The 57,318-nt window shown below is 56.3% G+C and carries 51 protein-coding genes and 2 tRNA genes (1 of these 53 only partly in view); 40 read left to right on the top strand and 13 right to left on the bottom strand.

What is annotated here, in order from left to right:
- The first annotated feature begins 1 nt into the window (after position 1).
- Positions 2-77 (top strand) — tRNA-Gly (locus EGK14_RS17035).
- A gap of 233 nt (positions 78-310) precedes the next feature.
- Here EGK14_RS17035 and EGK14_RS17040 read toward each other — a convergent pair.
- Together EGK14_RS17040 and EGK14_RS17045 are read right to left on the bottom strand one after the other, a co-directional pair.
- The gene (locus EGK14_RS17040) at positions 311-775 is read right to left on the bottom strand and encodes a winged helix-turn-helix domain-containing protein (RefSeq protein WP_125290296.1); all 465 of its coding nucleotides are present in this window, start codon (positions 773-775) and stop codon (positions 311-313) included.
- A 379-nt stretch (positions 776-1,154) separates the two neighbouring features.
- Positions 1,155-1,334 carry a hypothetical protein gene (locus EGK14_RS17045; protein ID WP_125290297.1) on the bottom strand — a complete coding sequence of 60 codons (180 nt, stop codon included), beginning with the start codon at positions 1,332-1,334 and terminating at the stop codon, positions 1,155-1,157.
- 728 nt (positions 1,335-2,062) lie between these two features.
- Here EGK14_RS17045 and EGK14_RS17050 point away from each other — a divergent pair.
- Positions 2,063-2,332: a hypothetical protein gene (locus tag EGK14_RS17050; protein WP_125290298.1), complete on the top strand. Its 270-nt coding sequence runs from the start codon at positions 2,063-2,065 to the stop codon at positions 2,330-2,332.
- 244 nt (positions 2,333-2,576) lie between these two features.
- A tRNA-Gly gene (locus EGK14_RS17055) sits at positions 2,577-2,652 on the top strand.
- Positions 2,653-2,965: 313 nt separating this feature from the next.
- On the opposite strand, the gene queG is transcribed toward EGK14_RS17055, so the two are convergent.
- Positions 2,966-4,105 (bottom strand): tRNA epoxyqueuosine(34) reductase QueG, encoded by a 1,140-nt coding sequence (gene queG, locus EGK14_RS17060; RefSeq protein WP_125290299.1) that lies wholly within the window; start codon positions 4,103-4,105, stop codon positions 2,966-2,968.
- Here queG and nnr point away from each other — a divergent pair.
- The 21 genes from nnr (at position 4,104) to EGK14_RS17165 (ending at position 31,326) form a co-directional block, all read left to right on the top strand.
- Positions 4,104-5,627, top strand: coding sequence for a bifunctional ADP-dependent NAD(P)H-hydrate dehydratase/NAD(P)H-hydrate epimerase (nnr, locus tag EGK14_RS17065; RefSeq protein WP_125290300.1), 1,524 nt, complete (start codon positions 4,104-4,106; stop codon positions 5,625-5,627). The two genes, queG and nnr, sit on opposite strands and share 2 nt — an antisense overlap.
- The gene (gene tsaE, locus EGK14_RS17070; protein ID WP_125290301.1) at positions 5,624-6,091 is read left to right on the top strand and encodes a tRNA (adenosine(37)-N6)-threonylcarbamoyltransferase complex ATPase subunit type 1 TsaE; all 468 of its coding nucleotides are present in this window, start codon (positions 5,624-5,626) and stop codon (positions 6,089-6,091) included. The genes nnr and tsaE overlap by 4 nt, the downstream gene beginning before the upstream one ends.
- The gene (gene amiB, locus EGK14_RS17075; protein WP_125290302.1) at positions 6,088-7,716 is read left to right on the top strand and encodes an N-acetylmuramoyl-L-alanine amidase AmiB; all 1,629 of its coding nucleotides are present in this window, start codon (positions 6,088-6,090) and stop codon (positions 7,714-7,716) included. Before tsaE ends, amiB begins: the two co-directional genes overlap by 4 nt.
- Positions 7,717-7,729: 13 nt before the next feature.
- Positions 7,730-9,631: a DNA mismatch repair endonuclease MutL gene (gene mutL / locus EGK14_RS17080; protein WP_125290303.1), complete on the top strand. Its 1,902-nt coding sequence runs from the start codon at positions 7,730-7,732 to the stop codon at positions 9,629-9,631.
- Positions 9,624-10,574, top strand: coding sequence for a tRNA (adenosine(37)-N6)-dimethylallyltransferase MiaA (miaA, locus tag EGK14_RS17085; RefSeq protein WP_125290304.1), 951 nt, complete (start codon positions 9,624-9,626; stop codon positions 10,572-10,574). The genes mutL and miaA overlap by 8 nt, the downstream gene beginning before the upstream one ends.
- Before the next feature lie 100 nt (positions 10,575-10,674).
- Entirely contained in the window at positions 10,675-10,986 is a 312-nt protein-coding gene (hfq, locus tag EGK14_RS17090; protein WP_125290305.1) for an RNA chaperone Hfq, read from the top strand.
- Between the two features lie 178 nt (positions 10,987-11,164).
- Entirely contained in the window at positions 11,165-12,445 is a 1,281-nt protein-coding gene (hflX, locus tag EGK14_RS17095) for a ribosome rescue GTPase HflX (RefSeq protein ID WP_125290306.1), read from the top strand.
- Between the two features lie 62 nt (positions 12,446-12,507).
- Positions 12,508-13,740, top strand: a complete 1,233-nt coding sequence (hflK, locus tag EGK14_RS17100) for an FtsH protease activity modulator HflK (protein ID WP_125290307.1) — start codon at positions 12,508-12,510, stop codon at positions 13,738-13,740.
- A 2-nt stretch (positions 13,741-13,742) separates the two neighbouring features.
- Positions 13,743-14,747, top strand: a complete 1,005-nt coding sequence (hflC, locus tag EGK14_RS17105; protein ID WP_125290308.1) for a protease modulator HflC — start codon at positions 13,743-13,745, stop codon at positions 14,745-14,747.
- A 469-nt stretch (positions 14,748-15,216) separates the two neighbouring features.
- Positions 15,217-16,239, top strand: coding sequence for a glycosyltransferase family protein (locus EGK14_RS17110; RefSeq protein ID WP_233598526.1), 1,023 nt, complete (start codon positions 15,217-15,219; stop codon positions 16,237-16,239).
- Positions 16,239-17,444 carry a glycosyltransferase family 4 protein gene (locus EGK14_RS17115; RefSeq protein WP_125290309.1) on the top strand — a complete coding sequence of 402 codons (1,206 nt, stop codon included), beginning with the start codon at positions 16,239-16,241 and terminating at the stop codon, positions 17,442-17,444. Before EGK14_RS17110 ends, EGK14_RS17115 begins: the two co-directional genes overlap by 1 nt.
- A 30-nt stretch (positions 17,445-17,474) precedes the next feature.
- Complete coding sequence (locus EGK14_RS17120; protein ID WP_125290310.1) at positions 17,475-18,650, top strand: glycosyltransferase family 4 protein; 1,176 nt, start codon at positions 17,475-17,477, stop codon at positions 18,648-18,650.
- Complete coding sequence (locus EGK14_RS17125; protein ID WP_125290311.1) at positions 18,650-20,467, top strand: ABC transporter ATP-binding protein; 1,818 nt, start codon at positions 18,650-18,652, stop codon at positions 20,465-20,467. The genes EGK14_RS17120 and EGK14_RS17125 overlap by 1 nt, the downstream gene beginning before the upstream one ends.
- Positions 20,454-22,733 carry a phosphotransferase family protein gene (locus EGK14_RS17130; protein WP_125290312.1) on the top strand — a complete coding sequence of 760 codons (2,280 nt, stop codon included), beginning with the start codon at positions 20,454-20,456 and terminating at the stop codon, positions 22,731-22,733. The genes EGK14_RS17125 and EGK14_RS17130 overlap by 14 nt, the downstream gene beginning before the upstream one ends.
- Entirely contained in the window at positions 22,733-23,995 is a 1,263-nt protein-coding gene (locus tag EGK14_RS17135) for an alginate export family protein (RefSeq protein ID WP_125290313.1), read from the top strand. Before EGK14_RS17130 ends, EGK14_RS17135 begins: the two co-directional genes overlap by 1 nt.
- Positions 23,996-24,081: 86 nt before the next feature.
- A complete protein-coding gene (locus EGK14_RS17140) occupies positions 24,082-24,282 on the top strand; it encodes a DUF2065 domain-containing protein (RefSeq protein ID WP_125290314.1) in 201 nt (66 codons plus the stop codon).
- A 131-nt stretch (positions 24,283-24,413) separates the two neighbouring features.
- Complete coding sequence (locus EGK14_RS17145) at positions 24,414-25,712, top strand: adenylosuccinate synthase (RefSeq protein WP_125290315.1); 1,299 nt, start codon at positions 24,414-24,416, stop codon at positions 25,710-25,712.
- Between the two features lie 186 nt (positions 25,713-25,898).
- Positions 25,899-26,342, top strand: coding sequence for a nitric oxide-sensing transcriptional repressor NsrR (gene nsrR, locus EGK14_RS17150; RefSeq protein WP_125290316.1), 444 nt, complete (start codon positions 25,899-25,901; stop codon positions 26,340-26,342).
- Between the two features lie 19 nt (positions 26,343-26,361).
- Positions 26,362-28,815, top strand: coding sequence for a ribonuclease R (rnr, locus tag EGK14_RS17155; protein WP_125290317.1), 2,454 nt, complete (start codon positions 26,362-26,364; stop codon positions 28,813-28,815).
- A 68-nt stretch (positions 28,816-28,883) separates the two neighbouring features.
- Positions 28,884-29,618 carry a 23S rRNA (guanosine(2251)-2'-O)-methyltransferase RlmB gene (rlmB, locus tag EGK14_RS17160; protein WP_125290318.1) on the top strand — a complete coding sequence of 245 codons (735 nt, stop codon included), beginning with the start codon at positions 28,884-28,886 and terminating at the stop codon, positions 29,616-29,618.
- A 100-nt stretch (positions 29,619-29,718) separates the two neighbouring features.
- Complete coding sequence (locus EGK14_RS17165) at positions 29,719-31,326, top strand: isovaleryl-CoA dehydrogenase (protein ID WP_125290319.1); 1,608 nt, start codon at positions 29,719-29,721, stop codon at positions 31,324-31,326.
- Here EGK14_RS17165 and bsmA read toward each other — a convergent pair.
- Both bsmA and EGK14_RS17175 read right to left on the bottom strand, forming a co-directional pair.
- A complete protein-coding gene (bsmA, locus tag EGK14_RS17170; RefSeq protein WP_125290320.1) occupies positions 31,300-31,623 on the bottom strand; it encodes a biofilm peroxide resistance protein BsmA in 324 nt (107 codons plus the stop codon). The two genes, EGK14_RS17165 and bsmA, sit on opposite strands and share 27 nt — an antisense overlap.
- A 48-nt stretch (positions 31,624-31,671) precedes the next feature.
- Complete coding sequence (locus EGK14_RS17175; protein ID WP_125290321.1) at positions 31,672-33,606, bottom strand: methyl-accepting chemotaxis protein; 1,935 nt, start codon at positions 33,604-33,606, stop codon at positions 31,672-31,674.
- 174 nt (positions 33,607-33,780) lie between these two features.
- On the opposite strand from EGK14_RS17175, the gene yjfP reads away from it, so the two are divergent.
- Positions 33,781-34,530, top strand: coding sequence for an esterase (gene yjfP / locus EGK14_RS17180; RefSeq protein ID WP_125290322.1), 750 nt, complete (start codon positions 33,781-33,783; stop codon positions 34,528-34,530).
- A gap of 5 nt (positions 34,531-34,535) precedes the next feature.
- Here the strand turns inward: yjfP and EGK14_RS17185 are convergent, their stop codons facing one another.
- The gene (locus EGK14_RS17185) at positions 34,536-34,739 is read right to left on the bottom strand and encodes a hypothetical protein (protein ID WP_125290323.1); all 204 of its coding nucleotides are present in this window, start codon (positions 34,737-34,739) and stop codon (positions 34,536-34,538) included.
- Between the two features lie 350 nt (positions 34,740-35,089).
- Here EGK14_RS17185 and rpsF point away from each other — a divergent pair, with 350 nt between their 5' ends.
- The 4 genes from rpsF to rplI are packed head-to-tail and all read left to right on the top strand — an operon-like array spanning position 35,090 to position 36,532.
- The gene (gene rpsF, locus EGK14_RS17190; protein ID WP_125290324.1) at positions 35,090-35,485 is read left to right on the top strand and encodes a 30S ribosomal protein S6; all 396 of its coding nucleotides are present in this window, start codon (positions 35,090-35,092) and stop codon (positions 35,483-35,485) included.
- Positions 35,486-35,491: 6 nt separating this feature from the next.
- Positions 35,492-35,809, top strand: a complete 318-nt coding sequence (priB, locus tag EGK14_RS17195) for a primosomal replication protein N (RefSeq protein WP_125290423.1) — start codon at positions 35,492-35,494, stop codon at positions 35,807-35,809.
- Positions 35,810-35,813: 4 nt separating this feature from the next.
- Positions 35,814-36,041 (top strand): 30S ribosomal protein S18, encoded by a 228-nt coding sequence (gene rpsR, locus EGK14_RS17200; protein ID WP_000135199.1) that lies wholly within the window; start codon positions 35,814-35,816, stop codon positions 36,039-36,041.
- Between the two features lie 38 nt (positions 36,042-36,079).
- Positions 36,080-36,532, top strand: coding sequence for a 50S ribosomal protein L9 (gene rplI / locus EGK14_RS17205; protein WP_125290325.1), 453 nt, complete (start codon positions 36,080-36,082; stop codon positions 36,530-36,532).
- A gap of 106 nt (positions 36,533-36,638) precedes the next feature.
- Here rplI and EGK14_RS17210 read toward each other — a convergent pair whose 3' ends face one another.
- Positions 36,639-37,178 carry an OapA family protein gene (locus EGK14_RS17210; RefSeq protein WP_125290326.1) on the bottom strand — a complete coding sequence of 180 codons (540 nt, stop codon included), beginning with the start codon at positions 37,176-37,178 and terminating at the stop codon, positions 36,639-36,641.
- Positions 37,179-37,455: 277 nt separating this feature from the next.
- On the opposite strand from EGK14_RS17210, the gene fklB reads away from it, so the two are divergent.
- Positions 37,456-38,076, top strand: coding sequence for an FKBP-type peptidyl-prolyl cis-trans isomerase (fklB, locus tag EGK14_RS17215; protein WP_125290327.1), 621 nt, complete (start codon positions 37,456-37,458; stop codon positions 38,074-38,076).
- Between the two features lie 291 nt (positions 38,077-38,367).
- Positions 38,368-38,658, top strand: a complete 291-nt coding sequence (locus EGK14_RS17220; protein WP_125290328.1) for a hypothetical protein — start codon at positions 38,368-38,370, stop codon at positions 38,656-38,658.
- 73 nt (positions 38,659-38,731) lie between these two features.
- Here the strand turns inward: EGK14_RS17220 and EGK14_RS17225 are convergent, their stop codons facing one another.
- Entirely contained in the window at positions 38,732-40,669 is a 1,938-nt protein-coding gene (locus EGK14_RS17225; RefSeq protein WP_125290329.1) for a bifunctional 2',3'-cyclic-nucleotide 2'-phosphodiesterase/3'-nucleotidase, read from the bottom strand.
- Between the two features lie 318 nt (positions 40,670-40,987).
- On the opposite strand from EGK14_RS17225, the gene cysQ reads away from it, so the two are divergent.
- A complete protein-coding gene (gene cysQ / locus EGK14_RS17230; protein ID WP_125290330.1) occupies positions 40,988-41,728 on the top strand; it encodes a 3'(2'),5'-bisphosphate nucleotidase CysQ in 741 nt (246 codons plus the stop codon).
- A gap of 39 nt (positions 41,729-41,767) precedes the next feature.
- Here cysQ and EGK14_RS17235 read toward each other — a convergent pair whose 3' ends face one another.
- Entirely contained in the window at positions 41,768-42,331 is a 564-nt protein-coding gene (locus EGK14_RS17235) for a YtfJ family protein (protein ID WP_370256484.1), read from the bottom strand.
- A gap of 281 nt (positions 42,332-42,612) precedes the next feature.
- Between EGK14_RS17235 and EGK14_RS17240 the strand changes: the two genes are divergently transcribed.
- On the top strand, positions 42,613-42,819 hold the full coding sequence (locus EGK14_RS17240; protein WP_013200508.1) for a DUF1107 domain-containing protein: 207 nt from the start codon (positions 42,613-42,615) through the stop codon (positions 42,817-42,819).
- A gap of 56 nt (positions 42,820-42,875) precedes the next feature.
- Here EGK14_RS17240 and EGK14_RS17245 read toward each other — a convergent pair whose 3' ends face one another.
- A complete protein-coding gene (locus EGK14_RS17245; protein WP_125290331.1) occupies positions 42,876-44,201 on the bottom strand; it encodes a hemolysin family protein in 1,326 nt (441 codons plus the stop codon).
- Between the two features lie 518 nt (positions 44,202-44,719).
- Between EGK14_RS17245 and EGK14_RS17250 the strand changes: the two genes are divergently transcribed.
- Genes EGK14_RS17250 through EGK14_RS17260 form a run of 3 tightly spaced genes read left to right on the top strand, consistent with a single transcriptional unit; the run spans position 44,720 to position 50,561 of the window.
- Positions 44,720-46,435: an autotransporter assembly complex family protein gene (locus EGK14_RS17250; protein ID WP_199746467.1), complete on the top strand. Its 1,716-nt coding sequence runs from the start codon at positions 44,720-44,722 to the stop codon at positions 46,433-46,435.
- The gene (locus EGK14_RS17255) at positions 46,432-50,205 is read left to right on the top strand and encodes a translocation/assembly module TamB domain-containing protein (protein WP_125290333.1); all 3,774 of its coding nucleotides are present in this window, start codon (positions 46,432-46,434) and stop codon (positions 50,203-50,205) included. The genes EGK14_RS17250 and EGK14_RS17255 overlap by 4 nt, the downstream gene beginning before the upstream one ends.
- Positions 50,206-50,207: 2 nt before the next feature.
- Entirely contained in the window at positions 50,208-50,561 is a 354-nt protein-coding gene (locus EGK14_RS17260; protein ID WP_125290334.1) for a gamma-glutamylcyclotransferase, read from the top strand.
- A 68-nt stretch (positions 50,562-50,629) separates the two neighbouring features.
- Here EGK14_RS17260 and ppa read toward each other — a convergent pair whose 3' ends face one another.
- Together ppa and fbp are read right to left on the bottom strand one after the other, a co-directional pair.
- Positions 50,630-51,157 (bottom strand): inorganic diphosphatase, encoded by a 528-nt coding sequence (ppa, locus tag EGK14_RS17265; RefSeq protein ID WP_125290335.1) that lies wholly within the window; start codon positions 51,155-51,157, stop codon positions 50,630-50,632.
- Positions 51,158-51,342: 185 nt separating this feature from the next.
- Complete coding sequence (gene fbp, locus EGK14_RS17270) at positions 51,343-52,341, bottom strand: class 1 fructose-bisphosphatase (protein ID WP_125290336.1); 999 nt, start codon at positions 52,339-52,341, stop codon at positions 51,343-51,345.
- A 169-nt stretch (positions 52,342-52,510) separates the two neighbouring features.
- Between fbp and mpl the strand changes: the two genes are divergently transcribed.
- Entirely contained in the window at positions 52,511-53,863 is a 1,353-nt protein-coding gene (gene mpl, locus EGK14_RS17275; RefSeq protein ID WP_125290337.1) for a UDP-N-acetylmuramate:L-alanyl-gamma-D-glutamyl-meso-diaminopimelate ligase, read from the top strand.
- 45 nt (positions 53,864-53,908) lie between these two features.
- Here the strand turns inward: mpl and yjgA are convergent, their stop codons facing one another.
- Positions 53,909-54,451 carry a ribosome biogenesis factor YjgA gene (gene yjgA, locus EGK14_RS17280; RefSeq protein WP_125290338.1) on the bottom strand — a complete coding sequence of 181 codons (543 nt, stop codon included), beginning with the start codon at positions 54,449-54,451 and terminating at the stop codon, positions 53,909-53,911.
- Between the two features lie 162 nt (positions 54,452-54,613).
- Here yjgA and pmbA point away from each other — a divergent pair, with 162 nt between their 5' ends.
- The 3 genes from pmbA to EGK14_RS17295 all read left to right on the top strand — a co-directional run.
- Complete coding sequence (pmbA, locus tag EGK14_RS17285) at positions 54,614-55,954, top strand: metalloprotease PmbA (protein WP_125290339.1); 1,341 nt, start codon at positions 54,614-54,616, stop codon at positions 55,952-55,954.
- A gap of 573 nt (positions 55,955-56,527) precedes the next feature.
- On the top strand, positions 56,528-56,896 hold the full coding sequence (locus EGK14_RS17290) for a tlde1 domain-containing protein (RefSeq protein ID WP_125290340.1): 369 nt from the start codon (positions 56,528-56,530) through the stop codon (positions 56,894-56,896).
- Positions 56,893-57,318: the 5' portion of a hypothetical protein gene (locus EGK14_RS17295; protein ID WP_125290341.1), read on the top strand. 6 nt of this gene lie beyond the right edge of the window; 426 of the gene's 432 nt are visible here — the first part of the coding sequence; its start codon is at positions 56,893-56,895; its stop codon lies beyond the right edge, outside the window. The genes EGK14_RS17290 and EGK14_RS17295 overlap by 4 nt, the downstream gene beginning before the upstream one ends.

Consider the following 57,318-nt stretch of genomic DNA (forward strand, 5'->3'; position numbering starts at 1 on the left):
AGCGGGAATAGCTCAGTTGGTAGAGCACGACCTTGCCAAGGTCGGGGTCGCGAGTTCGAGTCTCGTTTCCCGCTCCAGTATTATCCTCTCCTGCATTTTTATAATTCCCCCTTATGCTACTTGTTACCGCGATTGACCCGATCCTGCACGTAATTATTTTTTCATCCAACCTGTCTCCGTTGATACCCGTCCGGCTCGTAGCTGTGCAACAGTAAATGGCATGACGCTGATACCCTTACGGTGGATGGACTGCGCAAACCGGCACTGGCTACATGAGCCCTTCTTCGTTTACGGCGTTGCGCCATGCGGATTAGCGGAAACGAGCAATGGAAGTCAGCATTTTTTTTGGATAAACGCTAAAAATTTTTCTACAAAATCCTTTAAGACCCTGCTGCGGGAGCAGCGTATCCGCTATTGCCCCGATCGCTTTTTCCTCAATGGAAACCTTGCCGCTGATACTCCATCCCCGACGCGGGTGAGTCTGAATAATATTTTCCGTCAGTCCGGCATCCTGTAGCTGCTTTCTTAATTTTGAAATAGTCTGATAAAGCGTATTAGGGGTGACAATTTTTCCGTGATTTTCCCAGCCCGCCGCATACAGGGAATGGTGAGAAACCATTTCCCCGCTTTGGCAAATCAACAAATGTAAACAGCGCGAAGCGGTAATGTAAGTGACGTGTTCTTTTCCCGTTTTGCACGAGATAAGCTTATTCTGCTGAGGAACAAAATGGATCTGATTGTTAATGCAATAAACAATAGCGTCTTTATTATCCATGGTGCTTATCGTCCTTAATAAGTGGCATATTCTGAAGGTGTTTTGATGTGTCTTTAATAAACAGTCACAGGCGCATGGCTGAGCCTGAAAACTCCTTGCCTCGTCAGGATCGCATGTCAGTTTTTTACTGTTAATTATTGTGATTTTTTAAAATAAAGTCGACGAGGCAGGGATGCTTTAACATCTTTAAATTATCAAATTTTACCGTAAACGCCGGAAAGCGTATCTTTGTCAGTGCGTTTATCCTTTGCAATAACAAAAAATGTCATAAGTAAGTGTGCGAGCAATTTTCTCTGTATTCAATCTTTTTTTTACTGGTCGGATGAATGACTTTTAACCGTAAATTAAAGGGTTCGATAAATTATATATGATGAAGATATCAATAACTTTTAACATAGCCTGGTGTCAGGCCGGGAAAAGGAAGAGCCAGCGTATCTGCCTGTGTGGACAGATAAAAAATGCAGGCAGGGCCACAAATGCAGGCAAGGCAGGTAACAGGCGGATAGCCATTAATTAAGTCAGGAAAAAATAAAGGGCTAAATGAAAAATAAAAAGTCATGTATAATTTTCTGATATATAATGATTTTTAAAGCATGGTTGGATGGTTGTTGAGGTAATTGATTGTTTTTATGGAAGGTTAAGCCTGCTCAAAAGACGATGATTTACTTTATTCAGGTGATAACGTTATGTTCGGGCGAACATTAGTTATGTGTGTTTAACTACAAAGCAGTATTTCCCCTGATTGTTTAACTATAAAGCAATATTCTGACAGGCTTTGTGGTTAATGGATCATAACGGCTTTGCTGGTGCTGAGAGCGTTGACATTACTTTTGGCAGGCGGCTTACTTTCGTTCAGGACAGGCCTGTTGCCGTTAAAATGGAAAAGAGAAACATCAGCCAGCCTTGCGCCTGGTATTGCGAATGGGCAGCCTGTGGTTCCTATACGAAGCGCGGTGCGTAAACCTGGCAGTAATAACAATGGTGCACAGACGGGTATTAAAAGTACTCAATGTATCGGTGGCCATCTCAGCCTCACCGTCGCGCATGTTTTGTCTGAAACCCGGACAAATGCGGCTGCAAGATTAATGAGGTAAGCATCCTGGCCCCGCAGACGGGACGAAGGAGAAATCGCTGACCTGGGCCATGAAGGCATTTCAGCCGATAACAATCATCAAACCACTCCCGATAATATTTTTTATAAAGAGTTTTAACGTCATAAAATTAACGGTGGCGCAGAGCTGAAAATACGGATAAGAATAGTTTATCGAGTCTTATCCGAAAGGATAAATGAAGGACAACGCTATTACGCCCCCTTCGGGTAGCCTGCCGCTAAAAAGAAAGATGCCGGCAGATTTTGATAACGACCGGAAAAAACCTTTATTGGCCCGGGGCGAAAAAATCAGCCAGCAGCGGGGCGGCCCGGCTCAGCTATTCAAAGAGCAAACGACAGCCAGCCGCCAAAGCTGTCTGTGCCAATATTTATCAATAGCATCGGTTCTGCGCCTGGCAACAAGTGACCGCCAGGGTACAGGAGGGAGAGGCCTTCCTGAGGGATAAACGCGCAGCCTGAGGGTTTACTCTGCGTGTGAGGAGCGTTTATCACCCTGTCTGTCAGCCTATGCAAGAGGCGTAGCAAGGCGACGATCGCCAGTAACAATTAGCCGCAGACAGCAGAAAAAAGCTTGTTTTTGCTTAATGATACGTTCATAATCGCACCCGTTCGACCTTAAGAGAATAACAATTCTTTTAAAATCAACAAGTTAACAATTTTAACACGGTTAACGCTTAGTATTATCTCTTTGCGGGAATAGCTCAGTTGGTAGAGCACGACCTTGCCAAGGTCGGGGTCGCGAGTTCGAGTCTCGTTTCCCGCTCCAGAACATTCATCATTATCATTTCTGATCGAGTTATCCACAGCCCTTTAGCGGCTGGGTTTCGCTTTTTTCAGCCTGTCCAGAATAACCTTCAACAGAGTTATCCACAGGTTGCGATCTGCCCGTGCCCGCTGTTCAGGAATAAAAGACGTTACGTTATTTTTTTATCTAATTGATTTGTAAAGAAAAACTAATATTTCAAAATGTTATAGAGATCGCTTGCGCTTTCTGTGGCAGTTGAATGACAACGGCTTTTTATTTTTATGCACAGCGTGTGGAAAACTGGCTTAACGGCGCAGGCAGCCTACATGGTTATTTATGCGTCGCGCGGTAATCCTTTTTCTATGACGCGCACCAGCCGCTTTTGCTGACCGCTTTGCACCTCAATCGCATTTTCCGCTCGCCTTGCCAGCTGACGGGCCAGCGCCCACGTAATATGCTCGTCCAGCAGCGAATTTTCTCCCTGACGATTTTGTAATGCCGCCACGTTCTCCGCTGACCAGGGCGCATTGCCCAGCGCTACCGCAACGTTGCGTAACCAGCGAAGATGGCCAATACGTCTGATCGCCGATCCTTCCGTTACGCGCAGGAATTTTGCCTCGTCCCAGGCAAACAGCTCGCTTAAGGGCGGCGCGTGAAGCACGGCGCGCGGGCTGAAATCATCCTCATCCGTTAGCTGACCGTAGCGATTCCAGGGGCAGATCAGCTGACAGTCGTCACAGCCGTAAATGCGATTGCCGATAAGCGGTCGGAACTCTTCCGGAATGGCGCCTTCCAGTTCGATGGTCAGATAGGAGATACAGCGCCTGGCGTCCACGACGTAAGGCTCGACTATCGCGCCGGTCGGGCAGGTGGTCAGGCAGGCGACGCAGCGGCCGCACTGCTCCTGCTGCGGTGAATCGACCGGTAAAGGCAGATTGATCAGCAGTTCGCCAAGAAAAAACCACGAGCCGGCTTCCCGGTTCAGGATCAGAGAATGTTTGCCCGTCCAGCCCAGCCCCGCTTTGGCCGCCAGCGGTCTTTCCAGCACCGGGGCCGAGTCGACAAAAGGCCGAAATTCAGCCTCTTCGCAGCGTTCGCGGATACGATCGCCGAGCTTTTTCAGGCGATTGCGCAATACTTTGTGGTAATCACGTCCCAGCGCATAGCGGCTAACGTAGCCAAGCTGCGGATTTTTTAGGGTGCTGGCGAACGCTGCCTTAGCGGGCAGATAATTCATACGCACGCTGATAACGCGCAGCGTACCGGGCTGTAGCTCATGAGGGCGGGCGCGCATCATACCGTGACGCGCCATCCAGTCCATTTCGCCGTGGTATTGCTTGTCCAGCCAGGCCTGCAGGCGCGGCTCTTCCAGACTAAGATCGGTATCGCAGATACCGACCTGCTGAAAGCCGAGTTCCAGCCCCCATTGTTTAATTTGCAGGGCGAATTGAGAAAGATCGAGAGGATGCGACATGACTAACCTGAACCAGCTAAATAACCCGACCAGTTTACCCTATTCTGTCTGGCCTGTAGAGGCGATTGCGCAACTTGAGCGCGAGGGCGCGGACGCATTGGGGATCGCGCTATTTGAGCTGATGCAGCGGGCGGGCGAAGCGACATTCCGCCACGTTCAGGCCCTGTACCCGGAGAAGAAACGCTGGCTGATCCTGTGCGGCCACGGCAATAACGGCGGCGACGGCTTTATCGCTGCTCGCCTGGCGTTGTCGGCAGGCAAGGAGGTAACGGTTATTGCCTGCGAAGGATCGAAGGCGCTGCCGGAAGAAGCAGCACAGGCGCGCGACGCGTGGCTGGCGGCAGGCGGTGAAATTCATGCGGCGGGCACGCCCTGGCCTGAACAAAGCGATATTATTATCGATGCGCTACTGGGCACCGGGCTGAATCGCGCGCCTGGCGACCAATACGCCCGGCTGATTGAGAAAGCGAATGCGGCCAGCGCGCCAGTATTTGCCATAGATATACCTTCCGGATTAGTGGCTGCTAACGGGACCACGCCCGGCGCGGTTATTGACGCCGCCCATACGCTAACGTTTATCGCGCTTAAGCCGGGTCTGCTGACCGGTAAAGCACGGGATTGCGTCGGTCAGCTACATTTCCACGCCCTTGGGCTGGATGCCTGGCTGGCAGGACAAACTGCGCCGATGGCGCGCTACGATGCTTCCGCGCTGACGCACTGGCTGCCGCCGCGTAAACCTACTTCTCATAAGGGCGACCACGGCAAGCTGGTGATAATCGGCGGCGATCAGGGAACGGCTGGCGCTATCCGTATGGCGGGAGAAGCCGCATTGCGCGCCGGGGCAGGCTTAGTGCGAGTACTTACTCACAAAGATAATGTCTCGCCGCTGTTAACGGCGCGTCCCGAGCTAATGGTACAGACGCTAAGCGCTCGTGCGCTTGATGAGGCGCTGGAATGGGCCGACGTCATTGTGATTGGCCCGGGGCTGGGTCAGCGCGACTGGGGTAAAGAAGCCCTGGAAAAAGTAAAAAAATCGTCTAAACCGATGCTTTGGGATGCTGACGCGCTTAACCTGCTGGCAATCGCTGGCGATAAACGTCAAAATCGAGTCATTACGCCGCATCCGGGCGAAGCGGCCCGTCTGCTTAATGTAAAAACCAGCGAAATAGAGAGTGACCGCTTACTTGCCGCTCGTAATCTGGCTAAACGCTACGGCGGCGTGGTGGTCCTGAAAGGTGCCGGCACGCTGATTGCCAGCGAAACGGGCGAGATGGCGATTGCCGATGTCGGTAACGCCGGTATGGCGACCGGCGGCATGGGCGACGTGCTTTCCGGCATTATCGGCAGTTTGTCAGGCCAGAAGCTCTCGCTGTATGAAGCGGCCTGCGCGGGCTGCGTGGCCCACGGCGCCGCGGCGGAAGCCGTATCGCAACGTCTGGGCACGCGCGGGATGCTGGCGACCGATCTGTTTTCCGAGCTGTACCTGTTTGTTAACCCAGAGATCCTGAACAGAAAAGAATGAAGACCGCTATCGCATTGTCCGACGAGGCTGCCACTCTCGCACTGGGAGCCAGCCTGGCCCGCGCCTGTCACCGCGCGGCAACACTCTATTTGTATGGCGATTTGGGCGCGGGGAAAACCACGTTCAGTCGCGGTTTCTTACAGGCGCTGGGCCACCAGGGCAACGTGAAAAGCCCGACCTATACGCTGGTTGAACCTTATGTTCTGCCGGATCGTCGAATTTATCATTTCGACCTCTACCGGCTGGCCGATCCTGAAGAGCTGGAATTCATGGGGATCCGTGACTATTTCGGCGGCGACAGCCTTTGCCTGGTCGAATGGCCGCAGCAGGGCGCGGGCTTTCTTCCGCAGCCGGATATTGAACTGCGTCTCAGTTATCAGGGCGAAGCCCGTCAGGCAGAGCTTGAGGCCTGCTCGGCAGAGGGCGAGGCGATCCTGGCCCGCATGGAGAAAGACGGACAATGATCAAGCTGGGACTGCTGCTGGCTGCTTTACTGAGTACGTTTTCCACTCTGGCCGCTAATTTATCGGATATACAGGTTTCAAACGGTAACGACAGGGCCTCGATCACGCTGAGCTTCAGCGGTCAGCCGGTTTACGGCTTCTTTCCGCTGCACAACCCGGAACGCGTGGTGCTGGATATTCGCCAGAGCGGCGTGATCAAAGGCCTGCCGTTGACGTTCAGCGGCGATAATATGGTGAAGCGTATTCGCGCCAGTACGCCAAAGGATAAGCAGAGCATTCGTCTGGTGTTCGAGCTGACGCAGCCGGGAAAAACGCGCGCCGTGACCCAGCGTAACGGCAGCGGCTATAACGTGATTTTCACCATCAACGGCACGCGTCCGGCGCAGCGTTCCGCCGCGGCCGTCAGCAGCGTCTCGCGACCCGTTCCGGCAGACAATCCGTTTAAAGGCAACGCCGTTACGGCGGTCAGCAGCGGCAACGAAGTCGCGGTGCCGGGCAGAACGGTGCGTGCCGCTGATGAAGCTATCATCGTGGCGATAGATGCCGGACACGGCGGCCAGGATCCGGGCGCTATCGGCGCGAACGGCCTGAAAGAGAAGAACGTAACCATCGCCATAGCGCGTAAATTAAAAGCGTTGCTGAATGCCGATCCCATGTTTAAAGGCGTGATGACCCGTGACGGCGACTATTTTATCTCCGTGATGGGCCGTTCGGACGTGGCGCGCAAGCAGAACGCTAATCTGCTGGTGTCTATCCACGCCGATGCCGCGCCAAACCGTAGCGCGTCCGGCGCATCCGTCTGGGTGCTCTCTAACCGTCGCGCCAACAGCGAAATGGCGGGATGGCTGGAGCAGCACGAGAAGCAGTCCGAGCTGCTGGGCGGCGCGGGCGATCTGCTGGCTAACAGCCAGGCCGATCCCTATCTCAGCCAGGCGGTGCTTGATTTGCAGTTCGGCCACTCGCAGCGCGTTGGCTATGACGTAGCGGTTAAGGTTATCGCCCAGCTGCAGCGCGTTGGCTCGCTGCACAAAAGACGTCCGGAACACGCCAGCCTGGGGGTATTACGCTCGCCTGACATTCCTTCGCTGCTGGTGGAAACCGGCTTTATCAGTAACCCTTCGGAGGAGCGACTGCTCGGCAGTAGCGCTTACCAGCAGAAGATTGCCGAGTCGATTTATAAAGGCCTGCGCAACTACTTCCTGGCGCACCCGCTGCAATCTATCCCAAAGGAGGAAAACCGACCGTTGCAGTCCGCAACGGCGGTTGATGTTCAGCCTGACCCCGCCCCGGTCAGCACGCGCTATGCCGGTGCGGTAACGCGCCACGTGGTGAAAAGGGGCGAGACGCTTTCCGGGATTGCTGCCCACTACGGCGTCAGCATGGCGATGCTACGTTCGATGAATACGTTGAAGAAGGATGTCGTTTGGGTCGGTCAGCGGCTGAAAGTGCCGGCTTCCGGCACGCAGCGCGCCAGCAGGCCGCAGCGGCATAAAGTGGTGCGTGGCGACTCGCTGACCGCCATTGCCGCACACTATGGCGTCAGCCCGAAAGCGATACAGCAGGCGAATAATATGAAATCGCAAAATGTTATGCTGGGGCAGACGTTAACTATTCCAACCTCGTAAACAAGGATCTTTTATGCCGATTCAGGTACTGCCGCCACAGCTTGCCAACCAGATTGCCGCAGGTGAAGTGGTAGAGCGTCCGGCGTCGGTGGTGAAAGAACTGGTCGAAAACAGCCTGGATGCTGGCGCGACAAGAATAGATATCGAGATCGATAAAGGCGGCGCCAAACTGATCCGCATCCGCGATAACGGCTGCGGCATCAGCAAAGCCGAGCTGGCGATGGCGCTGGCCCGCCACGCCACCAGTAAAATCACCACGCTTGATGACCTGGAAGCCATTATGAGCCTCGGCTTCCGGGGCGAAGCGCTGGCCAGCATCAGCTCCGTTTCGCGCCTGACGCTGACTTCGCGCACGGTTGAACAGGCGGAAGCCTGGCAGGCTTACGCGGAAGGACGAGAGATGGACGTGACCATCAAGCCTGCGGCGCATCCGGTCGGCACCACGCTTGAAGTGCTGGATCTTTTCTATAATACGCCCGCCCGCCGGAAATTTATGCGCACGGAGAAAACCGAATTCACCCATATCGACGAGGTGATCCGGCGTATCGCGCTGGCAAGGTTCGACGTGGCGTTTTCGCTCACCCACAACGGCAAGCTTATCCGTCAGTATCGCGCCGTCAGCGACAGCAAGCAGCGTGAACGCCGCCTGGGCGCAATCTGCGGAACCGCTTTTCTCAGCCATGCGCTGGCTATCGAATGGCAGCACGGCGATCTGGTGCTACAGGGCTGGGTAGCGGATCCGGTCGGCGCTCGCGCCGTTACCGATCTGCAATACTGCTATGTTAACGGCCGCATGATGCGCGATCGCCTGATCAATCATGCTATCCGCCAGGCCTATCAGGATAAGCTGGGCGATCATCAGCCTGCCTATGTGCTTTACCTGACCATCGATCCGCACCAGGTAGATGTCAACGTGCATCCCGCCAAGCATGAAGTGCGTTTCCATCAGTCGCGGCTGGTGCATGACTTTATCTATCAGGGCGTGATCAGCGTGCTGCAGGAAGCCGGTGCGGAAACGCTGCCGGGCGTGGCTGCTCAAGCGCCGACCGAGCGCTGGCAGCCCGAGAACCGTCAGGCGGCGGGCGGCAACCATTTTTCCGCGCCTGCACCGGCCAGACACGCTGGCGGCAACGGCAACGGCGGCGGCAAAGGCAACGACAACAGCAGCGGCAAAGGCGGCGGGAAAGCAGCGGCAGGCTGGCAACATCAGGAGCCAGGCTACCAGAAAAAAGAGGGCGCGCTCTATCGCCAGCTGCTGCAAACGCCTGAATTGCCCGCCGCGCGCGAGGCGGTGCCGCGCCCGGCTGAGCCAAAAAGCGTACGCGCGCAGCCTGAACCCGAGCCGACGCTCAGCGGTCATAGCGAAAGCTTTGGCCGCGTGCTGACCGTGCTGCATAACGACTTTGCGCTGGTGGAATCCCGCGAGCGCCTGGCCCTGATTTCGCTGCCGGTAGCGGAGCGCTGGTTGAAGCAGGCGCAGCTGGAGCCGGGTGAAGAAGGGCTAAAGCCGCAGCCGCTGCTGATCCCGGTCAGGATAAAAATGGCGAAGCCAGAGCGCGAAGCCGCCAGTCGTTTAGCGGCGTTATTGCAGCAAATGGGCATAGAGCTGGAGGCGGACGGGCAGCACATCACGCTGCGCGCCGTACCTTTACCATTGCGCCAACAAAATTTACAAATCTTGATTCCAGAACTGTTAGGCTACCTTGCTCAGCAGCCGGAGATTTCGGTCAGGCAGGTGGCGCAATGGTTAGCGCGGCACGCTGTGACCGAGCGTCCGCACTGGAATCACTCGCAGGCGATTGCGCTGCTGGCGGAGGTCGAAAGACTTTGCCCGCAGCTGATTAAATCGCCGCCATCCGGACTATTACAGTATGTTGATACTGAACTGGCGATGAATGCCCTGAAGCATGAGTGACTTATCTACGGCTGGCCGGCCTAAGGCTATATTTTTGATGGGGCCTACGGCCTCCGGCAAGACGGCGCTGGCGATAGCCTTACGCCAGCAGCTGCCGGTTGAGCTGATTAGCGTCGATTCCGCCCTGATTTATCGCGGTATGGATATCGGCACCGCCAAGCCCTCGGCAGAGGAGCTGCGGCTGGCGCCCCATCGTTTACTGGATATTCGCGATCCCGCTGAAACGTACTCGGCGGCGGAGTTCCGCCGCGATGCGCTGGCGGAAATGGCGGAGATTACCCGAAGCGGGCGTATCCCGCTGCTTGTTGGTGGCACCATGCTCTACTACAAGGCGTTGCTGGAAGGATTATCGCCGTTGCCCCCGGCCGATCCTGAAATACGCCAGCGTATAGAGCAAAGGGCGAGTGAAGAGGGATGGGAAGCGCTTCACCGTCAGTTATGTGAAATAGATCCCATTGCTGGAAATCGTATTCATCCGAATGATCCCCAGAGACTCTCGCGAGCACTGGAAGTTTTTTTTATTTCAGGTAAAACTTTAACAGAACTGACGAAAACCGCAGGTGAAGCGTTGCCGTACGAGGTGGTGCAGTTCGCCATCGCTCCTCGCGAGCGGGAAACCATCCATCAGCGTATCGCGCTGCGTTTTCAGCAAATGTTAGCGTCAGGATTTGAAGCGGAGGCTCGGGCACTTTTTGCACGAGGTGATTTGCATACGGACATGCCTTCCATTCGTTGTGTGGGTTATCGCCAGATGTGGTCATTTTTGCAGGGCGAGATCGATTACGATGAAATGGTTTATCGGGGAATTTGCGCAACACGGCAATTAGCCAAGCGCCAGATAACCTGGCTGCGCGGCTGGAAGGATGTTCACTGGCTGGATAGCGAACAACCTGAGGCGGCGCTGGCAGAGGTATTACAGGTTCTTAGTGCGAAGGCTGGGTGATTGTGTACAATTGGTGCGTTATCGTGCGCAAATTTTTACGCAGTATTTCAGAGCGCAAGCTCTTAAGTAGTAAACAACAAGCATATAAGGAAAAGATAGAATGGCTAAGGGGCAATCATTGCAAGATCCGTTCTTGAACGCACTGCGTCGCGAACGTGTTCCGGTTTCGATTTATTTGGTGAATGGTATTAAACTGCAGGGTCAGATTGAATCATTTGACCAATTTGTAATTTTACTGAAAAACACGGTTAGCCAGATGGTTTATAAACATGCCATTTCTACCGTTGTTCCGTCCCGTCCGGTCTCCCATCATAGCAACAACACGGGTGGCGGAAGCAGCAACTATCATCACGGTGGCAGTAATCAGGGAGCATCATCGCAGCCCCAGCAGGAAAGTGACGACGCAGAGTAATCACTCTTCTTTCAGGACGGGCCGGCTCGCCCGTCCTGGCAATGTCCCTGACTCGCGCCTCTTCTCAGGAAAAGGCGAACGGGCGTCGCTATTTAGCGCAAATGTGCATTTTGCCTCTGATCCCAGGCAGTATGGCCATCGTAAAGCAGGTTCAACAAGGTTCTGAGAGGTTTTAAGTTTGTTTGACCGTTATGATGCCGGTGAGCAGGCCGTACTGGTACACATCTATTTCTCCCAAGACAGAGATATGGAAGATTTACAGGAGTTCGAAACTCTTGTCTCTTCCGCTGGTGTCGAAGCACTACGCGTAATTACCGGAAGCCGCAAGGCGCCACATCCAAAATATTTTGTTGGTGAAGGTAAAGCCACAGAAATAGCCGAGGCGGTTAAAGCCAGCGGCGCTTCTGTCGTGCTCTTCGATCACGCCCTTAGTCCGGCTCAGGAACGCAACCTTGAAGCGTTGTGCCAGTGCCGCGTAATCGACCGCACCGGACTGATTCTGGACATCTTCGCCCAGCGTGCGCGTACCCACGAAGGTAAACTTCAGGTCGAGCTGGCTCAGTTACGCCATCTCGCCACGCGTCTGGTACGCGGCTGGACCCACCTGGAACGCCAGAAAGGCGGTATCGGCCTGCGCGGCCCGGGTGAAACTCAGCTGGAAACTGACCGTCGTCTGTTGCGTAACCGCATCACGCTTATCCTTTCCCGGCTTGAAAAAGTAGAGAAGCAGCGCGATCAGGGACGCCAGGCGCGCAATAAGGCCGATGTGCCTACGCTCTCGCTGGTCGGCTATACCAACGCCGGAAAATCCACCCTTTTTAACCGCATTACTTCTGCCGAGGTCTATGTCGCCAACCAGCTGTTTGCGACCCTGGATCCCACGCTGCGTCGCCTGGACGTGGCGGACGTAGGCGAAGTGGTGCTGGCGGATACCGTTGGCTTTATCCGTCATCTGCCGCACGATCTGGTCGCCGCTTTTAAAGCGACGCTGCAGGAAACACGGCAGGCCACGCTGCTGCTGCACGTTATCGACGCCGCCGATCTGCGCGTGGATGAGAATATTGAAGCCGTAGAAGAAGTGCTGGAAGAGATCGAAGCGAACGATATTCCGACGCTGCAGGTGATGAATAAGATTGATGCGCTGGAGGATTTCGTCCCCAGGATCGATCGCAATGATGAAAATCTGCCGGTTCGCGTCTGGGTTTCCGCGCAAACGGGCGAAGGCATTCCGCTGCTGTTTCAGGCGCTGACCGAGCGTCTGGCGGGTGAAATAGCCCAATACGATTTACGCCTGCCGCCGGAAGCGGGGCGGCTGCGCAGCCGCTTTTATCAGCTGCAGGCGATAGAAAAAGAGTGGAACGAAGATGACGGCAGCGTAGGGTTACAGATACGCATGCCCATCGTTGACTGGCGCCGCCTGTGTAAACAGGAACCGGAGCTGGTGGATTACATTGTTTGACGCCCGACTCGCGTATCCCGGCTCTGGGATAACACCGCATACACAATAAATGGAGCAGAAACATGGCGTGGAATCAGCCCGGGAATAACGGACAGGACCGCGACCCGTGGGGGAGCAGCAATAATCAAGGCGGCAACCCCGGGGGAAACAAAGGAGGGCGCGATAAAGGGCCTCCTGATTTGGATGATATTTTCCGCAAGCTAAGCAAAAAGCTTGGCGGTTTCGGCGGTGGTAAAAACGACGGCGGCCAGCAAGCGCCGGGACGCGGCGGTCGCCTGATCGGTATCGTTGCCGTCGCTGCGGTAGTGATTTGGGCAGGCAGCGGCTTCTATACCATTAAAGAGGCGGAGCGCGGCGTGGTAACACGTTTTGGCAAGTTCAGCCATCTGGTAGAGCCAGGCCTGAACTGGAAGCCGACCTTTATCGATCAGGTACGCGCCGTCAACGTTGAGGCGGTACGCGAACTGGCTGCATCAGGAACGATGCTGACTTCGGACGAGAACGTGGTGCGCGTGGAAATGAACGTGCAGTACCGCGTGACTAATCCGGAACGCTATCTTTTTGCCGTAACCAGCGCGGACGACAGCCTGCGCCAGGCGACGGACAGCGCGCTGCGCGGCGTAATCGGTCGCTCAACGATGGATCGCATTTTGACAGAGGGTCGTACCGTCGTGCGTAGCGATACCCAGCGCGAGCTGGAAGAGACGATCCGCCCTTACGATATGGGCATTACGCTGCTGGACGTCAACTTCCAGGCCGCTCGTCCGCCGGAAGAAGTAAAAGCCGCATTTGACGATGCCATTGCCGCGCGTGAAAACCGCGAGCAGTACGTTCGTGAAGCTGAAGCCTATGCTAACGAAGTCCAGCCGCGCGCCAACGGCCAGGCCCAGCGTATTCTGGAAGAAGCACGCGCTTATAAAACGCGTACCGTGCTGGAAGCACAGGGTGAAGTGGCACGCTTCGCCAAACTGCTGCCGGAATATAAAGCCGCGCCGGAGATCACCCGCGAGCGTCTCTATATTGAAACCATGGAGCGCGTACTGAGCCACACCCGTAAGGTGTTGGTTAACGATAAGGGCAACAACCTGATGGTGCTGCCGCTGGATCAGCTGATGCGTGGTCAGAGCGCCCCAGCGTCAGCGGGGCAGAATAACAACAGCCTGCTCCATCTGCCGGCAGCCTCGGGCAGCAATGAACGCGCCAGCAACGGTTCGTCGTTCAGCCCGGACAGCATTATGGATCAGCGTCGGGTTAATGCTCAGCGTAACGACACCCAGCGCGAAGGGAGAGATTAAGGATGCGTAAGCCATTAATCGTGGTATTAATTGTGGTGCTGGTGGTGCTTTACGCATCGCTGTTTGTGGTGCAGGAAGGCCAGCGCGGCATCGTTATGCGCTTTGGCAAGGTACTGCGCGACGATGAAAATAAACCGCTGGTCTATGCGCCGGGCCTGCACTTCAAGATCCCTTTCCTGGAATCCGTGAAGTCGCTGGACGCGCGCCTGCAGACGATGGATAACCAGGCCGATCGCTTCGTCACCAAAGAGAAGAAAGATCTGATCGTGGATTCCTATATCAAATGGCGCATCAGCGATTTCAGCCGCTACTACCTGGCTACCGGCGGCGGCGACGTTTCGCAGGCGGAAGTGCTGCTGAAACGCAAATTCAGCGACCGTCTGCGTTCTGAGATTGGTCGTCTGGACGTGAAAGATATCGTTACCGACTCGCGGGGACGGTTGACTACCGACGTGCGTGACGCCCTGAATACCGGCAGCGCAGGCCAGGATGACGAAATCGCTACGCCAGCGGCCGATGATGCTATCGCTTCCGCCGCGGCGCGCGTAGAGCGCGAAACCAGCAGCAAAGAGCCAGCGGTGAATCCGAACAGTATGGCGGCGTTAGGCATTCAGGTCGTTGACGTGCGCATCAAGCAGATCAACTTGCCGACCGAGGTGTCTGATGCTATCTACAATCGTATGCGCGCCGAGCGTGAAGCGGTTGCTCGTAGCCAGCGTTCACAGGGTCAGGAAGAGGCAGAGAAACTGCGTGCGGGCGCGGACTATGAGGTCACGCGCACGCTGGCCGAAGCACAGCGTACCGCGTTGATGACGCGGGGTGAAGGGGATGCCGAAGCGGCGAAACTTTTTGCCGACGCCTTCAGTCAGGATCCGGATTTTTATGCCTTTATCCGCAGCCTGCGCGCCTACGACAGCAGCTTCAACAGCAGTCAGGACGTAATGGTACTGAGCCCGGACAGCGACTTCTTCCGCTTTATGCAGTCGCCTTCCAAAGCAACTCGCTAAGCGTCTTCAATACACAGGCCGGGGATCTTCCCCGGCTTTTTTTATTCCTCTCTGCAAGCGTGATGCATTTGTTAATCAATTATTAATTAATAGTCGCGTAAAAATGTGATTATTCCGCTTTTTACCCCTTGCCGTTGACGGCCTGCCGCGCTTTGTGTAGCCTTTTTTTACCCTTGTTTTGTTAAACGATTAATACCTGAAAATATTCAACCATGATAAGCGCTTGCCGTTTTTAAATAAGCCGGAAGCTTTACGGATTAAATAACCGGTCGGCCATCTTAAATTAGCGTTAATAACAGGATAAATGGAAATGGATTCTTCCAGAAATCCCCGCTGTGTTTTTTACTCACACGACACAATGGGATTCGGCCATATACGCCGAAATATGTTGCTCAGTCAGTCAATAACAGCAGCCTGCCCTGATGCTGAAATATTACTTATTTCAGGCGTGCGCGAAGCCGGGGCCTTTATGCTGCCGCCCGGTGCAGACAGCCTTATCCTGCCTTCCTGGCAAAAAACCGCAGAGGGCAAGTATCACCCCCGCGCCTTAGGCAAAAAGGTTCAGCCGCTGGTCAGGCTGCGCTCGCAAATTATTTATGCGGCCATCAACGCTTTCTCGCCGGATATTATGATTGTGGATAACGTGCCACGTGGCGCCATGCGCGAGCTGGATCTCAGCCTGCCGCTGCTGGCCGCGAAAAAAACGCATCTGGTGCTGGGCCTGCGCGATATTCTTGACGAACCTGAAGCGGTAAAACAGCAGTGGTTTAAACAGGAAAACAGTACGGCGCTCGAAAAATTTTATTCCTCGATTTGGGTTTACGGCGACAGGTCACTTTACGATTTAGCTCGCGAATATCACTTTGACGCCGCAACCCAAAATAAGATGATTTTCACCGGCTATCTGGACGCGACATGCCGCATTCAAAGCTTTAGTCATGATGAGGCTGCGCCTGTCGCCCAGCCTTATGCGCTGTGCGTCGTGGGCGGCGGGCAGGATGGCTTTCGGCTGGCGGAAAGCTTTGTCAGCACCGTACTGCCCAACGGGATGCACGGCGTATTAGTGACCGGATCGATGATGCCCGAACCGCAGCGGCTACGGCTAAAAAAGCTGGCCGCGGCGTTTCCTGAAAAAACCGTGGTGGAGTTCGTAGCGGAACCGCTAAAACTGCTGCGCTACGCCAGCCGCGTTATTGCGATGGGCGGATACAATACGCTGACGGAGCTGCTGGCTTTTAATAAAACGGCATTGATTGTGCCGCGCGTCGTTCCCCGCAAGGAACAGTGGATCAGAGCAACAAAACTTGCCGCGCTGGGGCTGATTGATGCGCTGCATCCGGACCATTTATCCCCTGAACGGCTGGGCGACTGGCTGATGCAGCCCCGCCATTTTGTTAACCCGCGTGAAAAGCTTAATTTCGAGGGGCTGGAAAAAGTGGCTGCCAGCGTCCGGCAAATACTCAACGGCAAACGTATCGGGGAGTGTGTCTGATGACGTCTGAACCGCTGCGTGTGGGCTATGTGCTGAAGCGCTACCCACGCTTTTCAGAAACCTTTGTCGTCAATGAAATCCTGGCGCACGAGCGCGCGGGCCTCAGCCTGATAATTTTTGCGCTCGGGCCGGTAATGGAAACGCATTTCCAGCCCGATATCGGCGCGGTGAAGGCACCTGTTATTCGCCTGACGGATAAGCAGCGTAACATCGAGCTTTTCTGGGGGCTGGTAAAAGAGGGGCTGGCAGCGCTGCCTGATTTTGCCGTGCGGTTGGCGGAGGAGCGGGATCACGACGTGCACGAGCTGGCGCAGGGCATTTCGCTCGCGCTGGCCGTCAGACAGCACGCATTGCGGCATCTGCATGCGCATTTCGCCACCCAGGCCGCCACCGTGGCGCGTCTTGCCGCAAAGTTCAGCGACATAAGCTGGTCTTTCACTGCCCATGCGAAAGACATCTATTACCGCTATGACACGGATATTCAGCTGGCCCGCAAAATACAGGACGCCAGCCATGTGATAACCGTGTCCGATTACAATCTTGCGTGGCTATGCGAGCGTTATGGCGGCGATCGGCAGAAAGTCAGTCGGCTTTATAACGGGCTGGATCTGCGCCAGTTTCCCTGGCTTTCACCGCTCAAACGACAGGCCCATATTCTGGCGGTGGGGCGGCTGGTGCCTAAAAAAGGATTCCGCGTGCTGATTGCCGCCCTGGCGCAGCTGCAGGCCAAAGCCATTCCGTTCCACTGTACGCTGATTGGCGACGGGCCGGAACGGTCGGCGCTGGAGGCGGCTGTCGTTAGCTGTGAACTACAGGCAAAGGTGTCCTTTACCGGCCTGTTGTCGCGCCAGCGCGTAGCGAAGGCTATCCAACAGAGCGCCATGGTGGTTGCGCCCTGCATCATCAGCGAGGATGGCGATCGCGACGGCCTGCCAACCATTATGGTTGAAGCGATGGCGCTGGGCACACCGGTGATCTCCACTCGCGTGGCAGGGATCCCGGAGCTGGTCATTGATGGTCAAACCGGGCTTTGCGTCGGCCCCGAAGATGTCGTCGGCCTGGCCGATGCGATGGTCATGCTGTTGAGCGGACAGGATATGCGTGAAAAGCTGGCAAGGCAGGCGCGCAGGATGATTGTTCGCGACTATGACATCGACCGTAACATCATGGAAATGCAAAAGATATTTACTCCAGAGCAGAAATAAATTCTGCGCATGAAAAAAGGATTTTCATTTATGCGAGTTGCTTTCATCTGTGCAGATGGCGGGATCCCCGTTTTTGGCTGTAAGGGTGCATCCGTCCATATTCAGGAAGTGCTGCGCGCGCTTCTCAGGCAGGGGGCGAAAATCGTGCTTTTTGCCCGTCGTATCGGTACGCCGCCTGACGATCTACAAGGGATCAAACTTGTCTCGCTCGATCCCTTCGATCCGCCTGCGGCAGACAATGCGCTGGCGCGTGTTGAAATGGCGCTGGCCATTAATGCTCAGCTGGAGCAGGCGCTCCGGGCCGAAGGCCCGTTCGATTTGGTATATGAACGCTATTCCCTGTGGAGCTTCGCCGGGCTGGCGTATGCGCATCGACAGGGCTGGCGCACGGTGCTGGAAGTCAATGCGCCGCTGATTGAAGAACAAAAAAACTACCGCGAGCTGGTGGCGGAAAAAAAGGCCGTAGCGGTACTGAAAAAGCTGCTTGCCAGTGCGACGGCGGTGATTGCTGTTTCACCTGGCGTAAAAAAGTGGCTGACTGGCTTTACCGGTTCTGCAGAGCGCATCCACGTTATTGCTAATGGCGTCGATCCGTTGCGCTTTCGGTCACCCACAGCGCAGCTGCATCCGGAAAATAGCTGGGGAGCGATAACCATCGGTTTTGTCGGCACGCTTAAGGCCTGGCACGACGTAGAAACGCTGCTGGATGCCTTTGTGCTGCTGCAGCTGCAGCGTCCTGACGTCTGGCTACTGATCGTCGGCGATGGCCCACAGCGGCAGAAACTGCAAAAAACGGTGCAGGCGAGAGCGATCTCCGGCGTCGCTTTCGCCGGTGCCGTTAGTCCGGCGACGGTGCCGGACTGGCTGAACAGGATGGACATTGCCGTCGCGCCCTATCCACAGCTGGCGGACTTCTATTTCTCACCCCTGAAAATCTACGAGTATATGGCCGCCCAGCTGCCGGTTGTGGCAACGCGTGTCGGTCACCTTGCCGAAGTGATTGACCACGGCGTTACGGGGATGCTGGTAGAGCCGGGCGATGCCACGGCGCTTTGCGTTTTGCTTCGGCAGCTGGTCGATCAACCCCTGCTGCGTCAGCGCCTTGGCGTGGCCGCACGGCGCTTCGTCATGGAGCATCACAGCTGGGATAAGGTAGTCAGCGAGACCCTGCGGATAGCGCAAATGCCTGCCGGGAGCACAAGCTGATGTCTCTGTCCTGGCTGCAGGCCGCCGCCCGCTTCGCTCCCTGGCTTCGCCAGCAGCGCGGCTTAATTGTGCGTTCGCTTATTTTCCTGCTGCTGGCGACCGGCATGCGCCTGCTGGAGCCGTGGCCGCTGGCCTTTATTATTGACGAGGTGCTGGCGCCGTCTGACGCGCCGGTTACGGGCAGGCTGAATACGCTGGTTGCTCATCCTGGCGCGGCGCATCTGCTGCTGCTCTGCGCCGGCAGCGTTATCCTGATTGCCGCCGTTAAAGCCGGCCTGAGCTACCTGAGCACCGTTGGCCTGGCGATAGCGGGCAATCGCATCATCAGCCTGCTTCGTCAGGAGCTGTTCAATCATCTGCAAAGCCTGTCGTTAAGCTTTCATCATCAGGCAAAGAGTGGCGATCTCACCACGCGATTGATCAACGATATCGGAATGCTGCGCGAGGCGATCGTTACGGCGATGGTGCCCATGCTGGCGAATATCCTGATCCTGACCGGCATGTTCGGCATGATGCTTTATATCAATTGGAAACTGACGCTGCTGTCGCTGTTGTTGATGCCGCTGCTGTTGTTCAGTACTCGCCGCACCAGCGTAAAAGTGCATAAGGTCAGCCGCGACCAGCGCAAGCGGGAAGGGGCGCTGGCCGCCAGTGCCGCTGAATTCCTCGGCGCGATAGGCGTGGTGCAGGCGTTATCGCTGGAACCCGTCGCCGCCAGCCGTTTTGCGGTTGACGATGTAAAAAGCCTGCGTCAAAACGTGCAGTCCCGTCGCCTGCTGGCGGGCCTGGAGCGCAGGGTCGATCTGATCATCGCTTTCGCTACGGCGACGGTTCTCTATTACGGCGCAAGCGAAGTGCTGAAAAACCGGATGTCGCCCGGCGATTTACTGATTTTTGTCTCCTACCTTAAAAACTCGTTTCGGCCCGTGCGCGAGTACGCCAAATATGCCGGACGCCTGTCAAAAGCGCTTGCCGCAGGTGAACGCGTCACCAACCTGCTGGATATCCGACCGGCAATTGTCGATTGTCCGGGTGCGCAGACGGCCCGTGTTCGCGGCGAAATCTGCTGTGAGGACGTCAGCTTTAGCTATCCGACCTCGCAACAGCACGACACGCTGCGGCATATCAGCTTTTCGCTGGGCATTGGCGAGTCGCTGGCTATTGTAGGATCTTCCGGCACGGGGAAATCCACGCTGCTCAGCCTGCTGCTGCGGCTGTACGATCCGCAGGCGGGCCGTATCCTGCTCGACGGGCAGGACATCCGGCACTGCACCATTAAAAGCGTGCGGCAAAATATCAGCTATGTGCCGCAAAACAGCCTGCTGTTCGGCCTGAGCGTTCGGGAAAATATTGCCATGGCGGCGCTGAAAGCCGTGACGGATCGGCAGGTTTACGCGGCGGCCAGGCTGGCTGGCGCGCACGAGTTTATTATGCGCTTGCCGCAGGGGTACGACACCGTGCTCAGCGAAAGGGGCAACTCGCTGTCCGGCGGCCAGCGCCAGCGTATCGCCATCGCCCGCGCCGCCGTGAGGCAGAGCCCGGTGCTGCTGCTGGACGAGCCGGATACGGGGCTGGACTGTGAAAGCAAGCACCGACTGACCGAGGCGCTGGCCCGGCTGATGGCCGATCGCACCACGATTATCGTGACGCATAATCTTTCCTTCGCCGCGCGAGCCCAGCGGATCCTCGTGATGGAAGAGGGCGAAATCGTTGAGCAGGGCACGCACGAGCTGCTGCTGGAAAGCCGCGGGCGCTACGCCCATCTATGGGCATTACAGCGAAGCAACAACAGGGACGTATCCTATGCTACGGAATAAATACGACGAGCTGATTAAGAAAGACGGCGCTCTGCCGGGGCTGGCAGCGCTACTTGATGAAGATCTGCTGGCGGCAAAAATACGTGCTTTATCGCCGTTTTCCGGGCTGCGCACGCTTAAAATCGACTATATCCGCTATAAACCCGCCACCAGCTGCGTCGCAACGCTAATCCTCCAGTTTGCCGACGGACAGCGGCACTGGCTGGCGGCCAAGGCGCTGACGCTGACGCGCTTCGCAATCTCCTGGCGGCATCCCAAACGGCAAAAGCTAATTAACAACGGCGATCCTTTTGCCCCGCTGGCTATTCCCGAGCTGGGGATCATCCTGAGCTATCCACAGCACGACCGCGCGCTTCCCGGTCTCTCTTTGCTGAACGCTTCGCGGGAACGGGACGCGCAGCTGCGCAGCTGGCTGCCTGACATTGCCGGAAAGGCGCGTCTTGATCTGAGCATCCTTCGCTATAAGCCGGAACGCAGGCTGCTGGCGCTGCTGCGCTGCAACGGTCAACCCTGGGCCACGCTGCGTTTTGCCAGCGATAAGCGCTATCAGGCGATGCTGACAGGCAACCGGCTGGGGCACGCTACCGGCGAAATTGAACTGCTGGCGGCGCTACCCGAGCAACGATTGCTGATCACCCGCTGGATTGAAGGAGAAACGCTTTGCCCGGAGCAGGGCGATAATCTGACGGAACAGGATGCTTTCCAGCTGGGAGCCAGGCTGGCCAGCCTGCACGGCCTGAAAATAGCGTTGCCCGATGCGCCGCTGCCAGACGGCATTAAAGACGCACAACAGGTGCTGAACACGCTGAGCGTCGTGGCGCCCATCCAGCAAGAACGCTTTACCTTACTGTTAACCAGGCTGGCAAAACAACTGACGGATCGCCTGTTTCAGCGGGTGGTTACTCACGGCGATTTCACTGTCGATCAGGTCGTCAAAAGCGCCGTGGGCGGTCAGCTGCGGTTGATTGACTGGGACAGAGCCGCAGCCGGGCATCCGGCCACCGACCTGGCTGCTTTTCAGGCCAGACTGGAGTTGCAGGTCATTGAAAAAACGCTGACGCCTTGCCAGGCCGGTCGGGTTGTCGCCTCGCTACACGAGGGCTATCGTCAGCAGCGTGGTCATCTGCCGCCGCTGCTGGCCGATTATACGGCGCTGGCGCTGTTGCAGCTGGCCGCTGAACCGTTTCGCAAGCGCATGACAGGCTGGGCGCAGCATATCGCCGAGCTGTTGCAGCGGGCCGGGCAGCTGATGGCGCAGAGCGAGCCGCTCTCCGATCCGGCAGCGGCGCTCTCCGGGCTGCTGAGCAAGCCGCGAATGGCGCCGCTGCTGCGCCAGGCGTTGGGATTGCCTGCCGCCGCCTTGCTGAAGGAGGCGACGCTCGTTACCCATAAGCCTGGTCGTCGCGCGGTGCTGGCCTGGCGCTGGACCTCAGCGCCGGGTGAACTGAGCATTATTGGCAAATACCGTCATAAGGGATTCGAGCCGCACGGTTTTCTTGTCCAGCAGGCTTTGTGGCGCAACGGTTTTCGCGGCGACAGCGACGTTATCGTGCCTGAACCTCTGGCCGTACTTGAGGCGCAAAATCTCTGGCTTCAGCAGCGGATTGCCGGTGAGCGGGTCACCGAAGCGCTGTCTCCCGACAGCGATCGGCTGGCGGCAACGGGCGAACTTGTCGGCACGGCGCTGGCCAGGCTACAGCACAGTGACGCCGCGCAGCGGGCCGTGGCGGGCAGGCACTGGTCCATAAAAGACGAGCTGGAGACGCTGCGGCAGCGGCTGAAACAGGCGGCGGCGGCGCGGCCCGCGTGGGCCAGCAGGATAGCCGACATCTGTCGTGCCTGTGAGCAGCTGGCGCTGGCGCTGAGCCCCACGGACGGGCTTTTTCTCCATCGTGATTTTTATCCTGCTCAGCTGCTGCTGACCCAGGCACGGCCGGGGCAGCTTGCCGTGTTGGATTTCGATCTTGCCGCTCTGGGGCCGCCATCGCTGGATGCAGGTAACTATATCGCTCATCTGCGCGAGCAGGCGCTGCGGGATTATGGCGATGACAAAGCGCTTACCGTCCATGAAGACGCTTTTCTGGGCGCCTGGCTGGCCCGATCCGCCGCTGCGGATATCGTTAATATCAGCATTTTCACTACGCTGGCACTGGCGCGCCATATCGCCATCAGCCTGCTCTTTCCTGAACGCCACCACACGACGGTCAGACTGCTGGAGCTTTGCGAATCACGTTTAAGGCGCTCTGCCGAGCGGAGGAGGTGCTGATGCGTCGGCGCGGCGTGTTCGTGCTTTTGGTACTGACGCTTTTTTTTCCGGCCGGGGCATGGGCGGAGCCGGTCACCTTTCACTGGCGGGCAATTTATGAGGCGAAAACGCTGAACAACAGCAAGCTCAGATATGGGGACGATCGCCGCAATAAAACAGAAACCGAGCCAACGCTGCGGCTGAACGTCCGCGGATTCAAGGACGAACCGGTCTCTTTTTTCAGCGAGCTGGAGCTGATCCGTAAAAGAAAGCGCCAGACGGGAAGCGGCGGCCAGACTACCGATACGCTGAACTTCAACCAGCTCTGGCTGCGCTTTGATGACTCGCTGCTGCCGGAAACCGATTTGCGGCTGGGACGTTGGCTGCTGCGCGACGAGCGGGAGTGGTTGATTGACGAAAACGTGGATGGCGTCCACGCGCGCTTTGGCGATACGCTAAAAACGGAAGTGGGCGTGGGACGCATCAATTACTGGCAGCGAAACCTGCTGGATAGCCACACGCGCGGCGATAAGACCACGCTGCTGATGCTGTTCTCCCGTTACAAGATCGATCCGCAGTGGCGGGTCAGCGGCTATAGCTTTTGGCAGTATAATCGCGCGGCAGAAAGCGACAGGCAGCTCAACATAGGATTGCGATCCTGGTCGCCGTCTCGGGCGCCGCTCAGCCACTGGCTGGATATCGGTACTGTGCGTGGGCAAAAAGCGCGGCAGGCGCTGCGGGGCTATGCGCTGGACGGCGGCGTAACGTTGACGTTTCAGCACGTTGCGCTGCGTCCACGGCTGACGCTGGGCTATGCCTGGGGCAGCGGCGACCGCAATGATGATAGCGTGTCCAGACGCTATCGACAGACCGGACTGCAGGGAAACGAGGCCCGGTTTGGCGGCCTGGCGAAATATAAAATCTATGGGGATACGCTCGATCCTGAACTGAGCAATATTCATATCCTGACCGCAGGCGTGGGCGTAAATATCCATGAGCACCTTTCGCTTGATGTTATCGGACATTATTACCGCCAGGATCGCCTGGGCAAGCAGACAAAAAACAGTACGGCGCTGGACGCTAAATACGATCGGCTGACCACGAAAAAGCTGGGATCGGCGCTGGACATCGTTGTAGGCTGGCGAGCAACACCGCATGTCAGAATAGAGGCCAGCGCGGCCTGGTTTGCCCCTTCGTCCCGTTTTTATAACGGTTCCGGACGACGCAGCGAGCACGCCAGCAGCGCCAGCTCGTGGTGGCTGAAAGCGGGAATACAGTTTTAGCGCTTTAACATGATTTCTTTCATTTTCCCGGCCAAACCGGTAAAAAGCCGTGGCATACTACGCCTCTTTTTTCCGGATCGTCATTTATGAATGCAAATGTTTGGTTAGCGCTGGCATTAGTGCTGATTTTAGAAGGGATTGGCCCGATGCTGCTGCCGCGTATCTGGCGGCGTTTGATCCTCACGATGGCGCAGGTTCCCGACCGATTACTGCGTCGTTTCGGCGGCGGGTTGGTAGTTGCCGGCCTGGTGATCTGGTATAGCGTCAGCGTCCACGGCGGCGGATAACGGCACGAAAAAGCGCCCGTCGAGGCCCGACCGCGCGACGGGGAAAAAAGTACGCAAACGTGTGCTAAAAGAGCTGAAAGACGTGTTTTACGGTGGTAGAATCCATTTTTAAGCAATCGGTGATTTTAGAAATGGGTAAGAACGTCGTCGTACTGGGCACCCAATGGGGTGACGAAGGTAAAGGAAAGATTGTTGACCTGCTGACCGAACGTGCGAAATACGTGGTTCGCTATCAGGGTGGTCATAACGCGGGCCACACGCTGGTCATCAACGGTGAAAAAACCGTCCTCCATTTAATTCCCTCTGGTATTCTGCGTGAAAACGTTACCAGCATCATCGGCAACGGTGTGGTACTTTCACCGGCCGCGCTGATGAAAGAGATGAAGGGTCTGGAAGATCGCGGCTTTCCGGTACGCGACCGCCTGTTTATCTCCGAAGCCTGTCCGCTGATCCTGGAATATCACGTCGCGCTGGACGTGGCGCGTGAAAAAGCGCGCGGCGCCAAAGCCATCGGCACCACCGGTCGCGGCATCGGCCCTGCCTATGAAGACAAAGTTGCCCGTCGCGGCCTGCGCGTTGGCGACCTTTTCAATAAAGACACCTTTGCGGCCAAGCTGAAAGAAGTGATGGAGTACCATAACTTCCAGCTGGTGAACTACTACAAAGAAGAAGCGGTCGACTACGACAAAGTGCTGAGCGATATCATGGCTATCGCCGATATCCTGACCGGCATGGTGGTGGACGTTTCCGAACTGCTGGACGGCGCGCGTAAAAACGGCGACCTGATCATGTTTGAAGGCGCGCAGGGCACGCTGCTGGACATCGACCACGGCACCTATCCGTACGTAACTTCTTCTAACACCACCGCAGGCGGCGTAGCGACTGGTTCCGGTATCGGCCCGCGCTATGTAGACTACGTGCTGGGCATCGTGAAAGCCTATTCCACTCGCGTTGGCGCAGGCCCGTTCCCGACGGAGCTGTTCGACGAAACCGGCGAATTCCTGTGCAAGCAGGGTAACGAGTTTGGTGCCACTACCGGTCGTCGTCGTCGTACCGGCTGGCTGGATGCGGTTGCCGTGCGTCGCGCGGTGCAGATCAACTCGCTGTCTGGTTTCTGCATGACCAAGCTGGACGTGCTGGATGGCCTGAAAGAAGTGAAAATCTGCGTCGCCTATCGTATGCCGGACGGCCGCGAAATGACCACCACGCCGCTGGCTGCGGAAGGCTGGGAAGGCATTGAGCCGATTTATGAAACCCTGCCGGGCTGGAGCGAAACCACCTTTGGCGTGAAAACGCTGGAAGGCCTGCCGCAGGCGGCGCGCAACTATATCAAGCGCGTTGAAGAAGTGACCGGCGTGCCGGTAGACATCATCTCTACCGGTCCTGACCGTAGCGAGACGATGATCCTGCGTGACCCTTTTGACGCATAAGATGTTAGCCAGGCCGGGTATTATCCGGCCTGATTTCCTCTCCCGTTCTCTTGTCCCGCCCTCTCTTTATCAGCGCTTACTGAAATAAAATGGCCTCGAATGCGAAGGCTGGTTTATCATCATTGACAACACACTCATTTTTGAGCGGATTGCTGGCGCGTTTAGCGCCGTGCCGTTGAGGTAACCGTGCAGCTAACAAGTTTCACTGATTATGGTTTACGCGCGCTGATTTTTCTGGCCGCGCTGCCCGCAGGCAGGATGACCAGCATCACGGAAGTCACCGAGGCTTACGGCGTCTCGCGTAATCATATGGTTAAGATTATCAATCAGCTGAGTCGGGCAGGCTATGTCGCTGCGGTACGGGGCAAAAACGGCGGCATCCGGTTAGGTAAACCGGCCAGCGAGATCGTGATAGGCCAGGTCGTCCGCGATATGGAGCCGCTCCAGCTGGTGAACTGCCACAGTGACTTTTGCCACATCACCCCGGCCTGCCGCCTGAAAACGGCGCTGCACGAGGCCGTACAGTGTTTTCTCGCCGTGCTGGACGGCTACACGCTGGCCGATTTGGTTACCGACAACCATCCGCTCTACCAATTGCTGCGAATTGAGCAACCCTCTTTCCGCAGCTGATGACAACGGAGGAACCGCTATGTCAAAAGATCCATTTAAGGAACGGGAAGCTGAAAAATATGAGAACCCCATTCCCAGCCGCGAATTTATCCTTTCCCATTTAGATAAACGCGAAAAGCCCGCCAGCCGTGAAGAGCTGGCGGACGAACTTTCTATCTCTGGCGAGGAGCAAACCGAAGCGCTGCGCCGCCGCCTGCGCGCGATGGAGCGCGACGGACAGTTAGTGTTCACTCGCCGCCAGTGCTATGCGCTGCCGGAGCGTCTCGATCTGCTGCGCGGCAAGGTTATCGGCCATCGCGACGGCTTTGGCTTTCTACGCGCCGAGGGCAGCAAAGACGATCTTTATCTCTCTGCCGAGCAGATGAAAATGTGTATGCACGGCGACGTGATCCTGGCCCAGGCAATGGGCGCCGATCGCAAGGGCCGTCGTGAAGCGCGCGTAGTGCGCGTGCTGGAGCCGCGTAACAACCAGATCGTCGGCCGCTACTTTACCGAAGCCGGCGTCGGCTTTGTAGTACCGGACGACAGCCGCCTGAGCTTTGATATTCTGATCCCGCCGGAAGAGCTGATGAACGCCCGTATGGGCTATGTGGTGGTGGTGGAGCTGATGCAGCGTCCTACCCGTCGCAGCAAGGCTATCGGTAAAGTGGTGGAAGTGCTCGGCGACAATATGGGCACCGGCATGGCCGTCGAAATGGCGCTGCGTACCCATGATATCCCTCACGCCTGGCCGGAAGCGCTGGAGCGCCAGATCGCCCAGCTGAAGGAAGAAGTGCCGGAAGAAGCTAAAGCGGGCCGCGTAGACCTGCGCGATCTGCCGCTGGTCACCATTGACGGCGAAGACGCCCGCGACTTCGATGACGCCGTCTTCTGCGAAAGAAAACGCGGCGGCGGCTGGCGCTTATGGGTAGCTATCGCCGACGTCAGCTATTACGTTCGTCCCGGCACGCCGCTGGATGACGAAGCGGTTAACCGCGGCACCTCGGTCTACTTCCCGTCGCAGGTTGTGCCTATGCTGCCGGAAGTGCTCTCCAACGGACTCTGCTCGCTGAACCCGCAGGTGGATCGCCTTTGTATGGTCTGTGAAATGACCATTTCCGCCACCGGCAAGCTGACCGGCTACAAGCATTACGAAGCGGTGATGAACTCCTGGGCTCGCCTGACCTATAACAAGGTCTGGAGCATTCTGCAGGGCAATCAGGAGCTGCGCGAACAGTATCAGCCGCTGGTGAAGGATCTGGAAGAGCTGCACCGCATGTATCTGGTGCTGGAAAAATCGCGCGAGCAGCGCGGCGGCATCTCCTTTGAAACCGACGAAGCCAAATTTATCTTCAACGCCGATCGCCGTATCGAGCGCGTGGAGCAGGTGACGCGTAACGACGCCCACAAGCTGATCGAAGAGTGCATGATCCTGGCCAATATCGCTTCAGCGCGCTTCGTGGAGAAAAACCACGAGCCGGCGCTGTTCCGCGATCACGATCGTCCGAGCGAAGAAAACATCAAAAGCTTCCGTTCCGTGCTGAACGAACTGGGCCTGACGCTGGGCGGCGGCAACAAGCCGCATCCACTGGATTACGCCGAGCTGCTGACGCAGATCTCTTCGCGTCCCGATGCCGAAATGCTGCAAACCATGCTGCTACGCTCGATGAAACAGGCGGTATACGACCCCGAAAACCGCGGCCACTTTGGCCTGGCGCTGGCGTCCTATGCGCACTTCACGTCGCCAATCCGTCGTTATCCCGATCTGCTGCTGCATCGCGCCATCAAATACCTGCTGGCGAAAGAGAACAACACGCTGCAGGGTAACACCACGCCAACCGGCGGCTACCACTACGAAATGCAGCAGATGCTGCAGTTTGGTCAGCACTGCTCAATGACCGAACGCCGGGCGGACGAAGCGACGCGTGACGTAGCCGACTGGCTGAAGTGCGACTTTATGCAGGATCAGGTGGGCGAAACCTTTACCGGCGTGATCTCCAGCGTCACCGGCTTCGGCTTCTTCGTCCGCTTAAACGATCTGTTTATCGACGGGCTGGTGCATGTTTCCACGCTGGACAACGACTACTACCGCTTTGACGCCATCGGCCAGCGCCTGATTGGCGAGTCCGGCGGCAAGGCCTATCGCCTGGGCGATACGGTTGAAGTGCGCGTGGACGCGGTGCATATGGACGAGCGCAAAATCGACTTCGCGTTGGTTTCAAGCGCGCGCAAACCGCGCGGCGAAGGCAAAACCGAGCGCGATCGGGCCAAGAAACCCGCCGCCCAGCACAGCGGCAAACGCCGCCGCGACCAGGGCAAAAAGGTGAACTTCGAGCCGGACAGCGCCTTCCGCAGCGGCAAAAGCAAAGCCGGTGCGGCAGACGGCGCGAAAAGTGAGAAAAAACCCCGCAAGCCGTCGGATAAAAGCCGTAAAATCGCCGCCGCGACGCGTTCCAAACGCGCCGCGAAAAAGACCGATACGCCCGCATCCTGAAGGCAGGCACACGCATAACTTCGCCGCATCCCGGATGCGGCACGTAACGACCAGTTGAGTAACAGTAAATGAGTGAAATAGTTTTTGGACTCCATGCCGTGCAGGCGCTGCTTGACAGCGATCCGCAGCGCTTTCAGGAAGTGTTTATCCTTAAAGGCCGTGACGATCGCCGTCTGCAGCCGGTAGTGAAGGCGCTGGAAGCGCAGGGCATCGTGATCCAGGTCGCCAGCCGTCAGTGGCTGGACAGTCAGGTCGAGGGCGGCGTGCATCAGGGGATCGTGGCGCGCGTCAAAGCTGGTCGCCAGTATCAGGAAAACGATCTGCCGGATCTGCTGGAAAAGCTGGAGAAACCTTTCCTGCTGATCCTGGATGGCGTAACCGATCCGCATAACCTGGGTGCCTGCCTGCGCAGCGCCGATGCGGCTGGCGTTCATGCGGTGATCGTGCCGAAAGATCGCTCCGCTCAGCTGAACGCCACGGCGAAAAAAGTAGCCAGCGGCGCGGCGGAAAACGTACCGCTGATCCGCGTCACCAACCTGGCGCGCACTATGCGCATGCTGCAGGAGGCCAACGTCTGGATCGTCGGCACGGCGGGTGAAGCCGATCATACGCTGTACCAGAGCAAAATGACCGGCCCGATGGCGCTGGTGATGGGCGCGGAAGGCGAAGGCATGCGTCGTCTGACCCGTGAACACTGCGACGAGCTAATCAGCATTCCCATGGCGGGCAGCGTTTCCTCGCTGAACGTATCGGTCGCTACCGGCGTCTGCCTGTTTGAGGCCGTGCGTCAGCGCGCGAAATAACCACTCCGGGGCGTGATCCGCGCCCCGAAATCCCTCTCTGCTCCTCGCCTGCGTCGTCCTCTTTTGCATACTGAGTGTGTGCCTACAGAAGGAGGTCAGGATGAACCGTACCCATCACGTTTTTAATCAGCCCCGTCCGCTGACCAACAGCAATCTGTTTCTTTCCGACACGCCGCTGCGCGAGGCCGTGCTGCGTGAAGGCGCGGGCTGGGACTGCGATCTGCTGGCTTCCGTTGGGCAGCAGCTGGGCAGCGCCGAGTCGTCAGAGCTGGGCAGGCTGGCCAACAGCTATCCGCCGGAGCTGCTGCGCTACGATGCCAGCGGCGAACGGCTGGACGATCTGCGCTTTCATCCCGCCTGGCATCTGCTGATGCAGGGGCTGTGCAGCAACCGCGTGCATAACCTGCCGTGGCAGGAGAATGCGCCGCCCGCCGCCTTTGTCGCGCGGGCCGCCCGCTTTATGCTGCACGCCCAGGTGGAAGCGGGTACGCTTTGCCCTGTCACCATGACTTTCGGCGCTATTCCGCTGCTGAAATCCCACCTGCCTGAGCCTTTTCGCGGCTGGCTTACGCCGCTGCTTTCCGACCGTTACGATCCGCATTTGCAGCCGGGCGGGCACAAGCGCGGGCTGCTGATCGGCATGGGTATGACTGAAAAACAGGGCGGCACCGATGTGCTGAGCAACACCACGCGCGCCGAACCGGCGGGCAACGGCGAATACCGGCTCACCGGCCATAAATGGTTTTTTTCAGTGCCGCAAAGCGATGCGCATCTGGTGCTGGCGCAGGCCAAAGGCGGGCTTTCCTGCTTTTTCCTGCCGCGTCTGCTGCCGGACGGCAGCCGGAATGCCGTGCATCTGGAGCGGCTGAAGGACAAGCTGGGCAATCGGTCCAACGCCAGCAGCGAAGCTGAGTTCTTTGCGGCCAGCGGCTGGCTGATTGGCGAAGAGGGTGAAGGCGTCCGGCAAATTTTAAAAATGGGCGGCTATACCCGTTTTGACTGCGCGCTGGCGAGCCATGCGATGATGCGCCGTGCGTTTTCCATTGCGCTTTATCATTGCCATCAGCGTCAGGTGCAGGGCAAAAGCCTGGTCGATCAGCCGCTGATGCGTCAGCAGCTCTGCTCGCAGGCCCTGCTGCTGGAAGGGCAGACGGCGATGCTGCTGCGGCTGGCCGGCGCATGGTCGACGGAAAGCGGTGAAGCGGGCAAACTCTTCAGCCGACTGTTTACGCCTGCGGCGAAATACGTCGTGTGTAGACGCGGCATCAGCTTTGTCGCGGAGGCGATGGAAATGCTGGGCGGTATCGGCTACTGCGAGGAGAGCGAGCTGCCGAGGCTCTATCGTGAAATGCCGGTTAACAGCATCTGGGAAGGCGCCGGCAACGTCATGTGCCTGGATGTATTGCGCGTGCTGAGTAAGCAGCCAGCCGTCATGGAGCTGCTGACCAGGGAATTTGAGGCAGTGAAAGGGCAAAGCCGCTATTTCGACGGTGCCTGGCGCCAGTTAAAGCTGCTGCTGCGCCATCCGCAGGAAGCCCAGGCGCGTGCGATCTGCGAAAGCCTGTTCAACCTGGCCTGCGGCGTGCAGGTCATGATGCAGCTGGAACCCTGCATCGCCGACGCCTGGTGCCGACAGCTGCGCGGGCCGGCGCCGCTGTCGGAAAAAGTCTGTCAGCGTTTGCTACTGCGCGCCACCGGCATTGGCTGACGGTCCGTAAAGCACCGCCGTTGAATACCAGCGGCCCGGCATGACCGTTTCGCTGACCATCTGGATGACGTAATACTTCGCGCCCGCCTCATTGGCTTTAGCGGCAATAGCCCGCGCGGCATCGTCTGGCGAGCCGCGTACCGACACGCTGACGGTGCCGAGCCGCGTCAGCGTCATGCTCTGCGCGCGCGCGATCTCCTGCGCCTGCGCCTGTACCGGCGGAGGCGGCTGCGGTGTGGTTTGGGTCAGGCTACAGCCCGTAAGCAGCAGCACAAAAAACAGGGATAACCTGGACATAAGCACTCCTCTTGATGGACTGCCTGAAGTGTAAGCTATCCCGATGCTTTATGCCTTGACGCGGAAAACCTGCACCAGATCGGTCAGATGATGGCCTTTACGGCTCAGCTCTTGCGCGGTCAGCTCTGAGGTAGCGACCAGCTCGGTGCTTTGGTGCGTCGCCTGGCCAATCTGGTTCATGGCAATATTGACCTGGCCGATGCCAGCCGACTGCTCTTTGGACGCGACGTTGATTTCGCTCATCAGCACTTTCACCTGCTCGATACGGCCAACGATATCCTCCATTGACTGGCGCGTCTGCTCGGACAGATTATGGCCCTGTACCACTTTGCTGAGCGAGTTTTCAATCAGGCCGTCAATCTCTTTGGCCGCCGTGGCGCTGCGCTGCGCCAGCGCGCGAACTTCCGCCGCCACCACCGCAAAGCCTTTACCGTGCTCGCCCGCGCGTGCCGCTTCCACTGCGGCGTTCAGCGCCAGGATATTGGTCTGGAAAGCAATAGATTCAATCACTTGAGTAATATCAGCAATGCTCTGTGAAGCGCTTTTGATATCGGTCATGGTCGTCACGGAACGCGTCACCGTTTCGCCGCCTTTACCGACCGCCGCCGCCGCTTCGCCTACTAGCGTCAACGCCTGGGAAACGTTAGCGGCGTTTTGCGCCACGGTGGCGCTCAGCTGCTCCATGCTGGCCGAAGTTTCTTCCACGCTGGCCGCCTGACGCGTGATCTGCTCGCTGATGTTTTCGCTGCTGGAGGCGATAGCATCCGTCCCGCTGCTGATCTCCTGAGCGGCTTCACGAACCTGAGAAACGATACGATCCAGCCCGTCGCCGATACCGTTGATCGCTACGATCAGCCTGCCCACTTCATCATGGCGCTGGGTTTTCAGCATGGCCTGCAAATTACCGGCGGAGTAGTGCTCGGCCAGCTCGATGACCTGCTGTAGCGGCCTGCTTATCCAACGATGCGTGGTGGTGATAAAGCCCAGCGCGAACAGCGCAACCAGCGCGGCACCCAGCGTCAGGAACAGATTGCGGGTATGTTGGATTGGCGCCAGCAGGCTGGCTTTATTGACCTCGCCTAAAATTATCCAGTGCCAGTCCGGCAGGTGATGCCAGGCCATGATCTGCGTTTCGCCGTTGGCGTCTTTGACTTGCACCTTGCCAGAAGTCTGGCTCAGCAACAGCTGGCGAGTAGCTTCTGGCCAGGTCGGCAGCTGGCCTTCGCGTTCAGGATGAAAGACATACTGGCCGCGAGTTTTGCCTTCGGCATCGCTCAGCACGGAGAAGTGACCGCTTTCGCCCAGCTTTTTCATCAGCACTTTTTCTCTGATCAGCGCGTACTGTTTAGTGATATCCACGCCGACAAACAGTATGCCGACCACCTGTCCACTGGCATCTTTTACCGGCTGATACTGCGTGATATAGCGCTTGCCGAACAGCATGGCGACGCCCTGGAAGATCTGGCCCTGCTGCGCCATTTTCCAGGCCGGGCTGGCGCGATCCAGTCGGGTGCCGATAGCGCGCTCGCCATTCTCTTTACGTAATGACGTCGACACACGAAGGAAATCATCACCGATACGCACGAAAACGGTTGAGATAGCGCCGGTACGCGCCAGAAAATCATCAACCAGGCTTTCGTCCAGATTCAGCGTTTTTAGCCCCGCACGCAGGACCGGCGCCTGATCGGCACCAATCGTTACGCGCTCGGTGGGATCGATGGAGAACTGCTTCGGCAAAAAGCTTTGAAAAAGCGCGGTATAGTTAGCGACTTCTTCGCTCAGCGTACTGTTGAACATGGCGGCCATATCACCGATACCGTCGACCTGATTTTCCATATTTTCCAGCGTTAATGCCTGCATTTGATTCGATGCGTTATTTGTCAGCGCCAGCGTTAAAACTAAAAATAATGCGGCTACGCTTAGCGAGGTTATTACCGACAGCTTAACGCCGAGGCTCCAGCGCCCAAATGCGAGAAATTTCATAAAATGGCCTGTATTAAAAGAGGGGGTCACAACGGTTAACGGCTGGGAAAAGAAAATATTTAGTGAGCGTTTCAGCACGCAGATCAATTAACTAAGTAATAAACTCAAATAGCAGCATGATTAGCTGGCTATTTGCATTTGTAGCCTGTAGCGCAAGGACTTAAGGGGAAAGTAATGATTGAAGTCAGTATGGAATTTTGTGCGGGGATTGAATGTCTGCACGCCGCGCCGACAGGCAAAAAAGGCGAGCCGCTGCCCACTATCCTTTTTTATCACGGGTTTACCTCGTCGAAAGAAGTTTATAGCTATTTTGGCGTGGCGCTGGCGCTGGCGGGCTTTCGCGTTATTCTGCCCGACGCGGAGATGCACGGCGCGCGCTATAACGGCGATAGCGAATATCGCCTGTCCCGCTTCTGGGAAATCCTGAAAAGCAATATTGATGAAGTGCCGCAGCTTGTAGCTTCGCTGCGGCAGCAAAATTTGATTGAGGGTACGCGCCTTGCGGTGGCGGGCGCCTCAATGGGCGGCATGACCGCGCTGGGCGCGATGGCGCGCTACCCCTGTTTTACCAGCGTCGCCTGCCTGATGGGGTCAGGCTATTTTATGTCGCTGTCCCATACGCTGTTTCCGCCGCTGGCAGCGAATACGCCCGAGCAGGCGCAGGCTTTTGCAGAACGAATGGCGCCGCTGGCGGATTATGATATCAGTCGGCAGCTGGAAAAAATTGCCGATCGGCCGCTGCTTATTTGGCACGGTGAAGCGGATGAGATGGTACCGGCGGCAGAGAGCGTGCGGCTGGAAAAAGCGTTAAGAGAAGCGAAGCTCGATGCCGGGCTGACGTTTCTCACGGAGCAGGGCATCGGGCATCGCATCACGCCATCGGCGCTGGAAGCCACGACAGCATTTTTCAAACGCCATTTATAGACGGATCACAGCCGCTGCGTAAGCCGTTGCGCAGCGGGGATCGTCACCAAAGGCTTGTCCGTCATCTGTCCCGTTGGCGAATCGATACGGTTTACATAGACGTAGCTGTTCGCCGCTTCGCTGGCTACGCTCTGCTCACAGCCGGTATCGGCAAGGGCGGGGGTGGAAAGGGCGAGTCCGAGTAAGGTGGCGATTGCGATGGTTTTCATGGTTCAACTCCACAATCAGGTAACAAATCTGACGCCGGGCGTCAGGGTCTTGTCTTCACCCTGTAAGTTTAGCGCCGTTCGCGATAAAGTGTATTAGTAATTCTTGCTTTTTACCGTCGCGCTTGATGGGCGGAAAACCGGCTAATTGCCCGATCCCTTTCGCTTCCCGCCGCCGCCTGGCCCAGGCTGACAAATAATTTACAGCCGACCGCGACTTTACCTTGAGTTTCCCCCCCGCCGCCAGTATGATTACGCGTCAATTTTTCAGCCGCACACAAACACGTTCCTTGCTTCCATGGGCCGCGGTTGACCCTGACAGGAGGCTGAATAATCCGTAAGGAGCAAATTCGATGCGTCATTACGAAATCGTTTTTATGGTTCATCCTGACCAAAGCGAACAGGTTCCTGGCATGATCGAGCGTTACTCTGCCACCATCACTGGTGCAGAAGGTACGATCCACCGCCTGGAAGACTGGGGCCGCCGTCAGCTGGCTTACCCGATCAACAAACTGCACAAAGCTCACTACGTTCTGCTGAACGTTGAAGCGCCGCAGGAAGCGATCGATGAGCTGGAAACTAACTTCCGCTTCAACGACGCCGTTATCCGCAGCATGGTTATGCGCGTTAAGCACGCGGTAACTGAAGCTTCTCCGATGGTTAAAGCGAAAGACGAGCGCCGTGAGCGTCGTGAAGATTTTGCTAACGAAACCTCTGATGAAGCAGATGCTGGGGATTCTGAAGAGTAATTGACCGTGGAGGCTAATCGGCTGACGCTGTCTGGCACCGTGTGCAAGACGCCGATGCGTAAAGTGAGCCCCTCAGGTATTCCACACTGCCAGTTCGTGCTTGAGCACAGATCGATGCAGGTGGAGGCCGGTTTTACCCGGCAAGCCTGGTGCCGCATGCCGGTGATTATCAGCGGCAAAGCCCATCAGGCCATTACTCAAAGTATAACGGTCGGCACGCCGGTCACCGTTTCAGGTTTCATTAGCAGCCATCAAGGGCGCAATGGGCTGAATAAGACGGTGCTGCATGCCGAGCAGATTGAATTGATAGATTCTGGAGACTAGCCAAATGGCACGTTATTTCCGTCGTCGCAAGTTCTGCCGTTTCACCGCGGAAGGCGTTCAAGAGATCGATTATAAAGATATCGCAACGCTGAAAAACTACATTACTGAAAGCGGTAAGATTGTACCAAGCCGTATCACTGGTACTCGCGCTAAATACCAGCGTCAGCTGGCTCGTGCTATCAAGCGCGCGCGTTACCTGTCTCTGCTGCCGTATACCGATCGTCATCAGTAACGGCTGTTGTCAATTAACGACTTTAAGAGGATAAGGTAATGCAAGTTATTCTGCTTGATAAAGTAGCAAACCTGGGCACCCTGGGCGACCAGGTAAACGTTAAAGCGGGCTACGCTCGTAACTTCCTGGTACCACAGGGCAAAGCTGTTCCTGCTACCAAGAAAAACGTTGAGTTCTTCGAAGCACGCCGTGCAGAGCTGGAAGCCAAACTGGCTGACGTTCTGTCCGCTGCTAATGCTCGCGCTGAGAAAATCAATGCACTGGGCACCGTTACCATCGCGTCTAAAGCAGGCGACGAAGGTAAACTGTTCGGTTCTATCGGTACTCGCGACATCGCTGACGCTGTAACTGCAGCCGGCGTTGAAGTAGCCAAGAGCGAAGTTCGCCTGCCGAACGGCGTTCTGCGTACTACCGGTGAGCACGAAGTGGACTTCCAGGTTCACAGCGAAGTCTTCGCTAAACTGACTGTAAACGTGGTTACCGAAGCTTAATCGCTTCTCTACCGCTAAAAAACGCCGGCCTTGCGCCGGCGTTTTTGTTTGTAAAAAGGGTTCGCTGAGTATTGCCGCGAGCCAAAGCGCCGGCGTTTTTGTTTGGCTAATGAACCTGCAGAAACGCGCCGTCCGGCTGGCGGGTAAATAAAATTTCCCCTTGCTCCGTAGTCACGGCCAGTCCCGTCACCACGCCGTGCGAATTCTGGCGGATCCTGACCGCCTGACCGGCCTGCAAATTACTGAGCGGCTTGTCGTTGCCTTCCACGCGGGACATCGCAAAAACATCATTTACCGGCAGATTGTGGTCGCGGAACAGCTGCGCCAGCGTTTGCCCGTTGGCAATCTGATAGTTAGTCCATTGTCCCTGAGCATCGCCTTTAGGCTGCTGGCTGTTATCCACCCGGTCGCCAGGCTCCGCCTGTAGCGGCACGTCTGTTGTGGTGCGCTCAACGTTAACGGGGCGCTCCGTCTGCTCCGGCTGTCGCGGCGAAGGCCACAAAAAAGCCAGCAAAACCAGCGCCCCGGCAAGGATAATGCCGCGACGGTGGAAGGACGGCAGCGGATCCATCCAGCGTGCAGAATCCGCCAGGTGCCAGAGCCAGTTGAACCACTTCGATAATGGTGACGCTTTAGTGACAGGCATGGCGTCTTCCTCCTTGCGCGATCCTCGCGCGAATAAAATAAACCGCTTTAACAAAGCCGGTCGGCGTTTCCTTCGTCTGCGGGCAATATGGCCCATGTTGACCTCTACTGAAATATAGCTGATAGCGCACTCTCCGCGCGGCTTTTATACCGTAAGCGGAGCAGCGTTATTGTTTCCTTTTACACTGAAAATGTCACCTGAAGAAGATGGCGTTTTACCCTTGTTGCCTGCGCTGTTATGCTTCGTCCTCAGTTTTATTACCAGTAAAGGAAAATCCATGACTACCCCTTCTTTAGACAGCGTAGAAGCACAAGCAAGCTACGGTATCGGTTTACAGGTTGGCCAGCAGCTGCTGGAATCCGGGCTGCAGGGGCTGCAGCCAGAAGCGCTGCTGGCTGGCCTGCGCGACGCGCTGGAAGGGAACTCCCCGGCTGTGCCCGTTGACGTTGTTCACCGCGCGCTGCGTGAAGTGCACGAGCGTGCCGACGTGGTTCGTCGCGAGCGTCAGCAGGCGATGGCCGCCGAAGGCCAGAAATTCCTGGAAGAGTACGGTCAGCGTGACGGCGTAAGCAGCACCGAATCCGGCCTGCAGTTCAGCGTCATCAAGCAAGGCGACGGCGCTATCCCGTCTCGTCAGGATCGCGTTCGCGTTCACTATACCGGCAAACTGATCGACGGCAGCGTGTTCGACAGCTCCGTGGCGCGCGGCGAACCGGCTGAGTTCCCTGTCAGCGGCGTTATCCCTGGCTGGATCGAAGCGCTGACTCTTATGCCGGTTGGCTCAAAGTGGGAGCTGGTTATCCCACAGAATCTGGCCTACGGCGAGCGTGGCGCTGGCGCTTCCATTCCGCCATTCAGCACGCTGGTATTTGAAGTTGAGCTGTTAGAGATTCTGTAACAGCCAAACCTGCCGGAATAGGTAAAATAAAATCCCGGCAGGTAATCAATTATTTCCCAACTCTGCCAGATAAATTATTAATGGCGTCAAAATAAAAATATTATACACTGATGTTCTTTTTTATTATTCCAGATGAATGTTAACTATTTTCTGAAAATATGTTTAATATTATATTTATTTTCTAATGGCTAATTTTAATGTTTGACTGCGCTGGTTTTTTGAAATAAATTCACGTCGTGGCAATGAATGCCATAGTAATGTTGAAGATATTATTATCAAGGAGAACTATAAATGCGTGAGTTAAATAATAATGAAATCGCATCTGTTGCGGGCGCTGGGCTTTTTTCTGATATCGGTAAAGGGGTAGGCTTCCTTGTCGGTTCTGTTATCGACCAGGGCGCCTCTGCCGGTGGCTTAACCACCTCTTGCGTTGATGCTGTTACCCAGCTGGGGGGAGGGATAGGTAAAATACTGGAGTTAAATATATCCGGCGCGATTAACGATATTGGCGCGGGAGTCGTTGGATTGCTGAAATATGCGATTGACTCCGTCAACAGCCTCAGCTTATCTGCAAATGCGTAAACTTCATTACCTTTGCTAATGAAAAAGCCAGCCCCAATGCCGGGCTGGCTTTGCTCTTTTTATGAAGAAAGAGCTAGTTAAGTCCGATTTGGTAAAGCGCAAAACCCATATCGTCCTGACCTGTTTTTTTCAGCGGATATTGGCCCCTGTTCTTAATAAAGTCGGCCGCTTTTTGCGAGGGTGAGGTTTCAAAAAAGATATTCAAAGGCACCTTGCTATGAATGTTTTCCAGCCGCCAGTTATTATCCGTCTGCGGACTGACTTCACCATGCGCCCGGGTCTGCGCCGTAATGTAAGCCGCTACGACAGCACGATTTTCATCCGGAGAAGCAAAAGCGACGTGATCCTCACCGGTTCCGGCAAATTTGCCGCCGTACGCGCGATAGTTATTGGTCGCCACCAGAAAAGTCGCATCGGGATCGACGGGTTTTCCCTGGAAGGTTAAATCGCGGATACGGGAAGCCTTGTCGTTAATCACCTGACATTCCGCATCGTAGCGGGCAGGCTGCGTGACGTCGATGCGGTAGCTAACGCCGTCAATAACGTCGAAATTATAGGTACGAAAATCCCAGTTAATCAGCGGCTGCGGTTTAGCGCTGGTCGGATCGATTTGAGTAAACTGACCCGCCGAGCACTCCAGCCATTCTTTTACCTCTTTACCGCTGGCCTTTACGACCACCAGCGTATTGGGATAGAGGTAAAGATCCGCTGCGTTGCGAAAGGTTAGCGGGCCTTTTTCCACTTCCACATAGCTGGCCGGATCGTTTTTACGGCCGCCGGCCTTGAACGGCGCGGCGGCGGAAAGCACCGGCAGATCGGCCAGATCCGGATCGCCCTGAATAAAGCGCTCTACATAATCGCGCTGCGCATTATTCACAATCTGTACGGTCGGATCGTCCTGAATCAGCGACAGATAGCTGTACATCACGTCCGCCGATTTCCCTATAGGCTGGCTGACAAATTCACGCGTGGCGTGATGGTCAGGCGCCATCACCTTCAGCAGCGCCTGATCTTCCGCCGCCAGCGATTTTTTCGCCGCCGTATCGTAAATGGGCCGGGCCTGCGCGGTCGCTTCGCTTACCCGCCAGCGGCCGGCATCATTGTTAAGCACCAGATCGATCACGCCCAGATGATCGCCCCACATGCCCGGCATCACCGCCGGTATCCCGTTCAGCGTACCCCTGGCAATATCGGCACCTTTGATCGCGGCAAAATCCTGGCTGGGGAAAACGGCGTGCGCATGGCCAAACAGGATAGCGTCGATACCGGGAACCTGGCTGAGGTAGTAAACGGAGTTTTCCGCCATCGCGTGCCACGGCTCGCTGGAGAGACCGGAGTGGGGAATAGCCACGATCAGATCCGCGCCCTGGCGGCGCATCTCCGGCACCCATTTGCGCGCTGTCTCGGTAATATCCTCAACGGTAATTTTACCGCTGAGATTTTTCTTGTCCCACACCATAATCTGCGGCGGCACAAAACCTATGTAGCCCACTTTCAGCTGATGCTTGTTGCCCTCGCGATCCGTCACTTCCGTCGCCCTAATCAAAAAAGGCGTGAACAGCGGCTTACCGCTGTGGATATCAATGATATTGGCATTGATGTAGGGAAATTTTGCGCCGCTGATGGCTTTTTGCAGGTAGTCCAGACCATAGTTGAATTCATGGTTGCCCAGGTTGCCTACCGTGTAATCCAGCGTGTTTAGCGCCTTGTAAACCGGATGGATTTCGCCCTGCCGTAAGCCCCTGGCCGCCACATAGTCACCGAGCGGACTGCCCTGAATAATGTCACCGTTATCCACCAGCACGCTGTTGACGGCTTCTTTACGCGCCGCCTCAATTAACGTTGCGGTACGCACCAGCCCGAACTTTTCCGTCGGGGTATCCTTGTAATAATCAAAATCCATCATATTGCTGTGCAGGTCGGTGGTTTCCAGCAGGCGGAAATCGACCGTGGCAGCATGTAGCGCACAGCTGACCAGCAGTGCGACGGGCGTCACAACGGACTTAATCATTTTTTCTCCTTAATAGCATTGGTGTAATCCCTAACGTCGCAAAGTTTTATGAAACTAATACCTTCTTTCTCATAATTATGTGAGCAGCTACAAATATTTATCTCTTATGGCCCGGCCTGTCGGGAACGATTAGGGGCGTTGCGGGGTCAATCTGATGAAAAACAGCAGCTCCTGCGGCCTGAAATAATTTATGCTATTGATAATTAAGCGCTGGCGGATCGTTTGGCCTTCGATCTTCGCTATCGACTATGATCAACAGAGAGCGCTGGCGCAGGTGAAGTGATGACCCGCACCAGCCAGCAAATCAAGAGGTGGACAATGTTAGAGAATATATGCCAGCTGGCACGAGACGCGGGCGTTGCCATCATGCAGATATACGATGGTCAGGCGCCGCTTGATGTTGCCACAAAATCCGATGATTCGCCGGTCACCGCAGCGGATATCGCTGCACACAAGGTGATCCTCAAGGGGCTGACCACGCTGACGCCCGACGTGCCCGTTTTGTCTGAGGAAGATCCGCCGGGCTGGGAGATCCGCCAGCACTGGCAGCGCTACTGGCTGGTCGATCCGCTGGACGGCACCAAGGAGTTTATCAAGCGGAACGGCGAATTCACCGTCAATATTGCGCTGATTGAAAACGGCAGGCCCGTGCTGGGCGTGGTTTACGCGCCGGTGATGGACGTGATGTATTCGGCCGCCGAGGGGAAAGCCTGGAAGGAAGAGGGCGGCGTAAAAACGCAGATCCACGTGCGGGAGGCGCGCCCGCCGCTGGTGGTGGTGAGCCGTTCGCATTCAGACAGCGAGCTGGAGGATTACCTTAGCCAGCTGGGCGAGCATCAGACCATCGCTATTGGCTCCTCGCTGAAGTTCTGTCTGGTCGCGGAAGGCAAGGCGCAGCTTTATCCCCGCTTTGGGCCAACGAATATCTGGGATACCGGCGCAGGCCACGCCGTAGCGATTGCCGCAGGCGCGCACGTGCATGACTGGCAGGGGAAAACGCTGGACTATGCGCCGCGCGAAGCCTTTTTGAATCCGGGCTTCCGCGTCTCGATCTTTTAATCTGCTATGGGGGGCGGCACCAGCGCCTCCCTCTGTCCGTTAGCGTAACAGCTGACGCACCAGCATAATCACCTGCTGTACTTCCTGCTGCGTCAGCGCGCCATCCTTGACGAAACGCACCTTTCCTCCGCTATCCAGCACAATAATCGCCGATCCTTCATCCTGCAGCTGCCAGGCCCGTTTGACCGTGCCGTTGCCGTCGACGATAAACTGCGACCAGGGATACTGTTTCTTATTGCTCTGAATGCTGCTGCGGACAAACATGCCGGTGCCGGGGATCGCATCGTCAGTATTCACCAGCGTGGTAGTCTGATAGCGGTCGTGGGGAAACCGGGCCGATTTTATCGCCTCGATCAGCGCCGCATTTTTCTCTTTGGCAGAGGCGCGGCCGGCGATGTGCTGAAGGACACGCACTTTGCCCGGCAGCGCGGCGCTGTTCCAGGCTCGATAGCTGAACTGCTCCTGCTGATAACGCAGCTCGCCTTGATCGGTAATGCCGACAGGCGGTACGCGCTGGCCTGTAACCAGGTTATGGGCGCTGGCGGCGCATGACAGCAACGTTAACAGCAGGAGTAAAGGACGAAAAATCATGATTGAACTCATTAGTCATGTTTCTGCAATAATAAACGTGGATGATGCGTCTGTCGCAGCGATACAACATCTTTGCAACACACCGCACAATTCCGTAAAGGTCGAAGGTTTATACTGCGTTCATACAACCGGGTGAAAGAGCCTACTGTCATGATGTGTAAAAACAGTAAAAAAACTCGGTTTTAGGAGTTTTAGAAGTGAAACCTGGTCTATAGTGTATCCACTTTGTGCTGCAAAGATTCGTACCGAACTTGGAAACGACGCAGCACGCATCATCTTTCAGGAGTCGTAACATGAAGATTTTCCAGCGCTATAATCCGCTGCAGGTGGCCAAATATGTCAAAACACTGTTCCGCGGCCGGATCTACATCAAAGATGTAGGCGCATTTGAGTTCGATAAAGGTAAAATCCTGATCCCACGCGTTAAAGATAAGCAGCACTACAGCGTGATGTCAGAAGTGAACCGTCAGGTGCTGCGTTTGCAGACCGAGTTCAACTAGCAACCGGCAGGCCGGTTCAAAAGAAAGAAGGCGCGAAATTCGCGCCTTTTCTGTTTTTATTCTTCGACCATTTTGTTCAGCACGGCGGCACCCTGTCGGGTTTCATCAATCCTTGTCACCAGGAGCTGGTCTATACGGTAGCTGTCGATATCCACTACCTCAAACTTATAGCCGTGAAACTTCACGAAGTCGGTACGCTTAGGGATTTTTCTCAGCATATACATCATAAAGCCGCCGATGGTTTCGTAGTTGCCGGACTGCGGGAACTCGTCAATATCCAACACGCGCATCACGTCGTCGATCGGCGTACCGCCTTCCACCAGCCAGGAGTTTTCGTCGCGCGCCACAATCTGCTCTTCCATCCCCTGGCCGACCAGATCGCCCATCAACGTGGTCATTACGTCGTTCAGGGTAATAATCCCGACCACCAGCGCGTATTCGTTCATGATCACCGCAAAATCTTCGCCGGCGGTTTTAAAGCTTTCCAGCGCTTCCGACAGCGTCAGCGTATCCGGCACGATCAGGGCCGAGCGGATTTGCACGCCGCTGTTAAGCGCCATGCTCTGATTGCCCAGCACGCGCAGCAGCAGTTCTTTAGAATCGACATAGCCGACGATATGGTCGATATCGTCATTACAGACCAGAAACTTGGAATGCGGATGGTTAGCGATTTTCTCCTTCAGGCTTGCCTCTTCCTCATGAAGATTGAACCAAATTACGTTCTCGCGCGAGGTCATGGAGGAGGGCACGGTGCGCGACTCCAGCTCAAACACGTTTTCAATCAGCTCGTGTTCCTGCTTGCGCAGCACGCCGGCGAGCGCGCCAGCTTCTACCACCGCGTAAATATCGTCCGAGGTGATATCGTCCTTGCGCACCAGGGGGATTTTAAACAGGCGGAAAATGATATTGGCGCCGCCGTTAAAGAACCACACCAGCGGTCGAAAGATAAACAGGCACAGCCGCATCGGGTTGATGATTTTCAGCGCGATGGTTTCCGGTGCGATCATCCCCAGACGTTTTGGAAAAAGATCGGCAAACAGGATAAACAGGCTGGTCACCACGGTAAAAGAGGCGATAAAGCTCAGCTGCTCCGCCAGCACCGGGCCGGTTATGCGATCGAAAAGCGTGCGGAACACCGGGGAGAAGGCGGAATCGCCCACGATACCACCCAAAATAGCCACGGCGTTCAGGCCTATCTGCACCACGGTAAAAAACATCCCTGGCGTTTCCTGCATCTTCAGCACGCGCTGGGCGTTAATATTGCCGTCGTCGGCCAGCAGCTTCAGCTTGATTTTGCGCGACGCGGCCAGAGAGATTTCCGAAAGAGAAAAAAATGAGCTGATGGCGATCAGCATTAAGATGACAAGCAAGCTGTCTAACATAAAACATCCATTAAATGGCCGCTTCAGGCACTTTCAGAGGAAAATGCGCTAAAGCAGGCCTTAAGTTGATTACCTGTCATTTTTGGCCTGGGCAGCAGATGAGGAGCAGCTGACCTTCTGTACCTGTGAGCGGCACCGGGCTATCCGTGCCAAAAATGTCTGCGCCATTTGGCTTGGGCAGAAAGACGTTAACTGACCGCAGCGCGGCCTCTGCCAGAGATTATAGCTGTGGTGAGGATTGCTTACAATTACGGCGCTGCAGGCGATCCGGCGGTGAGATTTATCCGAGTCTGCATTGCAGGCCGATCTGGCGTAATATTCCCTCACGATGCGCAGTTGTAACCTGGCGGTTCTTTGCACACAATAACGCAAATTTCGGCCTTTCAGTGAAAAAGAGCCTTTGAACCCGTAAAAAGTTGCCATGCTTAAGCGGGCTATTTTCAAGATTCAGCAGTTGCGCCCATCTGGAGCCGGCAATAAATTCAGGAGTTAGCGTGCCACGAATCCATGTCTATTGCATGTTAGGTCTGATCGCAGCCGTGCCTGCCGCTCAGGCGGCTACGGTGCGTTTGCAGGTCACTGGCCTGTCTGGGGAGTTACAAAAAAATGTGCGCGCAAGATTGTCGACCATCGCCAACGAGGAAGTGACCTCCGATGGGCGTTTCCGCGCGCGCGTCAGCGAAGCGGTTAAGGAAGGACTTAAGGCGCTGGGCTATTACGAACCAAAAATTGACTTTGAACTGCAGCCGCCGCCTGCGGGCGGCAGGCGTCCGGTGCTGCTGACGAAAGTCACGCCCGGCCCGCCGGTGAAGCTGGCGGGCGAAACGGTGATCGTTCGCGGCGGCGCGCGTACCGACGAGGATTACCAGACCCTGGTACGCACCGGCAAAGCCAAAATTGGCGGCGTGCTTAACCACAGCGACTACGACAGCTTTAAAAGCTCGCTCAGCAATCTGTCGCTGCGCAAAGGCTACTTTGACGGCGACTACCGCAAAAGCCAGCTGGGCGTTTCCGTCGAGCGGCGCGAAGCTTTCTGGGACATCGATTACGACAGCGGTCAGCGCTACCGCTTTGGCGATGTCACCTTTGAAGGCTCGCAGATCCGCGAGGAATACCTGCAAAACCTGGTGCCGTTTAAGAAGGGCGACTACTACAGCTCGCGCGATTTGGCCGAGCTGAACCGCCGCCTTTCCTCTACCGGCTGGTTTAATTCCGTGGTGGTCGCACCGCAGTTCGATCAATCCCGTAAAAATAAAATATTGCCGCTGCACGGCGTGGTCAGTCCGCGTACGGAAAACACCATCGAAACGGGCGTGGGCTACTCTACCGACGTCGGCCCGCGCGTTAAAGCAACCTGGAAAAGGCCCTGGGTAAACTCCTACGGCCACAGCTTTACCACCAGCGCCAATATCTCAGCGCCGGAGCAGCAGCTTGACTTCAGCTATAAAATCCCGCTGCTGAAAAATCCGGTCGAGCAGTATTACCTGCTGCAGGGCGGCCTGAAAAGAACCGACCTGAACGACACCAAATCCGACTCTACCACGCTGGCCGCGTCCCGTTACTGGGAATCCTCTACGGGCTGGCAGCGCGCCATTAACCTGCACTGGAGCCTGGATCACTTTACTCAGGGTAACGTCACCAATACCACCATGCTGATCTACCCCGGCGTCAGCGTTAACCGCACCCGTTCGCGCGGCGGACTGATGCCCGTGTGGGGCGACTCGCAGCGCTACTCGCTGGACGTCTCCGATACCACCTGGGCCTCGGATATCGATTTCGCCGTGGTGCAGGCGCAAAACGTCTGGATCCGCACGCTGGCGGATAAACATCGCTTCGTGCTGCGCGGCAATCTCGGCTGGATCGAAACCAACGATTTTGAACGCGTGCCGCCTGATTTGCGCTTTTTCGCCGGTGGCGACCGCAGCATTCGCGGCTACAAGTACAAAGGGATTTCGCCACGCGACGACGATGGCAAGCTGACCGGCGCCTCGAAGCTGGCGACCGGCTCGGTGGAATATCAGTACAACGTAACCGGTAAATGGTGGGGCGCGGTGTTTGTGGATTCCGGCGAAGCGGTCAACGACATCAAGCAGAGCAATGTCAAAACCGGCGCCGGTTTCGGCGTGCGCTGGCAGTCGCCGGTTGGGCCGATCAAGCTGGATATCGCCCGTCCGGTCGGCGACAGTGAAGATCGGGACGTACAGTTTTATATCGGATTGGGGCCTGAATTATGAGTCTCTGGAAAAAGGTCCTTATTGGCATCGTGATTTTCCTGGTCGTGCTGCTCGGCAGCGTGGCATTTTTAATTGGCACCACTACCGGATTACATCTGGTGCTGAACGGCGCGGCGCGCTGGGTGCCGGGACTGGACATCAAACAGGTCAGCGGCGGCTGGCGTAACCTGACGTTAAAAGGCGTGCAGTATGAGATGCCTGGCGTGACGGTTAATGCCGGCGAGTTACATCTGGCCTTGCAGCTGGGCTGCCTGAAAAACAGCGCGTTCTGTGTCAATGACCTGGCACTGCGCGACGTCAGCGTGGTAGTGGACAGCAAAAAGCTGGGGCCGCCCGCGCCGGAAGCCAAAGAGGATGAAAACGCGTCCGGCGACCTCAGCACGCCATACCCGATTACGCTGCGCCAGCTGGCGCTGCATAACATCACGGTGAAAGTGGATGATACGGCAATTTCGCTGGCTGACTTTACCTCTGGCCTCAGCTGGCAGCAGCGTGCGCTGACCTTAACGCCGACCCACATTCAGGGCCTGCTGATTGCGCTGCCGAAGGCGGCCAAAGTGGCCGACGAGCAGGTGGTGCAGCCAAAAGTGCAGCAGCCGCAGACTAACGAACCGCCGCTGGGCGAAACGCTGAAGGCGATGTTCGCCAAACCGCTGCTGCCCGATCTGCCCGATTTCAAAATGCCGCTGGATGTCAACGTCCAGCAGATCCTCGGCGAGCAGTTGCGCATTACTGGCGATACCGATATCGCTATCACACGCCTGCTGGTGAAAGCGCAAACGCAGGATCGCCTGTTAAGTCTGTCAACGTTGGATGTGGATTCACCGCAGGGCCAGCTTAACGCCAGCGGCCAGGCGCAGCTTGCGGATGCCTGGCCGGTGAATTTTAACCTCACCAGCTCGCTTAACGTCGATCCGCTCAAAGGCGAGAAGGTCAAAATGACCGTCGGCGGCGGCCTGCGCGAGCAGCTGGATCTGGCGCTGAACCTCTCCGGCCCCGTGCGGATGCAGCTGAACGCGCAAACGAAGCTGGCCGAAGCAGGCCTGCCGCTGGCGATGACGGTGCAAAGCGCGCAGCTGCGCTGGCCGCTGACCGGCGAAACGCAGTATCAGGCCGATAACCTGAACTTCAGCATAAAAGGCAAAGCAACAGACTATGTTATGTCGCTGAAAGCCGCGCTGCGCGGCCAGGCCATTCCTCCCGCCACGCTCACGCTGGACGGCAGGGGCAACGCAGAGCAGTTCTCGCTGGATAAGCTGCGGCTGGCCGCGCTGGAGGGCACTACCGACCTGACGGCGCTGGTAGACTGGAGCAAGGCGATCAGCTGGCGCAGCGAGCTTTTGCTCAACGGCATCAACACCGCACGGCAGTATCCGGACTGGCCGGCGAAGCTGGAAGGCAAAATCACCACGCGCGGCAGCCTTTACGGCGGCAGCTGGCAAATGCGCGTGCCTGAATTAAAGCTACGCGGCAACGTGAAGCAGAATGCGGTTAGCGCCGACGGCTCGCTTTACGGTAACAGCTACAACCAATGGGATATTCCGGGTATCAAGCTGGTGCTTGGTCGTAATAATGTCGATGTCAAAGGCTCCCTCGGCGACAAGCTGGCGCTGGACGCCAACATTGACGCCGGGCATCTGGATAACGCGCTGCCCGGCCTGGGCGGCGTGGCGAAAGGCACGATCAAAGCGCGCGGCGATTTAAAAACGCCGCAGCTGCTGGCCGATCTGACCGCTACCGGCCTCCGCTGGCAGGCAATGAGCATCGCCCGCGTCGCGCTACAGGGCGAGGTAAAATCAGGCGAGCAGATCCAGGGCAAGCTGGCGCTGCGGGTGGATCGGCTGAAGCAGGACACGCTGGCGATTAATCGGCTGGATCTGGACGCCAGCGGCGACGAAAAAGCGCACCAGCTGAAGCTAACGGTCAACGGCGAGCCGGTGTCCGGCCAGCTCCAGCTGAACGGCAGTTTCGACCGCAGCCAGCAGCGCTGGCGCGGCACGCTTAACAATACCCGTTTCGACACGCCGGTAGGGGAATGGCGCCTGACGCGCGCCATCGCGCTGGACTATCTCAACAGCAGCCAGACGGTATCGGTCGGCCCGCACTGCTGGCAAAACCCCAACGCCGAACTGTGCGTGCCGCAAACCATCGAAGCCGGCCCGTCCGGCCATGCGAAAGTTACGCTGAACCGCTTCGATCTGGCGATGGTGAAACCTTTCCTGGCGGATGAAACCAAACTCAGCGGCGTCTTCAGCGGCGACGCCGACGTTAGCTGGACGGCGGACGGCGGTTTACCGCAGGGCCGCGTCTCGCTGAAAGGCAACGGCGTGAAGGTCGCACAGAATGTGGATGGCAATACGCTGCCGGTAGCCTTTGATACGCTGAACCTGAACGCGGCGTTGCGTAACGGTCGCGCCCAGCTCGACTGGCTGATCCGCATCGCTAAAAACGGCCAGCTGGACGGCAACGTGCAGATCGCCGATCCGCAGAACAAACGCGGGCTTTCCGGCAACGTTAATATCAAAAACATCGATCTGACGCTGATTAATCCAGCGCTGATGCAGGGCGAAAAAGTGGCCGGCGTGCTTAACAGCGCGCTACGCCTGGGCGGCAGCCTGCAAAAACCGCAGGTCTTTGGTCAGCTGGGGCTGAGAAACGTCGGTGTTCAGGGCAGCTTTATGCCGGTCGATCTGACCTCAGCCAATCTGAATATGGTCTTTAACGGCATGAGCTCGACCCTACAGGGCATGATCGAGACGTCTCAGGGACAGCTGGCGCTCAGCGGCGACGCGGACTGGGCGCAGCTGGACGCCTGGCGGGCGCGTATTGCGGCGAAGGGCAGTAAAATTCGCGTGACGGTGCCGCCGATGATCCGGATGGACGTTTCGCCGGATCTGGAGTTCGAAGCCACGCCGCAGGCGTTTAATCTGAACGGCCGCGTCGATATTCCGTGGGCGCGCGTGACCGTCCAGGAAGTGCCGGAAAGTGCCGTCGGCGTCTCGTCGGATGAAGTGCTGCTGGATGAAAACCTCAGGCCAATTGCGCCGAAAAGCACCTCGATCCCGATCAACAGCAACCTGGTTATCCACGTCGGTAACGACGTGCGTCTGAGCGCCTTTGGGCTGAAAGCGAAGCTGAACGGCGATCTGAAGCTGGCGCAGGATAAACGTGGGCTGGGGCTGAACGGCCAGATCAACATTCCTTCCGGGCGTTTCCATGCCTATGGTCAGGATCTGATCGTGCGTAAAGGCGAGCTGCAATTCTCTGGGCCGGCCAACCAGCCTTACCTCAACATCGAGGCTATCCGTAACCCGGAGGCAACGGAAAATGACGTTACGGCAGGCGTGCGCGTTACCGGCCTGGCCGACGAGCCGAAAGTGGAGATCTTCTCCGATCCGGCTATGTCGCAGCAGGAAGCGCTCTCTTATCTGCTGCGTGGACAGGGTCTGGACGCGACCGGCAGCGACAGTAGCGCATTAACCTCGGCGCTGGTGGGATTAGGGCTTGCACAAAGTGGGCAGGTTGTGGGTAAAATCGGGGAGACTTTCGGCGTAAGTAATCTCGCGCTGGACACGGCGGGCGTCGGTGACAGCCAGCAGGTTCAGGTCAGCGGTTACGTGCTGCCGGGTCTACAGGTAAAATATGGTGTTGGCATATTTGATTCACTGGCGACCTTAACCTTACGTTATCGCCTGATGCCCAAACTTTATTTGGAAGCGGTGTCTGGTGTAGACCAGGCGCTTGATGTGCTCTATCAGTTTGAGTTCTAGCAATGCGAATAATTGTCTACGGCAGCCTGAGACGCAAGCAAGGCAACAGTCACTGGATGACCAACGGGCAGTGGCTGGGCGATCATCAGATCGACGGCTACGAGTTATATAATCTGGGCCTTTACCCCGGCGTCGTCGCGGGTAGCGGGCAGGTTTACTGCGAGGTCTACCGGGTGGACGCCTCCACGCTGGGCGAGCTGGACGCGCTCAGAACCAAAGGCGGAGAGTATAAGCGCGAGCTGATGCCGACGCCTTACGGCAGCGCATGGCTGTACGTTTATCAGCGTTCGGTAGAGGGCAAGCAGCGGATAGCCAGCGGAGACTGGCTGCTGCGGGATAACCAGGATCCTGCCTGACTCGCGTGAAATAAATAAAAACACCGCTCACTGAGCGGTGTTTTTTTATCTGCTGTCCGTGCGGCGGTTTACTTTTTCGCGCGCTCGAAAGAGGAGATGATTTCAGCTTTAGCCGCTTCAGCGTTATCCCAGCCTTCTACCTTCACCCATTTGCCTTTCTCCAGCGCTTTATACTGCTCGAAGAAGTGGGTGATCTGCGCACGCAGCAGTTCCGGCAGGTCGTTCACATCTTTGATGTGATCGTACTCTTTGGTCAGCTTGGTGTGCGGAACCGCAACCAGCTTGGCGTCTTCGCCAGACTCGTCGGTCATTTTCAGCACGCCAACCGGACGGCAGCGGATCACTGAGCCTGGTTGCAGTGGGTATGGCGTCGGCACCAGCACGTCTACCGGGTCACCATCCAGAGACAGCGTGTGGTTGATGTAACCATAGTTGCACGGGTAGAACATCGCGGTAGACATGAAACGGTCAACAAACAGCGTGCCGGAGTCTTTATCTACTTCATATTTGATCGGATCGGCATTGGCCGGGATTTCAATAACAACGTAGATATCTTCTGGCAGATCTTTACCCGCTGGAACCTGGTTTAAACTCATGGTGAATTCCTTTAATCGTCTTAAATCAAGTGACGCTCATTATAGCCAACTGGATATGAAAGTATGCCCCCTTTTTGGGCTTTCAGAATGCTCCAGTACGCTGGCCGGTTATTTAACGCGCTGGCAAAGCGCACGCAAAAAAACAGGGCGATCCGAAGATCGCCCTGTCTGCATAGCCGTCTGCCTTAAGCGTCCGGATATTCGCGCAGGAAACGCTCGGTGTCGTCAACCATATCGGTGTTGCCGACAAAGAACGGCGAGCGCTGATGCAGCGTTTCCGGTACCAGATCCAGAATGCGGTTTTTGCCGTCGCTGGCCTTGCCGCCGGCCTGTTCGGCCAGAAACGCCATCGGGTTGCATTCATACAGCAGGCGCAGCTTGCCCTGTGGGTGGCTGGCGGTGCTTGGATAGAGATAGATGCCGCCTTTCAGCAGGTTGCGGTGAAAATCCGCCACCAGCGAGCCGATATAGCGTGAGGTATAAGGGCGATGAGTCAGCCGATCTTCTTCCTGGCAGAACTTCAGGTATTTCTTCACGCCCTGCGGGAACCGGATATAGTTGCCTTCGTTAATGGAGTAGGTGTAGCCCTTTTCCGGGAAAGCCATTTTTTCCGCGCTGAGGCAGAAAACGCCCAGCGAAGGATCGTAGGTGAAAGCGTGTACGCCACAGCCGGTGGTGTAAACCAGCATGGTCGAGGAACCGTAGACGACATAGCCCGCGGCAACCTGCTGGCTGCCCGGCTGCAGGAAATCTTCTTCCGTTACCGGTGTGCCTGGCGGCGTGATGCGACGGTAGATAGAGAAAATTGTGCCGACGGAAACGTTAACGTCGATGTTGGAAGAGCCGTCCAGCGGATCCATCAACACCACGTATTTACCATTTTCAACGCCTTCGAAAATAACGATTTCATCTTCTTCTTCAGAAGCGATACCGGCTACGATACCGCGCGCTTTCAGCGCGGCCTTCAGTTTTTCGTTGGCAAACAGATCGAGCTTCATCTGCTGTTCGCCCTGCACGTTTTCCACGCCGCTGGCGCCCAGAATATCGACCAGCCCCGCTTTGTTGATGTCACGGTGAATGATTTTTGCGCCCAGCTTGATAGCTGAAATCAGCGCCGTCAGTTCACCTGTGGCGTGAGGAAAGTCGTGTTGCTTCTCGACGATAAATTCGCCTAACGTTTTCATAACACAATCCCTGAATCTGCGGTTGAACAGCAGCCTGTGATACAAACTGCCAACGTATGTCGAGGCAGTTTAGCCGAATGAGGGCTAAAGAACATAGGGCAAATTCCGTTTCTTCCGCACGATGAGGACGCTACACTGTGCACCGACCCTTTCAGTAAACGGACCTTTTATGCGTATTCACATCCTCGGTATCTGCGGCACATTCATGGGCGGTCTGGCAATGCTGGCCCGATCGCTGGGTCATGAGGTGACCGGTTCCGATGCCAACGTTTATCCGCCGATGAGCACGCTTTTAGAAAAGCAAGGCATTGATTTAATTCAGGGATATGATGCTTCCCAGCTCGATCCCGCGCCCGACTTAGTGATCATCGGCAACGCCATGACGCGCGGCAACGCCTGTGTGGAAGCGGTGCTGGAACGGAATATTCCTTACCTCTCCGGCCCGCAATGGCTGCACGATTTCGTCCTGCGCGACCGCTGGGTCATTGCGGTTGCCGGCACACATGGAAAAACCACTACGGCGGGCATGACCGCGTGGATCCTGCAGGCGTGCGGGCTGGAGCCGGGCTTTGTCATCGGCGGCGTGCCGGGTAACTTCGACGTTTCCGCAACTTTAGGAAAAAGCCCATTCTTCGTGATTGAGGCTGATGAATATGACTGCGCGTTCTTCGATAAGCGCTCAAAGTTCGTGCATTACTGCCCGCGCACGCTGATCCTGAATAACCTTGAGTTCGACCACGCGGATATTTTCGATGATTTAAAAGCGATCCAGCGGCAGTTCCATCATCTGGTGCGCATCGTGCCGGGTCAGGGACGGATTATCGTGCCGGAGCAGGACAGCAACCTGAAGCAGGTGATAGCGATGGGCTGCTGGAGCGAGCAGGAAAGCACCGGCGAAAACGGCCGCTGGCAGGCGAAAAAGCTGACGCCGGACGCCTCGCACTGGGAAGTCTGGCTGGACGGCGAGCGCGTGGCGGAAGTGAACTGGTCGCTGGTGGGCGAGCACAACATGCATAACGGCCTGATGGCTATCGCTGCCGCACGCCACGTAGGCGTGAAGCCGGAGGATGCCGGCAAGGCGCTGGACGACTTTATCAACGCCCGCCGTCGCCTGGAACTGCGCGGCGAAGCCAATGGCATTAAGGTTTATGATGATTTCGCACATCATCCTACCGCCATTCTGGCGACCATGACCGCGCTGCGCAGCAAAGTAGGCGGCAGAGCGCGTATCCTGGCGGTGCTGGAGCCACGCTCCAACACCATGAAAATGGGCATCAGTAAAGATGATTTAGCGCCTGCGCTGGGCCGGGCCGATGAGGTATTTTTGCTGCAGCCGCACCATATCCCGTGGCAGGTCGCCGAAGTGGCAGAGGCGTGCGTACAGCCCGCTCACTGGAGCGCGGACGTGGATACGCTGGTAGAGATGATTGCTAAAACGGCGCAGCCGGGCGACTACATCCTGGTGATGAGCAACGGGGGATTTGGCGGCATTCATCAGAAGCTGCTGGATCGGCTGGCGTAACGGGCCAGCCAGTCGGCGCTGCGGGCAAGCAAACCCGCAGCGTTTTCAGGAGGCTTCGGCCAGCTCGCGCAGATACTGGAAGATCTGGCGGGAAGCTTTCGGCGGCTTATTGGCCGCTTTTTCTTTCTGGGCGTTGCGGATCATCGAGCGCAGCTGCTGACGATCGGCGTTCGGATAAAGCTGTAAAACGTCCGCCATCGCGTCATCGCCTTCGGCAACCAGACGATCGCGCAGCATCTCCAGCTTATGGAACAGCGCAACCTGCTGGTTGTGACGGTTCTTCAGCTTGTCCAGCGCCTGCCGGATAGGATCTTCTTCGCGCGAGCGCAGCATTTTGCCAATCAGCTGCAGCTGACGGCGGCGTCCCTCTTTCTTGATCTTCTGCGCCAGCTCGATGGCGGCACGCAGATCTTCATCCAGCGGAATTTTATCCAGCGAGTTGCCGCTCAGTTCTACCAGCTCGGCGCCCAGGCGCTTCAGCTCTTCGGCATCACGTTTAATTTCACTTTTACTGACCCAGATAATTTCATCATCTTCTTCTTCGTTATCTGGTACATCATCGAGCCAGTCGTCAGGCTGTTTGGTCATGGGAGGCTCCCTAAAAAAGAGGCTAATGCTATCAGGAAACTCAGGCTACTGCGAAATTGTTCGCTGAGTCTGTTAGACTCAGGTAAACCTGAAACCCTGAAGAGTCCGGAAATCTGGTGGCGTATACCCAGAAAAGCCCTCTGTTAATTATATGGTAGGTCGATGAAATTACTCTCCCAAGTTGCAGAACAGCGTAAAACCCTCGAAGAGGCGGTCGCAACAGCACTCGAGCTGGCCAAAGCCAGCACCGATGGGGCGGAAGTCGCCGTCACCAGAACCACGGGGATCGGCGTCAGCACCCGCTACGGCGAAGTAGAAAACGTTGAATTTAACAGCGACGGCGCTTTAGGCATTACCGTTTATCATCAGAATCGCAAAGGCAGCGCGTCTTCGACCGATCTCAGCCCGGACGCGATCGCGCGTACCGTGCAGGCGGCTGTTGATATCGCCCGCTATACCTCCGCCGATCCTTATGCGGGCGTGGCGGATCGCGATCTGCTGGCTTTTGATGCGCCGGATCTGGATCTTTTCCATCCCACCGATCTTGATCCTGACAGAGCGATCGAGATGGCGGCGCGGGCCGAGCAGGCTGCGCTCAAAGCCGACAAGCGTATTACCAATACCGAAGGCGGCAGCTTCAACAGCCATATCGGCATGAAGGTCTTCGGCAACAGCCACGGCATGATCCAGGGCTACTCTTCCAGCCGCCATTCGATTTCAGCCAGCGTTATTGCCGAAGCTAACGGCGATATGGAGCGCGATTACGCCTACACCATCGGCCGCGCTATCGAAGACCTGAAGTCGCCGGAGTGGGTCGGCGAAGAGTGCGCCCGCCGCACGCTGTCGCGCCTCTCGCCGCGCAAGCTCGCCACCATGAAAGCGCCGGTTATTTTTGCGGCGGAAGTGGCGACCGGCCTGTTTGGCCATCTGGTCGGCGCGATCAGCGGCGGCAGCGTCTACCGCAAATCCACTTTCCTGCTGGATGCGATGGGCAAACAGATCCTGCCGGAATGGCTGACCATCCAGGAGCAGCCACACCTGCGTAAAGGCCTGGCCTCTACGCCGTTCGACAGCGAAGGCGTGCGTACCGAACAGCGCGACATCATCAAAGACGGCGTGCTGCAAACCTGGCTGCTGACCAGCTACTCGGCGCGCAAGCTGGGCCTGAAAAGCACCGGCCATGCGGGCGGCATCCATAACTGGCGCATCAACGGTCAGGGCGACAGCTTCGACCAGCTGCTGAAAAAAATGGGCACCGGTCTGGTAGTAACGGAACTGATGGGCCAGGGCGTTAGCGGCATCACCGGCGACTACTCGCGCGGCGCGGCCGGTTTCTGGGTCGAAAACGGCGAAATTCAGTATCCGGTAAGCGAAATCACTATCGCAGGCAACCTGAAGGACATGTGGCGCAATATGGTCACGGTGGGCAGCGATATCGAAACCCGCAGCAATATTCAGTGCGGCTCCGTGCTGATCCCGGAAATGAAAATCGCCGGACAATAATTCTGGTGGCTTATGTAAGGGAGGCGCAGACTGCGCCTCCCTTTACTTCCCAGCCTGCTACTGATGGTGATGAGTTCTGCCCTGTAAAACCTTAAAATGAAAAGATCTCCGCCACAGTGAGATTTCTGCATGGATTAATATTTGCTTTGGAGGGCTTTAATGAATTTTGATGCTGAAACCGTAAATAAATGCACAAAAAGTGATAGCTATCGTAACTATCAATTTAGAAATCCCGCCAGGCAAAGAATACCAACCATAAAAACCTACACTAGCGCCGCTATATAAATATAGAGGCGATGAAATCGCCGGTAAAATAGAAAAAATTAGATAACCTTCCTCATATAGACTTCACAACCCCGTCGGTTGCCAGGGTTCATGATGCGTAAGTGACATGCGTAGAAATCCCACCTTGAATCGATAATACGCCAGGTTTATGCAAAATCAATTCTTTTTTGATTGAGGTTATAAGAGGCCTAAATTTTTTGCTGCCCCTATAGAAACGCTTAAGCGATATCTGTTAAGTAATCTTGCTAAGAGGCTTTATAACATGTGAGGTAAACAAGGAGAGTAGCAATGGCATGGACGTATAATGTAATGATGAAGACCTTTAAGCGTAACGGGGAATACAAGTTCAGCGCGCTTTATGCTGGTGCTCCGGGCTATAAAGATAATCCTGAGTATGAATGTCTGCGCGATAGAGGCCCGTTGCCCAGAGGTAAATACCGGATCACAGGCGTTCCATTCACACATAAAAAAGCGGGTCGATTCACGCTTCGCCTTGAGCCAGATAAAGGCAACAATATGTGTAATCGGAGTGGTTTTCTAATTCATGGAGAAAGTCAAACGCATCCAGGCGAAGCCTCAAATGGCTGCATCATACTGGATCCAAGGTTCCGTAAAGCAATTTGGGATTCAAAGGATAAGGAGATTATTGTTGAATGAGATATTTTCTTCCCCCCTTAATTATTTGCAGCACCTGTACGCTTGCCGCGCCGGTGCTTGATAATAATTGTAAGTCGCCCATATCAGGTACTGCCATAAGAATGATGGATAAAATGCATGAGGAAATGCATATTGACATTAAGAGCATACCACCCGATGGGGTAACCACGGAATTGCTATTCAACGAACCTGTCTCTGATTTGTTATCACAATACTATGCCGAAAAAACCTATAAAACCGATACCCTTTTATCGATAAGCGATAACAAAGAAATATATTCACAGGATAATCCTGTTAACCTCATAATTAAGTTTACTGTTAAAGATAAGGAGGGAAAAGAGGATATTTTTCTTGCCTCTACCATTGCGAACGATTATGAGTGTAATATAGAATTTAACGGTTATTTGATTGTCAAGCGTGAA

It is taken from the genome of Erwinia sp. 198 (assembly GCF_003937915.1).
GTDB lineage: Bacteria > Pseudomonadota > Gammaproteobacteria > Enterobacterales > Enterobacteriaceae > Erwinia > Erwinia aeris.

Coding starts and splice junctions, on each gene's coding strand:
- EGK14_RS17040 (WP_125290296.1), bottom strand. CDS start 775: ATGGATAATAAAGACGCTATTGTTTATTGCATTAACAATCAGATCCAT.
- EGK14_RS17045 (WP_125290297.1), bottom strand. CDS start 1,334: ATGACTTTTTATTTTTCATTTAGCCCTTTATTTTTTCCTGACTTAATT.
- EGK14_RS17050 (WP_125290298.1), top strand. CDS start 2,063: ATGAAGGACAACGCTATTACGCCCCCTTCGGGTAGCCTGCCGCTAAAA.
- nnr (WP_125290300.1), top strand. CDS start 4,104: ATGACTAACCTGAACCAGCTAAATAACCCGACCAGTTTACCCTATTCT.
- queG (WP_125290299.1), bottom strand. CDS start 4,105: ATGTCGCATCCTCTCGATCTTTCTCAATTCGCCCTGCAAATTAAACAA.
- tsaE (WP_125290301.1), top strand. CDS start 5,624: ATGAAGACCGCTATCGCATTGTCCGACGAGGCTGCCACTCTCGCACTG.
- amiB (WP_125290302.1), top strand. CDS start 6,088: ATGATCAAGCTGGGACTGCTGCTGGCTGCTTTACTGAGTACGTTTTCC.
- mutL (WP_125290303.1), top strand. CDS start 7,730: ATGCCGATTCAGGTACTGCCGCCACAGCTTGCCAACCAGATTGCCGCA.
- miaA (WP_125290304.1), top strand. CDS start 9,624: ATGAGTGACTTATCTACGGCTGGCCGGCCTAAGGCTATATTTTTGATG.
- hfq (WP_125290305.1), top strand. CDS start 10,675: ATGGCTAAGGGGCAATCATTGCAAGATCCGTTCTTGAACGCACTGCGT.
- hflK (WP_125290307.1), top strand. CDS start 12,508: ATGGCGTGGAATCAGCCCGGGAATAACGGACAGGACCGCGACCCGTGG.
- hflC (WP_125290308.1), top strand. CDS start 13,743: ATGCGTAAGCCATTAATCGTGGTATTAATTGTGGTGCTGGTGGTGCTT.
- EGK14_RS17110 (WP_233598526.1), top strand. CDS start 15,217: ATGCTGCCGCCCGGTGCAGACAGCCTTATCCTGCCTTCCTGGCAAAAA.
- EGK14_RS17115 (WP_125290309.1), top strand. CDS start 16,239: ATGACGTCTGAACCGCTGCGTGTGGGCTATGTGCTGAAGCGCTACCCA.
- EGK14_RS17120 (WP_125290310.1), top strand. CDS start 17,475: ATGCGAGTTGCTTTCATCTGTGCAGATGGCGGGATCCCCGTTTTTGGC.
- EGK14_RS17125 (WP_125290311.1), top strand. CDS start 18,650: ATGTCTCTGTCCTGGCTGCAGGCCGCCGCCCGCTTCGCTCCCTGGCTT.
- EGK14_RS17130 (WP_125290312.1), top strand. CDS start 20,454: ATGCTACGGAATAAATACGACGAGCTGATTAAGAAAGACGGCGCTCTG.
- EGK14_RS17135 (WP_125290313.1), top strand. CDS start 22,733: ATGCGTCGGCGCGGCGTGTTCGTGCTTTTGGTACTGACGCTTTTTTTT.
- EGK14_RS17140 (WP_125290314.1), top strand. CDS start 24,082: ATGAATGCAAATGTTTGGTTAGCGCTGGCATTAGTGCTGATTTTAGAA.
- EGK14_RS17145 (WP_125290315.1), top strand. CDS start 24,414: ATGGGTAAGAACGTCGTCGTACTGGGCACCCAATGGGGTGACGAAGGT.
- rnr (WP_125290317.1), top strand. CDS start 26,362: ATGTCAAAAGATCCATTTAAGGAACGGGAAGCTGAAAAATATGAGAAC.
- rlmB (WP_125290318.1), top strand. CDS start 28,884: ATGAGTGAAATAGTTTTTGGACTCCATGCCGTGCAGGCGCTGCTTGAC.
- EGK14_RS17165 (WP_125290319.1), top strand. CDS start 29,719: ATGAACCGTACCCATCACGTTTTTAATCAGCCCCGTCCGCTGACCAAC.
- bsmA (WP_125290320.1), bottom strand. CDS start 31,623: ATGTCCAGGTTATCCCTGTTTTTTGTGCTGCTGCTTACGGGCTGTAGC.
- EGK14_RS17175 (WP_125290321.1), bottom strand. CDS start 33,606: ATGAAATTTCTCGCATTTGGGCGCTGGAGCCTCGGCGTTAAGCTGTCG.
- yjfP (WP_125290322.1), top strand. CDS start 33,781: ATGATTGAAGTCAGTATGGAATTTTGTGCGGGGATTGAATGTCTGCAC.
- EGK14_RS17185 (WP_125290323.1), bottom strand. CDS start 34,739: ATGAAAACCATCGCAATCGCCACCTTACTCGGACTCGCCCTTTCCACC.
- rpsF (WP_125290324.1), top strand. CDS start 35,090: ATGCGTCATTACGAAATCGTTTTTATGGTTCATCCTGACCAAAGCGAA.
- rpsR (WP_000135199.1), top strand. CDS start 35,814: ATGGCACGTTATTTCCGTCGTCGCAAGTTCTGCCGTTTCACCGCGGAA.
- rplI (WP_125290325.1), top strand. CDS start 36,080: ATGCAAGTTATTCTGCTTGATAAAGTAGCAAACCTGGGCACCCTGGGC.
- EGK14_RS17210 (WP_125290326.1), bottom strand. CDS start 37,178: ATGCCTGTCACTAAAGCGTCACCATTATCGAAGTGGTTCAACTGGCTC.
- fklB (WP_125290327.1), top strand. CDS start 37,456: ATGACTACCCCTTCTTTAGACAGCGTAGAAGCACAAGCAAGCTACGGT.
- EGK14_RS17220 (WP_125290328.1), top strand. CDS start 38,368: ATGCGTGAGTTAAATAATAATGAAATCGCATCTGTTGCGGGCGCTGGG.
- EGK14_RS17225 (WP_125290329.1), bottom strand. CDS start 40,669: ATGATTAAGTCCGTTGTGACGCCCGTCGCACTGCTGGTCAGCTGTGCG.
- cysQ (WP_125290330.1), top strand. CDS start 40,988: ATGTTAGAGAATATATGCCAGCTGGCACGAGACGCGGGCGTTGCCATC.
- EGK14_RS17235 (WP_370256484.1), bottom strand. CDS start 42,331: ATGAGTTCAATCATGATTTTTCGTCCTTTACTCCTGCTGTTAACGTTG.
- EGK14_RS17240 (WP_013200508.1), top strand. CDS start 42,613: ATGAAGATTTTCCAGCGCTATAATCCGCTGCAGGTGGCCAAATATGTC.
- EGK14_RS17245 (WP_125290331.1), bottom strand. CDS start 44,201: ATGTTAGACAGCTTGCTTGTCATCTTAATGCTGATCGCCATCAGCTCA.
- EGK14_RS17250 (WP_199746467.1), top strand. CDS start 44,720: ATGTTAGGTCTGATCGCAGCCGTGCCTGCCGCTCAGGCGGCTACGGTG.
- EGK14_RS17255 (WP_125290333.1), top strand. CDS start 46,432: ATGAGTCTCTGGAAAAAGGTCCTTATTGGCATCGTGATTTTCCTGGTC.
- EGK14_RS17260 (WP_125290334.1), top strand. CDS start 50,208: ATGCGAATAATTGTCTACGGCAGCCTGAGACGCAAGCAAGGCAACAGT.
- ppa (WP_125290335.1), bottom strand. CDS start 51,157: ATGAGTTTAAACCAGGTTCCAGCGGGTAAAGATCTGCCAGAAGATATC.
- fbp (WP_125290336.1), bottom strand. CDS start 52,341: ATGAAAACGTTAGGCGAATTTATCGTCGAGAAGCAACACGACTTTCCT.
- mpl (WP_125290337.1), top strand. CDS start 52,511: ATGCGTATTCACATCCTCGGTATCTGCGGCACATTCATGGGCGGTCTG.
- yjgA (WP_125290338.1), bottom strand. CDS start 54,451: ATGACCAAACAGCCTGACGACTGGCTCGATGATGTACCAGATAACGAA.
- pmbA (WP_125290339.1), top strand. CDS start 54,614: ATGAAATTACTCTCCCAAGTTGCAGAACAGCGTAAAACCCTCGAAGAG.
- EGK14_RS17290 (WP_125290340.1), top strand. CDS start 56,528: ATGGCATGGACGTATAATGTAATGATGAAGACCTTTAAGCGTAACGGG.